At 63.7% G+C, this 57,671-nt stretch carries 50 protein-coding genes (2 of these 50 running past the window's edge); 19 read left to right on the top strand and 31 right to left on the bottom strand.

Annotated elements, in window-relative coordinates:
* From UP06_RS39115 to hpaR, 10 genes are all read right to left on the bottom strand, one after another.
* On the bottom strand, positions 1–1,108 hold the 5' end (the start) of the coding sequence (locus UP06_RS39115) for a circularly permuted type 2 ATP-grasp protein (RefSeq protein ID WP_045009055.1). The gene continues 1,418 nt to the left of window position 1, outside the view; 1,108 of the gene's 2,526 nt are visible here — the first part of the coding sequence; the start codon lies at positions 1,106–1,108; its stop codon lies beyond the left edge, outside the window.
* 27 nt (positions 1,109–1,135) lie between these two features.
* Positions 1,136–4,405 (bottom strand): transglutaminase family protein, encoded by a 3,270-nt coding sequence (locus tag UP06_RS39110; RefSeq protein WP_045009054.1) that lies wholly within the window; start codon positions 4,403–4,405, stop codon positions 1,136–1,138.
* Between the two features lie 104 nt (positions 4,406–4,509).
* Positions 4,510–6,033: a UxaA family hydrolase gene (locus UP06_RS39105; RefSeq protein WP_045009053.1), complete on the bottom strand. Its 1,524-nt coding sequence runs from the start codon at positions 6,031–6,033 to the stop codon at positions 4,510–4,512.
* Positions 6,034–6,095: 62 nt separating this feature from the next.
* Complete coding sequence (locus UP06_RS39100) at positions 6,096–6,872, bottom strand: HpcH/HpaI aldolase family protein (protein ID WP_045009078.1); 777 nt, start codon at positions 6,870–6,872, stop codon at positions 6,096–6,098.
* A gap of 115 nt (positions 6,873–6,987) precedes the next feature.
* Positions 6,988–8,073: a malate/lactate/ureidoglycolate dehydrogenase gene (locus UP06_RS39095; protein WP_045009052.1), complete on the bottom strand. Its 1,086-nt coding sequence runs from the start codon at positions 8,071–8,073 to the stop codon at positions 6,988–6,990.
* A 15-nt stretch (positions 8,074–8,088) separates the two neighbouring features.
* Positions 8,089–8,817 (bottom strand): ABC transporter ATP-binding protein, encoded by a 729-nt coding sequence (locus UP06_RS39090; RefSeq protein WP_045009051.1) that lies wholly within the window; start codon positions 8,815–8,817, stop codon positions 8,089–8,091.
* Positions 8,817–10,595, bottom strand: a complete 1,779-nt coding sequence (locus UP06_RS39085) for a branched-chain amino acid ABC transporter ATP-binding protein/permease (protein WP_045009050.1) — start codon at positions 10,593–10,595, stop codon at positions 8,817–8,819. Before UP06_RS39085 ends, UP06_RS39090 begins: the two co-directional genes overlap by 1 nt.
* Entirely contained in the window at positions 10,592–11,464 is an 873-nt protein-coding gene (locus UP06_RS39080) for a branched-chain amino acid ABC transporter permease (RefSeq protein ID WP_045009049.1), read from the bottom strand. The genes UP06_RS39085 and UP06_RS39080 overlap by 4 nt, the downstream gene beginning before the upstream one ends.
* 240 nt (positions 11,465–11,704) lie before the next feature.
* A complete protein-coding gene (locus UP06_RS39075) occupies positions 11,705–12,850 on the bottom strand; it encodes an ABC transporter substrate-binding protein (protein WP_045009048.1) in 1,146 nt (381 codons plus the stop codon).
* Between the two features lie 297 nt (positions 12,851–13,147).
* Complete coding sequence (gene hpaR, locus UP06_RS39070; protein WP_045009047.1) at positions 13,148–13,666, bottom strand: homoprotocatechuate degradation operon regulator HpaR; 519 nt, start codon at positions 13,664–13,666, stop codon at positions 13,148–13,150.
* A gap of 114 nt (positions 13,667–13,780) precedes the next feature.
* Here hpaR and hpaH point away from each other — a divergent pair, with 114 nt between their 5' ends.
* Genes hpaH through UP06_RS39040 form a run of 6 tightly spaced genes read left to right on the top strand, consistent with a single transcriptional unit; the run spans position 13,781 to position 20,083 of the window.
* Positions 13,781–14,587, top strand: a complete 807-nt coding sequence (hpaH, locus tag UP06_RS39065; protein ID WP_045009046.1) for a 2-oxo-hept-4-ene-1,7-dioate hydratase — start codon at positions 13,781–13,783, stop codon at positions 14,585–14,587.
* A 32-nt stretch (positions 14,588–14,619) separates the two neighbouring features.
* Positions 14,620–15,018 carry a 5-carboxymethyl-2-hydroxymuconate Delta-isomerase gene (locus tag UP06_RS39060; protein WP_045009045.1) on the top strand — a complete coding sequence of 133 codons (399 nt, stop codon included), beginning with the start codon at positions 14,620–14,622 and terminating at the stop codon, positions 15,016–15,018.
* Entirely contained in the window at positions 15,011–16,549 is a 1,539-nt protein-coding gene (gene hpaE, locus UP06_RS39055; RefSeq protein ID WP_045009044.1) for a 5-carboxymethyl-2-hydroxymuconate semialdehyde dehydrogenase, read from the top strand. Before UP06_RS39060 ends, hpaE begins: the two co-directional genes overlap by 8 nt.
* A 25-nt stretch (positions 16,550–16,574) precedes the next feature.
* Complete coding sequence (gene hpaD, locus UP06_RS39050) at positions 16,575–17,558, top strand: 3,4-dihydroxyphenylacetate 2,3-dioxygenase (protein WP_045009043.1); 984 nt, start codon at positions 16,575–16,577, stop codon at positions 17,556–17,558.
* 3 nt (positions 17,559–17,561) lie between these two features.
* On the top strand, positions 17,562–18,431 hold the full coding sequence (locus tag UP06_RS39045) for a fumarylacetoacetate hydrolase family protein (RefSeq protein WP_045009042.1): 870 nt from the start codon (positions 17,562–17,564) through the stop codon (positions 18,429–18,431).
* 26 nt (positions 18,432–18,457) lie between these two features.
* Positions 18,458–20,083 carry a thiamine pyrophosphate-dependent enzyme gene (locus tag UP06_RS39040; RefSeq protein WP_045009041.1) on the top strand — a complete coding sequence of 542 codons (1,626 nt, stop codon included), beginning with the start codon at positions 18,458–18,460 and terminating at the stop codon, positions 20,081–20,083.
* Here UP06_RS39040 and UP06_RS39035 read toward each other — a convergent pair.
* The 5 genes from UP06_RS39035 to UP06_RS39015 form a co-directional block, all read right to left on the bottom strand.
* Entirely contained in the window at positions 20,061–21,302 is a 1,242-nt protein-coding gene (locus UP06_RS39035) for an MFS transporter (protein ID WP_045009040.1), read from the bottom strand. The two genes, UP06_RS39040 and UP06_RS39035, sit on opposite strands and share 23 nt — an antisense overlap.
* A 53-nt stretch (positions 21,303–21,355) precedes the next feature.
* Positions 21,356–22,009, bottom strand: a complete 654-nt coding sequence (gene alkB / locus UP06_RS39030) for a DNA oxidative demethylase AlkB (protein WP_045009039.1) — start codon at positions 22,007–22,009, stop codon at positions 21,356–21,358.
* Positions 22,010–22,018: 9 nt separating this feature from the next.
* On the bottom strand, positions 22,019–22,765 hold the full coding sequence (locus tag UP06_RS39025) for a 2OG-Fe(II) oxygenase (RefSeq protein ID WP_045009038.1): 747 nt from the start codon (positions 22,763–22,765) through the stop codon (positions 22,019–22,021).
* A gap of 157 nt (positions 22,766–22,922) precedes the next feature.
* Complete coding sequence (locus tag UP06_RS39020) at positions 22,923–23,609, bottom strand: DUF2848 domain-containing protein (protein WP_045009037.1); 687 nt, start codon at positions 23,607–23,609, stop codon at positions 22,923–22,925.
* Positions 23,602–24,951, bottom strand: a complete 1,350-nt coding sequence (locus UP06_RS39015; protein WP_045009036.1) for an amidase — start codon at positions 24,949–24,951, stop codon at positions 23,602–23,604. The genes UP06_RS39020 and UP06_RS39015 overlap by 8 nt, the downstream gene beginning before the upstream one ends.
* 177 nt (positions 24,952–25,128) lie before the next feature.
* On the opposite strand from UP06_RS39015, the gene UP06_RS39010 reads away from it, so the two are divergent.
* The 4 genes from UP06_RS39010 (at position 25,129) to UP06_RS38995 (ending at position 28,853) form a co-directional block, all read left to right on the top strand.
* Entirely contained in the window at positions 25,129–25,542 is a 414-nt protein-coding gene (locus UP06_RS39010; protein ID WP_045009035.1) for a Zn-ribbon domain-containing OB-fold protein, read from the top strand.
* 3 nt (positions 25,543–25,545) lie between these two features.
* Positions 25,546–26,685 carry a thiolase C-terminal domain-containing protein gene (locus tag UP06_RS39005; RefSeq protein ID WP_045009034.1) on the top strand — a complete coding sequence of 380 codons (1,140 nt, stop codon included), beginning with the start codon at positions 25,546–25,548 and terminating at the stop codon, positions 26,683–26,685.
* Between the two features lie 5 nt (positions 26,686–26,690).
* Positions 26,691–27,605, top strand: coding sequence for an SDR family oxidoreductase (locus UP06_RS39000; protein WP_045009033.1), 915 nt, complete (start codon positions 26,691–26,693; stop codon positions 27,603–27,605).
* A gap of 129 nt (positions 27,606–27,734) precedes the next feature.
* Positions 27,735–28,853, top strand: a complete 1,119-nt coding sequence (locus UP06_RS38995; protein ID WP_045009032.1) for an SMP-30/gluconolactonase/LRE family protein — start codon at positions 27,735–27,737, stop codon at positions 28,851–28,853.
* Between the two features lie 48 nt (positions 28,854–28,901).
* Here the strand turns inward: UP06_RS38995 and ppc are convergent, their stop codons facing one another.
* The 7 genes from ppc to UP06_RS38960 form a co-directional block, all read right to left on the bottom strand.
* Entirely contained in the window at positions 28,902–31,700 is a 2,799-nt protein-coding gene (ppc, locus tag UP06_RS38990) for a phosphoenolpyruvate carboxylase (protein WP_045009031.1), read from the bottom strand.
* Between the two features lie 980 nt (positions 31,701–32,680).
* On the bottom strand, positions 32,681–33,472 hold the full coding sequence (locus UP06_RS38985) for a dienelactone hydrolase family protein (RefSeq protein WP_245305658.1): 792 nt from the start codon (positions 33,470–33,472) through the stop codon (positions 32,681–32,683).
* Positions 33,473–33,751: 279 nt separating this feature from the next.
* Complete coding sequence (locus UP06_RS38980; RefSeq protein WP_045009029.1) at positions 33,752–34,561, bottom strand: tetratricopeptide repeat protein; 810 nt, start codon at positions 34,559–34,561, stop codon at positions 33,752–33,754.
* Between the two features lie 321 nt (positions 34,562–34,882).
* Positions 34,883–35,287, bottom strand: a complete 405-nt coding sequence (locus UP06_RS38975) for a YccF domain-containing protein (RefSeq protein ID WP_045009028.1) — start codon at positions 35,285–35,287, stop codon at positions 34,883–34,885.
* 137 nt (positions 35,288–35,424) lie between these two features.
* The gene (locus tag UP06_RS38970) at positions 35,425–35,805 is read right to left on the bottom strand and encodes a nuclear transport factor 2 family protein (protein ID WP_045009027.1); all 381 of its coding nucleotides are present in this window, start codon (positions 35,803–35,805) and stop codon (positions 35,425–35,427) included.
* 105 nt (positions 35,806–35,910) lie between these two features.
* On the bottom strand, positions 35,911–37,455 hold the full coding sequence (locus UP06_RS38965; RefSeq protein WP_045009026.1) for an acyl-CoA synthetase: 1,545 nt from the start codon (positions 37,453–37,455) through the stop codon (positions 35,911–35,913).
* A 106-nt stretch (positions 37,456–37,561) separates the two neighbouring features.
* On the bottom strand, positions 37,562–38,371 hold the full coding sequence (locus UP06_RS38960; protein ID WP_045009025.1) for a crotonase/enoyl-CoA hydratase family protein: 810 nt from the start codon (positions 38,369–38,371) through the stop codon (positions 37,562–37,564).
* A 105-nt stretch (positions 38,372–38,476) separates the two neighbouring features.
* Here UP06_RS38960 and UP06_RS38955 point away from each other — a divergent pair, with 105 nt between their 5' ends.
* Together UP06_RS38955 and UP06_RS38950 are read left to right on the top strand one after the other, a co-directional pair.
* Entirely contained in the window at positions 38,477–39,349 is an 873-nt protein-coding gene (locus UP06_RS38955; RefSeq protein ID WP_045009024.1) for an SDR family oxidoreductase, read from the top strand.
* Between the two features lie 245 nt (positions 39,350–39,594).
* Positions 39,595–41,172 (top strand): fatty acid--CoA ligase, encoded by a 1,578-nt coding sequence (locus tag UP06_RS38950; protein ID WP_045009023.1) that lies wholly within the window; start codon positions 39,595–39,597, stop codon positions 41,170–41,172.
* A gap of 111 nt (positions 41,173–41,283) precedes the next feature.
* Here UP06_RS38950 and UP06_RS38945 read toward each other — a convergent pair whose 3' ends face one another.
* Together UP06_RS38945 and UP06_RS38940 are read right to left on the bottom strand one after the other, a co-directional pair.
* Positions 41,284–41,853: a hypothetical protein gene (locus UP06_RS38945; RefSeq protein WP_156163503.1), complete on the bottom strand. Its 570-nt coding sequence runs from the start codon at positions 41,851–41,853 to the stop codon at positions 41,284–41,286.
* Between the two features lie 13 nt (positions 41,854–41,866).
* Positions 41,867–43,141: an acyl-CoA dehydrogenase family protein gene (locus UP06_RS38940; protein WP_045009021.1), complete on the bottom strand. Its 1,275-nt coding sequence runs from the start codon at positions 43,139–43,141 to the stop codon at positions 41,867–41,869.
* Between the two features lie 209 nt (positions 43,142–43,350).
* Here UP06_RS38940 and UP06_RS38935 point away from each other — a divergent pair, with 209 nt between their 5' ends.
* Complete coding sequence (locus tag UP06_RS38935; protein WP_045009020.1) at positions 43,351–44,130, top strand: enoyl-CoA hydratase-related protein; 780 nt, start codon at positions 43,351–43,353, stop codon at positions 44,128–44,130.
* 166 nt (positions 44,131–44,296) lie between these two features.
* Here UP06_RS38935 and UP06_RS38930 read toward each other — a convergent pair whose 3' ends face one another.
* From UP06_RS38930 to UP06_RS38920, 3 genes are read right to left on the bottom strand one after another with little or no spacing between them, the layout of a single operon-like run.
* Positions 44,297–44,674, bottom strand: a complete 378-nt coding sequence (locus tag UP06_RS38930; RefSeq protein WP_045009019.1) for a DUF6285 domain-containing protein — start codon at positions 44,672–44,674, stop codon at positions 44,297–44,299.
* 3 nt (positions 44,675–44,677) lie between these two features.
* Positions 44,678–45,664, bottom strand: coding sequence for a phosphotransferase family protein (locus UP06_RS38925; RefSeq protein WP_045009018.1), 987 nt, complete (start codon positions 45,662–45,664; stop codon positions 44,678–44,680).
* Positions 45,661–46,449 carry an enoyl-CoA hydratase/isomerase gene (locus tag UP06_RS38920; protein WP_045009017.1) on the bottom strand — a complete coding sequence of 263 codons (789 nt, stop codon included), beginning with the start codon at positions 46,447–46,449 and terminating at the stop codon, positions 45,661–45,663. Before UP06_RS38920 ends, UP06_RS38925 begins: the two co-directional genes overlap by 4 nt.
* Before the next feature lie 180 nt (positions 46,450–46,629).
* On the opposite strand from UP06_RS38920, the gene UP06_RS38915 reads away from it, so the two are divergent.
* Positions 46,630–47,409, top strand: coding sequence for an SDR family NAD(P)-dependent oxidoreductase (locus UP06_RS38915; protein ID WP_045009016.1), 780 nt, complete (start codon positions 46,630–46,632; stop codon positions 47,407–47,409).
* A 128-nt stretch (positions 47,410–47,537) separates the two neighbouring features.
* Positions 47,538–47,915, top strand: a complete 378-nt coding sequence (locus UP06_RS38910; RefSeq protein WP_045009015.1) for a VOC family protein — start codon at positions 47,538–47,540, stop codon at positions 47,913–47,915.
* 79 nt (positions 47,916–47,994) lie between these two features.
* On the opposite strand, the gene UP06_RS38905 is transcribed toward UP06_RS38910, so the two are convergent.
* Positions 47,995–49,260: an ATP-binding protein gene (locus UP06_RS38905; RefSeq protein ID WP_045009014.1), complete on the bottom strand. Its 1,266-nt coding sequence runs from the start codon at positions 49,258–49,260 to the stop codon at positions 47,995–47,997.
* 357 nt (positions 49,261–49,617) lie between these two features.
* Between UP06_RS38905 and UP06_RS38900 the strand changes: the two genes are divergently transcribed.
* Both UP06_RS38900 and UP06_RS38895 read left to right on the top strand, forming a co-directional pair.
* Positions 49,618–50,892 (top strand): acyl-CoA dehydrogenase family protein, encoded by a 1,275-nt coding sequence (locus tag UP06_RS38900; RefSeq protein WP_045009013.1) that lies wholly within the window; start codon positions 49,618–49,620, stop codon positions 50,890–50,892.
* Between the two features lie 140 nt (positions 50,893–51,032).
* The gene (locus UP06_RS38895; RefSeq protein ID WP_045009012.1) at positions 51,033–51,650 is read left to right on the top strand and encodes a flavin reductase family protein; all 618 of its coding nucleotides are present in this window, start codon (positions 51,033–51,035) and stop codon (positions 51,648–51,650) included.
* On the opposite strand, the gene yghU is transcribed toward UP06_RS38895, so the two are convergent.
* On the bottom strand, positions 51,651–52,526 hold the full coding sequence (yghU, locus tag UP06_RS38890; protein ID WP_045009011.1) for a glutathione-dependent disulfide-bond oxidoreductase: 876 nt from the start codon (positions 52,524–52,526) through the stop codon (positions 51,651–51,653).
* A 115-nt stretch (positions 52,527–52,641) separates the two neighbouring features.
* On the bottom strand, positions 52,642–54,300 hold the full coding sequence (locus UP06_RS38885; protein ID WP_045009010.1) for a flavin-containing monooxygenase: 1,659 nt from the start codon (positions 54,298–54,300) through the stop codon (positions 52,642–52,644).
* Positions 54,301–54,557: 257 nt separating this feature from the next.
* On the opposite strand from UP06_RS38885, the gene UP06_RS38880 reads away from it, so the two are divergent.
* Entirely contained in the window at positions 54,558–55,691 is a 1,134-nt protein-coding gene (locus UP06_RS38880) for a nitronate monooxygenase (protein WP_045009009.1), read from the top strand.
* A 182-nt stretch (positions 55,692–55,873) separates the two neighbouring features.
* Positions 55,874–57,388, top strand: a complete 1,515-nt coding sequence (locus UP06_RS38875) for an acetyl-CoA acetyltransferase (RefSeq protein ID WP_045009008.1) — start codon at positions 55,874–55,876, stop codon at positions 57,386–57,388.
* Between the two features lie 111 nt (positions 57,389–57,499).
* On the opposite strand, the gene UP06_RS38870 is transcribed toward UP06_RS38875, so the two are convergent.
* Positions 57,500–57,671: the 3' end of an efflux RND transporter periplasmic adaptor subunit gene (locus UP06_RS38870; protein ID WP_045009007.1), read on the bottom strand. Its footprint extends 1,034 nt past the window's final position; the window shows 172 of its 1,206 coding nt (coding positions 1,035–1,206); the start codon falls outside the window, past its right edge; the stop codon is at positions 57,500–57,502.

Here is a 57,671-nt window from a genome sequence, read left to right as displayed (position 1 = left end):
TATGCGGCATCTTCAGCTCTTCGCCGAGCAGCCGGCGGCTTAACGCCGGCAGGAAGCCGAGCAGCGCGCGCGCCTCCAGGACGCCGGAGCCCGGCATGTTGGCGACGACGACGCCGTCCTTGCGCAGCACATCGATCAGCCCGGGCACACCCAACCGCGAGGAGGCGTCGAGCTCGAGCGGATCGAGCGAGTTGGAATCGACACGGCGAAGCAGCACGTCGAGCCGCTTCAGCCCCGCGACCGTGCGGATGTGGACGCGATTGTCGCTGACGGCGAGATCGTCGCCTTCGACCAGCAGGAAGCCGAGATAGCGCGCCAGCGTCGCGTGCTCGAAATAGGTCTCGCTGAAACTGCCGGGAGAGAGCACGCCGATCCGCGGCTCGTCGCGATCGGCGCGCGCACGAAGGCTGTCGCGAAATGCCTCGAAGAACGGTGCGACGCGCGGGACGTTCATCGACTTGTAGAGATCGGAGAAGGCGCGCGAGAGCACCAGGCGGTTCTCCAACGCGTAGCCCGCACCCGACGGCGCCTGCGTGCGGTCGCCGAGCACCCACCAGCGGCCATCGGGCCCGCGGCCGACATCGGCGGCATAGAGCGAGAGGTAGCGGCCGCCCGGCGGCGGCACGCCGCAGACCGGGCGGAGATATTCAGGGCTGCCGGCGATCGCGGCCGCGGGCAGCGCGCCTTCCGCAACCAGCTTCCCCTCGCCATAGATGTCGCGCAGCACGAGCTCCAGAAGCTCGGCGCGCTGCTTGATGCCGGCGGTGAGCTGCTGCCAGTCGGCCTCGTCGATCAGCAGCGGCAAATGGCTGAGCGGCCAGATCCGGTCGGCGCTGTCGCCGGGTGCGCGGTAGGTGACGCCGGCTTCGCGCAAATGGCGGTCGGCCATGGCAAAGCGCCGCTCGATCTCGTCGGGCGCGAGCGCACCGAAGGCATCGAAAAAGCGGCTCCAGACCGCGCGGGGCTTGCCGTCCGGACCGAGAAACTCGTCGGGAATGCCGGGCAGGCGGCTATAGTCGCGGACCCATTGCGCGAGACGGCGCTGGCCTTCGCGTTGACCTTGCGCCCTACCCGCCTTTTCGTCCTCTTCGGCTGCGCCCTCGCCCATGCGCCTCTCCCTGCCCCACCCTCATACTCATTGCAGGAGTGGCGTTCTCAAGTCGAGGGTCAGCGGAAACTCATTTGTGCGTTCCTCCGGCGGCGGCTGCATCGGTCCTGGCGTATGGCCATGGTCCTGGAAGCGCGCCAACCGCCGCGCCTCGGCCTCGTAGGTGTTGACGGGCTTGGTGTCGTAGCTGCGGCCGCCGGGATGGGCGACGTGGTAGACGAAGCCGCCGAGCGAGCGACCGTTCCAGGTGTCGATCAGGTCGAAGGTCAAGGGCGCGTGGACCGGAATGGTCGGGTGCAGACCGGAGGCCGGCTGCCAGGCCTTGAAGCGGACGGCGGCCACGGCTTCCCCCGAGCGTCCGGTCGAGGTCATCGGCAGGCGGCGGCCGTTGCAGCTCACGATGTGGCGGCCCTCGACGAAGCCTTCCGCCTTGACCTGGAGGCGCTCGACCGAAGAATCGACATAGCGCACGGTGCCGCCGGCCGAGCCTTCCTCGCCGAGCACGTGCCAGGGCTCCAGCGCCTGACGCAACTCCAGCGTAACGCCGCCATGGTGGACGCGGCCGAACGCGGGGAAGCGGAATTCGAGCTGGGCCAGATACCATTCCGACTCGAAAGCGTAGCCGGACTGTTTCAGCTCGGAGAGCACGTCCAGAAAATCTTCCCAGATGAAATGCGGCAGCATGTAGCGGTCATGCAGCGCCGTGCCCCAGCGCACGAACTTGCCTGCCTGCGGCTCGCGCCAGAACTTTGCGATCAGCGCGCGGATCAGCAGCTGCTGCGCCAGCGACATGCGCGGATCGGGCGGCATTTCGAGCGCGCGGAATTCGACCAGGCCGAGCCGGCCCGTGGTCCCGTCCGGCGAATAGAGCTTGTCGATGCAGATCTCGGCGCGATGGGTGTTGCCGGTGATGTCGACGAGCAGATGCCGGAACAGCCGGTCCACCAGCCACAGCGGCGCCTGGTAACCCGGCGGCGGCACGTGCGAGAGCGCGATCTCGAGCTCGTAGATGCTGTCATGGCGGGCTTCGTCGATGCGCGGCGCCTGGCTGGTCGGACCGATAAACAGGCCCGAGAAGAAATAGGACAGCGCCGGATGCCGTTGCCAGTACAGCACCAGGCTCTTCAACAGATCGGGCCGCCGCAGGAATGGCGAGTCCGCCGGGCTGGAACCCCCGACCACGACGTGATTGCCGCCGCCGGTGCCGGTGTGTCGGCCGTCGACCAGGAAGCGGTTGGCGCCGAGGCGTGTCTTGCCGGCATCCTCATAGAGCCCGACCGTGATATCGACCGCCTCGTGCCAATTCTTGGCCGGCTGGACGTTGACCTCGATCACGCCGGGATCAGGCGTCACCTTGATGACGTCGACGCGCGGATCGAACGGCGGCGGATAGCCCTCAACATGGACCTGGAGCTGCATCTCCTCGGCGGTGGCTTCGAGCGCCGCGATCATCTCGAGATAATCCTCGATTTGCTCGACCGGCGGCATGAAGGCGCAGAGCACACCGTCGCGAACTTCGACCGACAGCGCGGTGCGGACCGGAACGGACGTGTTGAGCTGCTCGGGCGCGACCCGCTCCGGCGCTTCCGGACGCGCCGGGAGGCTGAACACCGGCAGCTTGCCGCGGGCCTCCATCGGATCGCGCTCGACGATGTAGGGATATTGGTTGGGCGGCACGTAGCCGAGCGAGCCGATCGGCAAGCGCAGGCCGAGCGGTGAATCGCCGGGCGTCAGGAACAGATGATTGCGCCGGAGCGTCCAGCGCTCGCTGCGCCAGCGCGGCTCCGCATTCCAGCGCTGCACCGGCAGCACGAAGCCGCGCGGCGTGTTGAGGCCCTGCTCGAACACCCGCGCGATGCGCGCGCGTGCCTCCGGATCGGACAATTTGGAGTCGGACGGATCGACGTTGACGGGAAGCTCGGCTTCTTTCTGAAGCCAAAGCGCGGTGTCCTCATAGGCTGGTATGATGTAGCCGGGATCGAGCCCGAGCCGCAGCGCCGTGCCCTCCATGAAGGTCCCCGCGTCTTTTGCCTGCGCCGGCCGCGGATTTTCGATCTTGGCGATGAGGTCGGCATTCTTCCAGATCGGCACGCCGTCCTTGCGCCAGTACAGGCCAAAGGCCCAGCGCGGCAGGCTCTCGCCCGGATACCATTTGCCCTGGCCGAAATGCAGCAAGCCGCCCGGCCCGAAGCGGGTGCGCAGGCGGCGGATCAGATCGTCAGCGAGCGCGCGCTTGGTGGGGCCGACAGCCTCCGTATTCCATTCCGCCGCTTCGAGATCATCGACGGAGACGAAGGTCGGCTCGCCGCCCATGGTGAGACGCACATCTTGCGCGGCGAGATCGCCGTCGACCTGCTCGCCGAGCTCGTTGAGCCGCGTCCAGGATTCGTCGGAGAACGGCTTTGTGATACGCGGCGCCTCGCGGATGCGCTTGACGCTCATGTCGAAGGCGAACTCGACTTCCGCAAAGCCGGCGCCGCCGGAGATCGGCGCTGCCGAGCGATAATGCGGCGTGGCGGCAACCGGAATATGGCCCTCGCCTGCGAGCATGCCGGAGGTCGCGTCGAATCCGATCCAGCCGGCGCCGGGCAGATAGACCTCGGCCCAGGCGTGCAGATCGGTGAAATCGTTTTCGACCTCAGGCGGTCCCTCGATCGGATCGATGTCGGGACGGATCTGGATCAGATAGCCGGAGACGAAACGGGCAGCCAATCCAAGATGACGGAAAGTCTGGATCAGCAGCCAGGCGGAGTCACGGCACGAGCCGGCAGCAGAGGAGAGCGTCTCCTCCGGCGTCTGCACGCCCGGCTCCATGCGAATGACGTAGTTGACGTGCTTCTGAAGCTCGCGATTGAGATCGACCAGGAAGTTGACGGTGTTCGGGGCTTCGTGCGGGATCGTGTCGAGAAATTTCGCGAACAGCCGATCGGCCTTGACGGTCTCGAGATAAGGCGCGAGCTCCGTCTTGAGATCTTGCGTATATTCGAACGGAAAGCTGTCGGCATAGGGCTCGACGAAGAAGTCGAACGGATTGACCGTGGTCATCTGCGCCGTGAAATCGACCTCGATCTTCAGCTCGGTGGTCTTCTCCGGGAAGACGTAACGCGCGATCCAATTGCCTAGCGGATCCTGCTGCCAGTTCACGAAATGATTGGCCGGGGTGACCTTGAGCGAATAGCTCAGGATCGGCGTCCGCGTATGCGGCGCCGGCCGCAGGCGGATGGTCTGCGGGCCAAGATCGATCGGACGGTCGTATTTATAGTGCGTGACGTGGTGTAATGCGACGTAGATCGACACGGGATGCGGTACTCCAGCAGCTTTTTTGAGCAGAACACCGCTGGTGATCGCGATCAAGCACTAACAACGGGCAGACCGTGCCTATGGCACGGGCTACCTGCGCATTACATCGTCGCGCCGAGCACCCAGGGCGCGAACTCGGCACCGCCGAAATCGAAGCTTTCGCTCTTGGTCGGCTGGCCGGAGGCGGTCTTGAGGATGAGATCGAAGATGCGCTGGCCACACTCCTGGACGCTCTCCTCGCCTTCGAGGATGGTGCCGCAATTGACGTCCATGTCGTCTTCCATGCGCTTGTACATGGGCGTGTTGGTCGCGAGCTTGATCGACGGCGCCGGCTTGCAGCCGAACACGCTGCCGCGGCCGGTGGTGAAACAGACGAGATTGGCCCCGCCCGCGACCTGGCCCGTTGCTGCGACGGGATCGTAGCCGGGCGTGTCCATGAACACGAAACCCTTCTTGGTCACCGGCTCGGCATAGCGCAAGACGTCGACGAGATTGGTGGTGCCGGCCTTGGCCATCGCGCCGAGCGACTTTTCCAAAATGGTGGTGAGGCCACCGGCCTTGTTGCCGGGGCTCGGATTGGCGTTCATCTCGGCGCCTTCGCGCGCGGTGTATTCGTCCCACCAGCGCATGAGATCGACCAGCTTCTCGCCGACTTCGCGGCTGACGGCGCGGCGCGTGAGCAGATGCTCGGCGCCGTAGGTCTCCGGCGTCTCCGACAGGATCACGGTGCCGCCGTGACGCACGATGAGGTCGCTGGCTGCGCCAAGCGCGGGATTGGCTGATACCCCCGAATAGCCGTCGGAGCCGCCGCATTGCAGGGCCACGGTGAGCTCGCTCACCGGCACGGATTCACGCTTGACCTTGTTGGAGTCAGCGAGCGCCTCGCGCACGAAGGCAATGCCGGCCTCCACCGTCTTGCGGGTGCCGCCGACTTCCTGAATGTCCATCGCGCGCAGGCGGCCGGCGAGCTTCTGCTCTTCCATCAGGCCGCCGATCTGGTTCACCTCGCAGCCGAGGCCGAGCACGATGACGTGGGAGAAGTTGACGTGCCGTGCGTAGCCGCCGAGCGTGCGGCGGAGCAGTGCGAGCGGTTCGTTCTGCGTCATGCCGCAGCCGGTCTTGTGGGTCAGCGCGACCACGCCGTCGACATTGGGAAAATCGGCGATCGGATTATCGCCGGTGAAGGGATTCTTCTTGAAGACGTCGGCGACGAGGCTTGCGACATGCGCGCTGCAATTCACCGAGGTGAGGATGCCGATATAGTTGCGCGTCGCGACGCGGCCGTCCGGACGGCGGATGCCTTCGAAGGTCGCCGGCAGATCGAAGTTCGGCGTCGGCTTGACGTCGGCGCAATAGGCGTAGTCCTTGGCAAAGTCGCCCATGCCGATGTTCTGCACATGCACGTGCTGGCCCGGCGCGATCGGCACGGTCGCAAAGCCGATGATCTGGCCGTAGCGTATCACCGGCTCGCCCACGGCGATCGGCTTGATCGCGACCTTGTGGCCGGAAGGAATGCGTTCAACCGTCGTCACGCCGTCGGCCACCAATGTACCGGGCGGCAGGCTCGCGCGTGCGATCAGCACGCCATCATCGGAATGCAGGCGGATGACGGGGCTGATGGTCATGGGAGTCTCCTTGGTCTTCGTAGTTCACCTCTCCCCGCAGGAGCGGGGAGAGGGAGAGGATATCAGGCCTTACCGGCCGAATCCTTGCGAGTCGCGTTGACCTGCATCTTGGCGTAGGTCGTCATCAGGCCGACCTCGTTCGACAGCGTCACCAGCTTGAAACCCATATTGATGGCGCGCGCAGCACCTTCGGCGCCGCTGCAATGGATGCCGGGGTTGAGGCCGCGCTTGCTGCATTCCTTGATGATCTTGTCGTAGATCGCGAGGATCTCCGGCTCGGTGCGGTCGAGCTTCGGCTCAAGGCCGTAGGAGAACCCGAGATCGGACGGTCCGATATAGACGCCGTCGATGCCCTCGACGTCGAAGATCGCCTCCATGTTCTCGACCGCGGTTTTGGTCTCCATCATCGGCAGCAGCACGATGTCATCGTTCGCCGTCTTCTGGTAGGAGCCCGCGGTGCCGTACATGCCGGCGCGGATCGGACCGTTGGAGCGCACGCCCTTCGGCGGATACTTGGCATAGGAAACGAGGTTCTTGGCTTCCTGCGCCGTGTTGACCATCGGGCAGATCACGCCATAGGCGCCGCCGTCGAGCACCTTGCCGATGATGCCGGGTTCGTTCCAGGGCACGCGGACCATCGGCGTGATCGGATGCTTGTCCATGGCCTGGAAGCACTGCACCATCGACAAATAATCCTGCACGCCATGCTGCATGTCGACGGTGACGCTGTCGAAGCCGCATTGCGCGATCATCTCGGCCGAGAAGCCCGAGGGAATCGCAAGCCACGCGTTGACCACGGCCTTGCCCGACTTCCAGATTTCCTTGACCTTGTTCGCCACGTTGCCTTCCTTCTTTGTTGTTGGGACCTTCGTCACCATGACGAGCGCCGCGACAGCACGATCCCGTTGTTACCGCCAACCGGATCGCCGCGCTACGCTCGCAATGACACGAGACCTATGCCGTCGCCCGCTGGATGCTGACTTCGCTGACGCCAACCTCGCGGGCGGTGTTCACTATCGCCGCCCAGGTGTCATCCGGCAAGGGGACGCCGCTCTTGGTGCGCTCGGCCCGCGTTTTCCGCTCGGGATCGCCGGGAATCAGCACCTGATCGACCCCGCCCACCGGTTTGGTGGCGCGGATGAAGTCGGCATAGCGCGACACCTCTGCATCGAAGACATGGGAGGTATCGACGACCTTCGGATCGATGTAGAACGCGAGCATGCCGTTGGCGAAGCGCCGGCCGCCCGAAGTGGCCCCGGTTCCGGTCAGAGCGCCGCCGAGCAACTCGCAGATGAAGGCGAGACCCGAGCCCTTGTGGTCGCCGAAAGCACGGATCGCGCCTGTTCCCTTGGTGTGATCGCGCGCGCCTTCCGGCGTGTAGGGCCCGTAGAGCACGGCGGGGTCCTCGCTTAAGGAGCCATCAGCATCGACCAGCGCCCCTTTCGGCAACTTCTTGCCGCCGCGGCTTGCGACCAGCACCTTGCCTTCGGCGACAATCGAGGTCGCGAAGTCGAGCACGATCGGGTCCTGCCCCTCGCGCGGGATGCCGACGCAATAAGGCGCGGTCGACAGCCGCTTCTCGACGCCGCCGAACGGCGCCACCAGCAGCGAGCCGGCGGCATTGACGAAATGCACGGAGACCAGACCTTCGGCAGCGGCCATTTCCGCCCAGTCACCGACACGGCCGATATGGCCGGCATTGCGCAGTGCAACAGCGGCGAGACCCGCCTTCTTGCATTTCTCGATGCCGATTTTGACCGCTTGCGGGGTCACGGTCTGGCCGTAGCCGAACTTGCCGTCGACCACCGCGAGCGAGGGCGTGTCGACGACGATCTCGGCGGTCTGGTTCGGGACTACAAAGCCCGTCTTCTTCCAGCGGATGTAGACGGGGACGCGGATCACGCCGTGGCTGTCATGCCCGGTGAGATTCGCCGTCGTGAGATAAGTCGCGATCCGCTTTGCTTCCTCCGGAGAGGACTCAGCATGGCCGAACACCTCGGCGACGAACTCGATGAGGTTTTTGACCTGGATCGTGACCATCGACGGCCCCTCCGATTACGCACTCACCTTGGCATGACCGCCGAGATAGGCGGCACGGATCGCTTCGTTGCCCCAGAGTTCGTCGGGCTTGCCGCCGAGCACGATGCGGCCGGTCTCGAGCACGTAGCCGTAATCGGCGACCGACAAGCCCATGCGCGCATTCTGCTCGACGAGCAGGACCGTCGTGTTGCGCCGGATCTCGGAGATGATCTTGAACACGGCCTGCACGATGACAGGCGCAAGGCCGAGCGACGGCTCGTCCAGCAAGAGAAGCCGCGGCTTGGCCATCAGCCCGCGCGCGACCGCTACCATCTGCAACTGGCCGCCGGACAGCGTCCAGCCGAGTGCATTGGTGAACTTCCTGATGTCGGGGAACAGATCGAACATCGCATCCGCCTCGCGCGATATCTCCGAGGTCGCGGCCCGGCGATTGGAGGCGCCGAGCATGATGTTCTCCTTCACCGTCAGGCCCGGAAAGACGCGACGACCTTCCGGCACGTGCGAGATGCCCATACGGACGATGGCTTCCGGGCCGAGGCCCGCGATCGACTTGCCGTCGTACAGGATCTCGCCGGACGTTGGTTTTGCGAGCCCCGAGATGGCGCGTAGCGTGGTCGACTTGCCGGCACCGTTGGCGCCGAGCAGCGTCACCACCTGCCCTTCCTCGACGGCGCAGGTGACGCCGCGTAGCGCTTCGATCTCGCCGTAGCGCACCACCAGATTGCGGATTTCGAGCAACGGCATCATTCGCTCCCGAGATAGGCGGAGACGACGTCGGGATGACGCAGCACGGCCATGGATTCGCCGTCGGCGATGCGGCGTCCGAAGTTGAGCACGGTGATGTGCTGGGCCGCTTCCGAGACCAGCGTCATGTCGTGATCGATGATCAGGATGGTCAAGCCCTGCGCCGCGATGCGCTTGAGCAGCTCGTGCAGCTCCAGCTTCTCGGTCGAGTTGAGGCCGGCCGCGGGCTCGTCGAGCAGCAGCAGCGTCGGGTTCGAGGCGAGCGCGCGGGCGATCTCGATCAGGCGCTGATGGCCATAGGAGAAGCTGGAGATCAGCTCGTTGGCGCGACTGCCGAGGCCAACGAAGGTCAACGCTTCCATCGCGCGCTCGGTCAAGGCGTCATCGCCCTTCCCGACCATGGTGTTGCCGGGCCGCTCGGCGCCGATCTCGACATTCTCCAGCGCCGTCATCGAACGGAACAGGCGGATGTTCTGGAACGTGCGTCCGAGACCCGAGGCCGTGCGCTGATGCGGCGGCATGTGGGTGATGTCGGTGCCGTCGAGCACGATCTTGCCGGCCGTAGCGACATAGAGCCCCGAGAGCACGTTGAGCGTCGTGGTCTTGCCGGAGCCGTTCGGCCCGATCAGCGCATGCACGCCGCCGCGCTTGACGGCGATATCGACGCCATCGACCGCCTTGAGGCCACCGAAGTGCTTCGACAGGCCTGTGACTTCCAGCACCGTATCGCCACCGATCGTCGCCGGCTTCAACTGCAAGGCGTTAGCTGCCGGCGGCGTCTTGATCTTGGCGCGCCAGCGCGTGAAGGCATCAGCGACAAAGCCCCAGATGCCGTCGGGCATGAAGCGGATGATCAGGATCACGAACAGGCCGTAGATCGCCAGGTACAGCCCCGGCACGCTCTTGAGGAAGCGCAGCCATTCCGGGATCAGGATGAGCAGACCTGTGCCGATCGTCGAGCCGATCGGCGAGGCCACGCCACCGAGCAGCGACATGGTCAGGAATACGATTGATTCCGCGAAGGAGAACTGATCGGGGCTGACATAGGCGAAGCCGCCAGCGAACAGGCCGCCCGCGAGTCCGCCGAGAAGAGCGCACAGCGCAAACGCGTAGATCTTGGTGCGGAAGACGTCGATGCCGTTGACGCCGGCCGCGAGCTCGTTGTCGCGCACCGCGCGCATGGCGCGGCCGAGCTTGGTGTCGGGGAGATGCCAGACCAGATATCCGACGATCGCCAGCATCGCGACGCAGAAGGCGAGATAGCTCTGCGAGGTCTGGAACAGGTCGGGACGCTTGATGTTGGAGACGCCGTCGGGGCCGTGCGTCAGCCAGATCGCGTTGATCATTACCAGTGTGACGATCTGCTGGAACGAGATCGTGACCATCGCAAGGTAATGGCCGCCAAGCCGCAAGGTCGACATGCCCAGGAAGGCGCCGGCCAACATCGAGATCACGCTGCCGCCGACGAGACACAGCCAGAAGCTGACATGCAGATCGGTCGTCCCGATGCCGACCGCGTAGGCGCCAAGGCCGAAGAAGGCGGCCTGCGCCAGATTGATCTGACCGCAAAGGCCGAGCACCACCGAGAGCCCGAACACCGCGATCGCGAACGTCGTGGCCTGGAGCAGGATGTTGTGAACGTAGCCGTCGAAGTTCATGTTGGCCGCGACGACGACCAGGATGGCCGCGCCGATGAAGTACGGCAGGTGCCGGACCAGCAGCGGCTTCGAATGGATAGCGGGTGCCGGAATCGGCATGTTGTCGCTGGGGGCGCTCATGCCTTCTCCGCCACGCGTTCGCCAAAGATGCCTTGCGGCCGGAAGATCAGGAAGGCGATCAGAACCAGGAAGGCAAAACCGTCCTTGTAAGGCACCGAGATATAGGCGGCGCCAAACGTCTCGATCACGCCGAGCGCGAGGCCGCCGATGATGGCGCCGGCGACGTCGCCGAAGCCGCCGATGATGGTTGCGGCGAATGCCTTGAGCGCGATCGTCGAGCCCATCTGGATCGAGACGAACAGCACGGGCGCGACAAGGATGCCGGCAAGACCGCCGAGCACTGCCGAATAGATGAAGGTGATCATGATCATCGTGGAGACGGAAATGCCGAGCAGCGAGGCCATTTCCTTGTCCTGCGAGGTCGCCTGCAGCTTCTTGCCGAGCAGCGTCTTCTCGAAGAACCAGAAATTGAAGATCACGAGGCAGATGGTGACGCCGATGATCAGGAGATACTGGCTGTCGAGATAGACCGGGCCGACCTGGATGCCCGGCGTTTCAAACCAGCCTTCCAGCACCTGCGGCTGCGGGCCGTAGATCGCGAGCACGGAATTGGCCATAAGGATCGACGCGCCGATCGTCGCAATGATCACCGGCAGATAGGTGCGGTGGCGCAGCGGATAATAGACGCCGAGATTGAAGACGACACCGAGCAGCGCCATGCCGAGCAGCGCGACGATGAAAGCCGCCCAATAGGGCAGACCGGCTTCGACCGCGACGACCATCAGATAGGCCGCAACCATGGAGAATTCGCCCTGGGCAAAATTCACCACATTGGTGGCCCGGAAGATCAGCACGAAGCCGAGCGCGACGAGCGCGTAGACGGCGCCGATACCGATGCCGGTAAAGAGCAATTGTAGGGCGAGATCCATGACAAGCGATCTGTTGGAGAGGAAGCGAATATTGCGGTGCCGACCGGAGCGGAGTGGCTGTCGTGTTCACAGCATCTCGTTAAAGGCCGCACGGGAGGTGTTAGGGCTCTCTCCCCCCTTGCGGGGGAGAGCTGGAGAGAGGGGTAAGCCACAAACACCGCTTGTGCGGCTTACCCCTCTCCCTAACCCTCCCCCGCAAGGGGGGGAGGGAACCCATCCGTCCGCGCGTCCCTGACAACGTCAGTCGTTGAACTCGATGTGCTTGTCGAACACGATGTTGCCCTTCTCGTTCTTCACGACGTTGTAGCCGTGCAGACCGTCGCCGTTCTGGTCGAAATTGTATTCGCCCTCGGCACCGGCGAACTTCTTGGTCGCCAGGATGGCTTCGCGGATCTTGCCGGGATCGGTCGAGCCGGCCTTGTTGATCGCCGCCGACAAGACGTTAATGGCATCGAAGGTCCAGGAGCTCTGGTTGTCGGGCGCGACCTTGACCGCATCACGGTAGATCTTGCTGAACGCCTTCGAACCCTCGCTGGAATCCTCCGCATAGTCGGCCACGCCGTAGGTGTTGTAGAGCGCGGGACCGGCGAGCTTCAGTGCGGTGACGTTGGTGATCGAGGGTGAACCGACCCACGGGATATTCACGCCGAGCTGACGGAGCTGGCGCGCAAAGATGCCGAGATCGTTCTCGAAGGTGAAGTAAGAGCCGAGAATGTCGGCGCCGGACTGCTTGATCGCGAGCACGACGGGCGTGAAGTCCTGGCTCTGGTTGGCATAGCCCTGGTCGAGCACCGACGGAGCACCGAGCTTTTCCAGCGCGCCGCTCAGCGCCTTGCCGCCGGCGGTGCCGAAGGCGTCGGTCGAGTGCAGCACGGCCCATTTCTTCTTGCCGAGCGTATTGACGCCGAACTCGGCGATGACGCGACCGGAATAGCTGTCATTGGGACGGCAGCGGAACAGCCACTGATTGCCCATATGGGTAAGGTTCGGATCGGTGCCGCCGATCATCACGGGCTTGCCGAGCTTGATGACGTCGGGCGCCATCGCATGCACCTGGGTCGAACGGATCGAGCCGAGGAAGCCCACGATATCAGGTTGAGAGGCAAGCTTGGAGAAGGCGAGCACGATGCCGGGATTGGTGGTCTGATCGTCCTCGACGATCAATTCGCCCTGTTTTCCCAGAATGCCGCCGGCCTTGTTGACGGCTTCGAGCGCGAGCCTGGCGCCCTTGATGGCGTAGCCGCCGGATTCAGCGGCGGGCCCGGTGACGGGCGCACACATGCCGATCTTGAGGGTGGCGGCCTGCGCGTTTGCGCTTTTGATGAGGTATGGCGCGGCAATACCGGCAGCAATTCCGGTCGCGAAATCGCGTCTCGTCAGTTTCATTCATTCCTCCCTGGGGCCGGGCATCCTTGTCGGCCCTTCTTGGTCTTTAGCTCTGTTTTGGCTCTATCGCTGAATACAGAGCCGGATGCTACTTACGAATTCTGCCAGTACGAGTAAATTGATATTGCGCCAACATCGACTAAGTGCGCAGAGAGCGCCCCTAATGATGATTAACACCCGCGCAGGCTGTCTATTCTCAGCGAGTTTTGCGGGGCTTTTCGCTTCGCCCGGGCTGCCCAAGCGCTAAGCAATGACGACAGTCATGCATGATCGGCAAGTCATCATGCAAATTTGCCGTCACGCATCGTCCGTGATCTCGTCACGCGCCTCAGTCGTCGCGAGACACAATTCCAACTGCCCCAGCATCTCCTGCAACTCGGCGAGCTTGCGTGCACCAAAACGCCGCGTGATCTCGGCATAGATCGCTTCCGAGGACGGCGCGACCGAGGCCATCAGCTTTACACCCTTCTCCGAGATCGAGACCATGCTGCGGCGCTGGTCGGCTTTCGCGGTCTTGCGCTCGATCAAATTGCGCGCCTCGAGATCGCGCAGGATGCGCGACAAGCTTGGTCCGAGCAGAAACGCCGTGCGCGCGAGTTCCGTGACCTCGGCGGCCTCGATGGCAGCGAGCGCCCGGAGGATACGCCATTGCTGCTCGGTCAGACCGTGCTCGCGTAGCGAGGGGCGAAACTGCCGCATCACGGCCTCGCGAGCTCGCAACAACGACATCGGCAACGAGCGCGAGAAGTCGCGCATCGGCACCTGCCGTGCGCCGGGCGCGTTTACGTTGGTGGGATCAGCCGGTCTCTTCGCCATGACGCCCTGTCCTCAAACCCGAAAATGTTTGCACTGCAACACGCCGGAATGGGGTTTGACGAATTCACTTAACATGTTAATTATCTCCCGGCACCCACATTTCAGAGACTGCGCATGGCGCTCTCCCATCACGATATCCAAGCTTGCGCGAGCCGTCTGCACCAGGCGGAGAAAACCCGCACGCAGATCCGGCAGCTCTCGCAGGATTTTCCCGACATCAGCATGAGTGATGCCTACGCGATCCAGAAGGCGTGGGTCGACGTCAAGATCGCGGAGGGACGCGTCGTCAGAGGCCACAAGATCGGCCTGACCTCGAAGGCGATGCAGAGCGCGCTTGACATCAACGAGCCGGATTCCGGCGTGCTGCTCGACGACATGTTCTTTGCCGATGGTGGGCTGGTCCCGACCGAGCGCTTCATCGCGACGCGCGTGGAAGCCGAGCTTGCCTTCATCATGAGCAAGCGCCTCTCGGGTCCTGACTGCACCATGTTTGACGTGCTCAACGCCACCGACTTCGTGGTGCCGGCGCTTGAGATCCTCGACACGCGGATCGAGCGCGTCGATCCCAGGACCAAGGCGACGCGAAAGATCTTCGACACCATCGCCGACAATGCGGCGAATGCCGGCATCGTGCTCGGCGGACGGCCGATCCGCCCACTGGAAGCCGATTTGCGTTGGATCGGCGCGCTCTGCTTTAGGAATGGCCAGCTCGAAGAAACCGGCCTTGCCGCCGGCGTGCTCAATCATCCCGCAACCGCTGTCGCATGGCTTGCCAACAAGATCGCGCCACTGGGTCTCGCGCTGGAGCCCGGTCAGGTCGTGCTCGCCGGCTCCTTCATCCGTCCGATCGAGACCCGCAAGGGCGACACAATTCAAGCCGATTATGGCGCCTACGGCTCGGTGAGCTGCTACTTCGCTTAGGCGAACAAAAATATACGGGGAGTGAAACCGCCATGCCGCATTTCACGATCGAATATTCGGCCAATCTCGATGGCCGCCTCGACATCGGCGCGGTCTGCGAAGTGGTGCGCAAGGCGGCGGTCGAGACCGGCATCTTCCCGCTCGGCGGCATCCGCGTCCGCGCTGTCAGGTGCGAGCATTATGCGATTGCCGATGCCCGGCAGGATTACGGCTTCCTCGACATGCTGCTGCGCATCGGCGAGGGCCGCGACCTGCCGACCCGCAAGACAGCCGGCGAGCACGTTTTCAACGCCCTCTCCCGGCATCTCGATCCTGTCTTCGCAGGTTCGAAATTTGCCCTGTCGTTCGACATGCAGATCAACGACAAGGACACCAGCTGGAAGCGCAACAACATCCACGACGCCCTGAAAGTGGAGGCCGCCCATGGATAAACCCACACCCAAAGCCGATGTGTTCCAGGCCAACCGCGAGCGCGTCGCGCCGCTGCTGAAGAAGCTGCGCGCCGACGGCATCGGCCACATGATCGACGGCAAGATCGTGGCTTCGATCTCCGGCGAGACGTTCGAGACGAAGTCTCCGGTCGATGGCGCGGTGCTCGCAAGCGTCGCGCGCGGCAATGCGGAGGACATCGACGCCGCCGCGACCGCGGCTGCGCTGGCTTTCAGATCCTGGCGCGACATGGGCCCTGCGATGCGGAAGAAGCTTCTACATCGGGTGGCCGACTCGATCGAGGACAATGCCGAAGACATCGCGGTGCTCGAATGCATCGACACCGGCCAGGCCTATCGCTTCATGGCCAAGGCCGCGGTCCGCGCCGCCGAAAACTTTCGCTTCTTCGCCGACAAATGCGCCGAGGCCCGCGATGGTCAGAACACGCCGAGCGATGAGCATTGGAACGTCTCGACCCGCGTGCCGATCGGCCCGGTCGGCGTGATCACGCCGTGGAACACGCCGTTCATGCTCTCGACCTGGAAGATCGCGCCTGCCCTCGCTGCGGGGTGCACCGTCGTGCACAAGCCGGCCGAATGGTCGCCGGTGACGGCCGACATTCTGGCAAAGCTCGTCAAGGAGGCCGGCGTTCCCGACGGCGTTCTCAACACCGTGCATGGCTTTGGCGAAGAAGCCGGCAAGGCGCTAACGGAGCATCCGGCGATCAGGGCAATCGGCTTCGTCGGCGAGAGCGCGACGGGCTCGGCGATCATGGTTCAGGGTGCGCCGACGCTGAAACGCGTGCATTTCGAGCTCGGCGGCAAGAACCCGGTGATCGTGTTCGACGACGCCGATCTCGACCGCGCGCTCGATGCCGTCGTGTTCATGATCTACTCGCTCAACGGCGAGCGCTGCACCTCCTCCAGCCGCCTGCTGATCCAGGCCAGCATCGCGGAGAAATTCGTGGAGAAACTGACCGCGCGCGTGAAAGCGCTGAAGGTCGGTCATCCCCTCGATCCCGTCACCGAGATCGGACCACTGATCCATGAGCGGCATCTGGCCAAGGTTTGCTCCTATTTCGACGTCGCGCGCCAGGACGGCGCGACGATCGCGGTCGGTGGCAAGGCCTATGACGGGCCGGGCGGCGGACATTACGTCGAGCCAACGCTGGTCACCGGCGCGCATGGCAAGATGCGCGTCGCGCAGGAGGAGGTGTTCGGTCCCTTCCTCACCGTGCTGCCCTTCCGTGATGAGGCGGATGCAATCGAGATCGCCAACGACATCCGCTACGGCCTCACCGGCTATGTCTGGACCAACGATGTGGGCCGAGCGTTGCGCGTCGCTGACGCACTGGAGGCCGGCATGATCTGGCTGAACTCGGAAAACGTCCGCCACCTGCCGACGCCGTTCGGCGGCATGAAGGCCTCCGGCATCGGCCGCGACGGCGGTGATTACTCGTTCGACTTCTACATGGAGACCAAGCACGTCTCGCTGGCGCGGGGCACGCACAAGATTCAGAAACTGGGAATGTAGGACACGTCATTCCGGGGGAAACGCAATGCCGGTACCGCAACACACTTTTGAGCCGCCCTTCAACATCATCCGTTCGAGCCACGTCGTGCTCGATGTGACCGATTTGAAGCTCAGCCGCGCGTTCTACGAGACCATTGTCGGCCTGCATGTCGAGGACGCCGACGACAATTTCGTCTACCTGCGCGCCGCCGAAGAGCATCAGCATCACTCGCTGGTGCTGCGCAAGGCCGCCGTGCCGGCCTGCAACCGGCTCGGCTTCAAGGTCGGCAATGACGGCGATCTCGACAAGGCCGCAAAGTTTCTCTCCGAGAATGGTCTTGGCTACGCCTTCGTCGACCAGCCGTTCCAGGGCCGCACGCTGCAATTCACCGATCCCTTTGGCTTCCAGATCGAGCTCTATGCATCGATGGACCGGCGGCCGCATCTGCTCCGTCGCTTCGACCTTTACAAGGGCTGCCATCCGCAGCGGCTCGACCATTTCAACGTCTTCGCCGCCGAAGTGCAGGACACGGTCGATTTCTATGCCCGGCTCGGCTTCCGCCTCACTGAATATGCCGAGGAGGATGGCCCGAACGGCCGCATCGCCGCCGCCTGGATGCATCGCAAGGGCAATGTCCACGATTTTGCCATCACCAACGGCAAAGGCCCGCGGCTGCATCACTTCGCCTATTGGACACCGACGGCGATGAACATCATCCATCTCTGCGACGTGATGGCCTCCGCCGGTTTCGTGAAGAACATCGAGCGCGGGCCGGGACGTCACGGCATTTCGAACGCCTTTTTCCTGTACGTCCGCGATCCCGATGGGCATCGGCTGGAGCTCTACACCAGCGATTATTTCACCGGCGATCACGACCACGAGCCGCTGCGCTGGTCGCTGCGCGATCCGCGCCGGCAGACGCTGTGGGGCGCACCGGCGCCGCGCTCCTGGTTCGAGCAGGGCTCACCGTTCGCGGGTCAGGCCGTGCGCGAACCGAAGTTTGTGGCCGATGTACTGGTGGCGGATTAAGCCATGAAGCTCCCTCGTCTCGCCACCTACTCGGTCAAGAGTGAAACCCGCTACGGCGCCGTCCTGGAGGGAGGCATCGTCGATCTCTCCCCGCACCACGCCAAAAACTATCCGACGCTGCGCGAGGTGATCGCCGCAGGAAAACTCGCGAGCCTCGCCGAAGAGGCGGCCAGCCGCACGCCGGACCATGCGCTCGGTGACATCACCTGGTTGCCGCCAATCCCCGCGCCGGAAAAGATCATCTGCATCGGCGTCAACTATCCCGACCGCAACGCCGAATACAAGGACGGCCAGGACGCACCGAAATATCCGAGCATGTTCATGCGCTCGACGCGATCCTTCGTCGGCCATGAGACGCCGCTGGTGCGCCCGCGTGCGTCGGCGCAGCTCGACTATGAGGGGGAGATCGTGCTGGTGATCGGCAAGGCTGGCCGGCATGTTCCGGAAAGTGCGGCGCTCGACCACATCGCGGCGTTGACCCTTTGCAACGAAGGCTCGGTGCGCGACTGGCTGCGCCATGGCAAGTTCAACGTCACCCAAGGCAAGAACTTTGATTCCAGCGGCAGCCTCGGTCCTTGGCTCGTGCCTTACACAAAGGAATCCCAGATCGCCGACATTCGTCTCACCACGCACGTCAACGGTGAGCTGCGGCAGGATGACCGCACCAGCCGGTTGATGTTTCCGTTCCGCACCCTCATCAGCTACATCTCGACCTTTGCGACGCTCGTCCCTGGCGACATCATCGTCACGGGCACGCCGACCGGCGCCGGTGCGCGGTTCGATCCGCCGCGCTATCTGAAGCCGGGTGACGTTGTGGAGGTCGAAGCCGAAGGCATCGGAAGTTTGCGCAACGGCGTCGTCGACGAAGCCTGACCAACCATTGAAGTGAGAATAGTACAATGACCACCCTCACCGGCGGCGAAGCAATCGTAAGCGGCCTTGTCGCCCATGGCGTCGACACCGTGTTCGGCCTGCCCGGCGCGCAGGTCTACGGCCTGTTCGACGCCTTCCATCAGGCCCAGCTCAAGGTGATCGGCGCACGGCACGAGCAGGCCTGCGGCTACATGGCGTTCGGTTACGCACGCTCCAGCGGCAGGCCCGGCGTGTTCAGCGTGGTGCCCGGCCCCGGCGTGCTCAACGCCAGCGCGGCGCTGCTCACCGCGTATGGCTGCAACGAGCCCGTGCTGTGCGTCACCGGCCAGGTGCCGACGCAGTTTCTTGGCAAGGGCCGCGGCCATCTGCACGAGATGCCGGACCAGCTCGCCACCTTGCGCACCTACGTGAAGTGGGCTGACCGGATCGAAACGCCGGGCAACGCGCCGACCACCGTGGCGCGCGCCTTCCAGGAGATGACGTCCGGACGGCGTGGCCCCGCGTCGGTCGAGATGCCCTGGGACATCTTCACCCAGCGCGCCGACACCGCGGCAGCACATGTGCTGGAGCCATTGCCCGCACCGCGGCCCGACCCTGATCTGATCAAGCAGGCGGCTGCGCTCATCAAAAACAGCAAGGCACCGATGATCTTCGTCGGCAGCGGTGCGATCGAGGCAGGTGACGAGATCCTCGAACTTGCCGAGATGATCGATGCGCCCGTTGTTGCGTTCCGCAGCGGCCGCGGCATCGTGTCCAATGCACACGAGCTCGGGCTGACCATGGCAGCCGCCTACAGACTGTGGGCCAAGACCGATCTGATGATCGGCATCGGCACGCGGCTTGAGCTGCCGACCATGTCGCGCTGGCCGTATCGCCCCGACGGGTTGAAGAGCATCCGCATCGACATCGATCCCGTCGAGATGCGGCGGTTCATCTCAGACACCGCGATCGTCGCCGATGCCAAGACGGCGACCGCCGATCTCGCCGCTGCCGTCAGCAGGGCGGGTTATAGCAAGACCGCCAGCCGCCGTGCCGCGATCCGCGAGGCCACGGCGACCGCACAACAGGAAATCCAGCGCATCCAGCCGCAGATGGCGTATCTCAATATCCTGCGCGAAGTGCTGCCGGCGAACGCGATCGTCACTGATGAGCTGTCGCAGTTCGGCTTTGCCTCCTGGTACGGCTTTCCGATCTACGAGCCGCGCACGTTCATCACCTCGGGCTATCAGGGCACGCTCGGCTCAGGCTTCCCGACCGCGCTCGGCGCCAAGGTGGCCAACCCCGACAAGCCGGTGGTGGCGATCACCGGCGACGGCGGCTTCATGTTCGGCGTGCAGGAGCTCGCGACCGCTGTGCAGTTCAACATCGGCGTGGTGACGCTGGTGTTCAACAACAACGCTTATGGCAACGTCCGCCGCGACCAGCGCGAACGCTTTGACGGCCGCGTGGTGGCGTCGGACCTCGTCAATCCGGATTTCGTCAAGCTTGCGGAGTCGTTTGGCGTGGCTGCTGCGCGCGTCACCGCGCCGGATCAGTTCAAGGCGGCGATGGAGAAGGCGCTCGCGCATGGCGGGCCATATCTGATCTCGGTGGAGGTGACGCGGGATTCGGAAGTGAGCCCGTGGGCGTTCATTCACCCGCCGAAGCCTTGAGATGAGCACCACCCTGTAGCCGCGCCGCCGCGATCACCAGGAGGCCTGCGCCTGCGACCGACCAGCAGGCGACCGGCGCCCAGTGCAGCAGCGGCGCGTAGTCCGGCATCTTCTGCAAGCCCCCGGCAACCGCCGCCATCCGCGCGAAGGTGCCGAGCGCCAGCGCGGAGAAGACGAGGCCCGTCACCTTTCCTTCCGCGCCGGTCGAGCCGATCGCGAGCGCGGCCGAGATCGCGCTCATCAGCATGCAGCCCCACGCGGCCCCGGCGAGAAATTGTGCAGCGATCAGCGTGTTGAGGCTGCCGGCGAATTCGGCCGCAGCGATCGCAACCGCTCCGAGGAGCCCGGCCGCACCCATCACAATCAGGCCGCCGCGATGCTTGACGACGAGGCTTGCCGGAAACATCGCGATGTTGAAGCCGATCCAGAACACCGGCATCAGCCATGGCAGATCGTCTGGCTTGACAAAGCGCAGATAGAACGGCGCGCTGTTCATGGCAAAGTGCAGTTGATAGCCGAGCGCCAGCGCTATCGTCGCGACGATGAAGACGATGGACGTCAGGCCGAGCGGCTTTGCCACCTCGGCCGGTGTGAGCGATGACGTGTCCCGCGCCACATCGTGTTCGATCCGCGACAGCCCCAGCGCCGTGAGCAGCAGCACGACGCTGGAGATCACGAACGGCAGCCGCGCGTCATGCTCTCGCATGACCACGCCGAGATAGGGCGAGACAGCGCCGGCAACGCCGTAGCCGAGCATCGCGAGAGCGGCGAGGAACGGCACCTGCGGCCGCGCACGATATTTGCCGAGCAAGGTCAGCGGCGGCGCGCGCAAGGCAGACGAGGTGATCGACCAGATCACGATCAGCGCGATCAACCAGACCTGCGCTGCCGCGCCGACGCCGGCAACGAAGGGCATCGCAACGAACGCGCCGCAGGAGATCGCGGCCACGAGTCCGACGAACAGGCCAAGCCTGCCGACATAGGGCGCGAGCCTGTCCGCGGCGATCCCCATCGCCGTGTCGGCAATGGTGAAGATCGCCTGGTCCAGCATCAGGATGAGGATGACGGCTGATGGCGCGATGCCGACCTCGGCGGCGAGCTTCGGCAGATAGATGACGTAGGTGGTCCAGCCCAGCGTGAACACCAGTTGCAGCGCGGCCAGATACAGGCCGGTGCGGCTGGCCGTCCCGGTGTCAGCCGTGAGCCGTGCTGTCGTCATGTCGCCGCCTCCCCGCCCAGAGCTTAGCCGAGCGAGGCCAGCGAGGAAACGCGTCAGCGCGTCCGGCGGAAGGTCAAATTGATCCGCTTCCGACCGAGCAGCGCATGCTCGCCGTCGGCGAGTGGCGCGACGCCGTGATAGGCGAGCCGGGACGGGCCGCCCCACACCACGACATCGCCATGGACGAGGCGGAAACGGCGCGGCTTGTCGGCGCGCGCCATGCCGCCGAACAGAAAGGTCGCGGGCAGGCCCAGCGAGACCGAGACGATCGGCGCCGAATAGTCCAATTCGTCCTTGTCCTGATGCAGCGACAGCCGCGTGCCTGGCTCGTAGCGATTGACCAGGCAGGCATCTGGCGCAAAGCCAGTGAAACCGCCCTGCTCCGCCGCACGGCGGGCCAGGTCGCGCAGCACCGGCGGCATTGCCGGCCATGGCGCCTCGGTTCGCGGATCGATGGGATCGTAGCGATAGCCGGTGTGATCGGTGATCCAGCCGCGCTCGCCGCTATTGGTCATGGCCACCGACATCTGATGGCCGCCGGGCGTCGTCATCCGCCGAAACGGCGACTGCGCCACGATCGCGCGCACCGCTGCGATCAGCTCGCTCTCGATCGGCTTGACGAAGCCACGCAGCAGCACAGCGCCGTCGGCAATCTCCTCGCGTGACGGTTGGGCTTCGGCGACACTGTCGAACAAATCAGCCGTCAACGGCTCCGCTCACTTGGCGTCATGAAAGATCACACCCACCGTGTGGCGTTGTCCCGAACGAATCCGGCTCACGCCATGGCGCAGATTAACCCGGTAAGGGCCGCGAGTCCCCTGCACCGGGCGGTGATGCACGGCAAAGGCCACCGCATCGCCCTGCGCCAGCGGCACCACTTCGGCGCGGGACTGTATGCGCGGGCGTTGCTCGGTCAGCACAAATTCGCCGCCGGTGAAATCGCGGCCGGGCTCCGATAGCAGGATCGCGACCTGGAGCGGGAAGACGTGCTCGCCATAGAGGTCCTGGTGCAGGCAATTGTAGTCGCCGGCCTCATATTGCAGCAGCAAGGGCGTCGGTCGCGCCTGCCCCGCCTCGTGGCAACGCTTCAGGAACGCCGCATGCGCGGCGGGATAGCGGATGTCGATCCCCATCGCTTCGTTCCAGCGATTGGCGACGCCCTGAAGGTGCGCGTAGAGCGCCGGGCGCAGCTGCGCGATCAGGTCAGGCAGCGGGTAGGAGAAATATTTGTACTCGCCACGGCCAAAACCGTGGCGGCCCATGACGATGCGGCTGCGGAAGTTGGCGTCGTCCGGATAGAGCGCGGAGATGGCGCGGCATTGGTCGGGGGTGAGCAGACCCTTCAGGACGGCGCAGCCCTGGGTGTCGAGTTCGCTGGTGATTTGAGGCCAGTCGAGGGTATCGACATGAGCGGCAAGGTCGACGGACGGCTTTTGGGGTGCTTTGCGTGCTGTTGCTGTCATGGCTACGACCTTCGCAAGACCGGCCCGCGCTCCGCCACCCGATTCCCGACTATCTCCCCCGTCATTGCGAGGAGCCCTTGCGACGAAGCAATCCAGACTGCCGCCGCGGAAAGATTCTGGATTGCTTCGCTTCGCTCGCAATGACGGTAGGAGGGACCTAGCCTCGCACCGGCAGCGTCACCACGTCATACCCATGCTTGATCGTGCGCTTCAACACCGGGTCCTCCAGCTCGAACTCGAAGCGGTCGGCGGGGCGGATGCCGCCCTTGGCCGCAAACGTGCCGCCGAACATGGCGCAGCCGTCGGGCAGCTTCTTGTCGGGGAAGCCGCGCGCGATCAGGTCGTCGACCGGCAGCATCGCGTCCAGCGTGCCTTCCTGGTAGAGCACGCGCTCGCCCTTGATCCAGGCATAGGAGCGCAGGATCATCTTGTCCCAATGGCCGATGACGTCCTCGAGCTCCCACAGGGTAGACGCGATCGGCTTGTCGCACATCTGCTTGGACACCGTGACGTTGTAGGCCTCGACCTTGCGGTCGGTATGGTCGGAGCCGCAGCCGACGAAGATGCGGCCCTGCCAGCCGATCAGCACGAACTCGACCTCGCCAGACGAGTCGCCGCCGCAGCATTCGATGCTGTCTTCCTGTGTCAATCGCCGCGCCGAGGCGCGGTAGTAGATCGGGGTCGAGGCCGGCGGGGCGATGCCCATCTCTTGCAACTCGGCGATGTGCTTGTCGCGTGCGACGGGGTCGCGGCCGGTCCAGCCGGCGATGACCATCTGGTCGATCGCCAAGGTCAGCGGCGTGGTGGTATCCTCGGCGTCGACGGTGAAAGTCAGGTCAAACACGAATTACGGCCTCCATGCCGGCAGCAAGTTCGAAAATACGACGGTCGGATCCGCCGCTACCCGCCAGCATCAGGCCGACGGGAATTTCGCCCTCGCGATGCGCAGGCAGCGAAATGGCGCAACCGTCGATCATGTTGATCAGGGTGCAATTGCGCAGCGCGCGCAGATTCTGGATGGTGAACGCCTTGTCGTCGGCGAGATCGGCGATCTTCGGCGGCGTATTGGCAGTGGTCGGCAGCACCAGCGCGTCATAGGGCGCAATGCGCGCATTGACGCGCGCGATCAGCGAACGGCGCTCGTTGAGGAGATCGATATAGTCGGCCGCGCTCTGCGCCTCGCCGCGCATGATCCGCACGGAAACGCGGGGATCATAGACATCGCCCTTGGACGTGATGAGATAGCGATGCCACGCAAAACTCTCGGAGGCGGCAAAGCCACCCTTCGCGTTCATCGGCCCGATGTCGTGGAACTCCGCCATTTCGATACGCTCGATGATGGCGCCGTGATCGGACAGCGTCCTCAGCGCCCGCTCGAACGTCACGGCGACTTCGGCGTCGATGTCGTCGAGCGCGATCGTGGTCGGCACCGCCAGCCGCATGCCCTTCACCGGGCGCGGCTTCAGCGCGACGATCGGCTCGTTCGCTAGTACGGCGTCGAGTATGGCACAACAACTGACCGATCGCGCCAGAGGGCCGATGCTGTCGAGCGAGAACGACAGCGGCACCGCGCCATCGAGCGGCACGCGCCGCTGCGTCGGCTTGTAGCCAACGATCCCGTTGAAGGCAGCCGGAATCCGGCAGGAGCCGCCGGTATCGGTGCCGAGCGCGCCATGCGCCATGCCGTCAAGCACGGACACCGCGGCACCCGAGGAGGAGCCGCCGGGCACATGGCCCTGGGCCCGGTTCCAGGCGCCCTTCGGCGTGCCGTAATGCGGATTGATGCCGATACCGGAATAGGCGAACTCGGTCATGTTGGTCCGCCCGATCACGACAAAGCCGGCCTTGCGCAGCCGCGCGACCGTGGGAGCGTCCTGCTCGGCCGGCGGGGAATCGTCGAGCGCACGGGAGCCGGCGCGCGTGACCTGGCCCTTGATGTCAAAGAGATCCTTGATCGAGATCGGGATACCGGCATAGCGCGAAGGCGCGGCCTTCACCTTGCGCAAGCCGTCCATCGCATCGGCAGCCGCGAGTGCGGCATCCTTGTCGACATGGATGAAGGTGCGCTGGCCCTCGCCGGCGGGATCGGCGATCCTGGCGATGCACGCCTCGACCAGCTTGCGGGAGGTGGTGCGGCCACTTTCGAGGTCTTCGGCGAGCTTCGCCAGTGTCGGAAAATCGGGCATGTCTGTCTCACGGAATATTGCGCGCGCAATCTATAGCGCTGCCTCAGCTCGACACAAGCATTGTGCGCATGATGGCATGCATGCACATTGCTGGACCGTTGACGCGCCATGGTCGATTGTCGCATCAGAAACGAAACGGGCAGGCGCGAAGCCTGTTCTCTGGGAGGACCAGCCGACATGGCCGAACCGCAGCGCGCGCGACCGAAACCGACGCCGGAGACCCTGCATTTCTGGGACGGCACCAAAGCCGGCGAGTTGCGCCTGCAACGCTGCGATGCCTGCGCGCATGTCTACTTCCCGCCGCGCCCGTTCTGCCCGTCCTGCGCCTCGCGAAAAGTCTCTGCCTTCAAGGCCAGCGGCAAGGGTTTCCTCTACAGCTATGTGATCAACCACCGTCCCGCCGCGCCCGGCTTCACGCCGCCTTACGCGATCGCGGTGGTCGAGCTTGCCGAGGGACCGCGGATGATGAGCAACATCATTGACTGCCCGCAGACGCCGGAAGCGCTCGAGCTCGACATGAAGCTCGAGGTCGCCTTCCAAGAGCTCGACGACAAGATCACCCTGCCCGTGTTCCGTCCGGCGAAGGGGTAAACCATGCGCAGCAACCAGGTTGCCGTCGTCGGCGCTGCCGAGACCACCGAGCTCGGTGTCATCCCCAACGTGTCGCAGCTCCAGCTTCACGCGGATGCCGCGCTTAACGCCATTGCCGATGCCGGGCTAAAACTCTCCGACATCGACGGCTTCGCCACCGCGGTCGAGACGCCGCAGCAGGTTTGCCACTATCTCGGCATCAAGCCCACCTGGGTCGATGGCACCTCGGTCGGCGGCTGCTCGTTCATGCTGCATGTCCGCCACGCGGCGGCGGCGATCGAGGCTGGCCTGTGCAAGACCGTGCTGATCACGCATGCCGAGAGCGGCAAGTCGATGATCGGCAAGGCACCGCGCTCGATCCCCGCCGACAGCCTGCAAGGTCAGTTCGAGGCACCGTTCGGCGTCTACGGGCCGCCCAGCATGTTCCCGATTCCCGTGCTGCGCTTCATGAAGACCTACGGCATCACCCATGAGCAGCTTGCCTCGGTTGCTGTCGTGCAGCGCGAATGGGCCGCCAAAAATCCGCGCGCGATGATGAAGGAGCCGATCACGGTCGCCGACGTCCTCAACTCGCGCATGATCGCCTATCCGTTCCGGCTGCTGCAATGCTGCCTCGTCACCGACGGCGGCGGAGCGCTGATCCTGACCTCGGCCGACCGCGCCAAGGATTTTCCGCGCAAGCCGGTCTACATCAAGGGCACCGGCGAGAGCGTGGAAACGCCGATGGTCAGCCAGATGGAGACTTTTAATTCCTCGCGCGCTTTCAAGACCGCGGGGCCGCTCGCCTTCAAGGAGGCCGGCATCGCGCACAGGGATGTCGACCATCTCATGATCTACGATGCCTTTGCGCATCTGCCGCTGTTCGGCCTCGGCGATCTCGGCTTCATGCCGCATGAGGAAACCGGAAAGTTCATCGCGGACGGTAATACGCGCCCGGGCGGAAAGCTGCCGCTCAACACCAATGGCGGTGGCCTCTCCTACATGCATTCCGGAATGTACGGCATGTACGCGCTCCAGGAGAGCGTGCGCCAGATGCGCGGCATCGCGCCGGCGCAGGTCGCCAATGCAAAGATTTCGGTGTGCCACGGCGTCGGCGGCATGTTCGCCGCAAGTGGCACGATCGTGTTTACGAACGAGAGGTAAGCGACATGACAAAATCACTGCAAGACAAGGTCGTCATCGTCACCGGCGCAGGCCGCGGCATCGGGCGGGAGATCGCGCTGCTGTGCGCGGCGGAAGGCGCCAAGGTCGTGGTCAACGATCCCGGTGGGGCCGCTGACGGTGCGGGCTCGAGCGCTTCGCCAGCTGAGGAGGTCGTCGAGGAGATCAAGAAGCGCGGCGGCACGGCCGTCCCCAATTTCGAGTCGGTTGCGGAAGCTATCCCCGCGAGCAAGATCGTGAAGACCGCGACCGATCATTTCGGCCGGCTCGACGGCGTCGTCAACAATGCCGGCATCTTGCGCGACATGATCTTCCACAAGATGAGCGTGGAAGCCTTCGAGGCCGTCATCAAGGTTCATTTGATGGGCTCGTTCTACGTCTCGCACGCCGCGGCGCGGATTTTCCGCGAGCAGGAGTCCGGCTCGTTCGTGCACTTCACCTCGACCTCGGGCCTGATCGGCAACTTTGGCCAGGCTAACTACGCCGCCGCCAAGCTCGGCATCGTCGGCCTGTCGAAATCGATCGCGCTCGACATGGGCCGCTTCAACGTCCGTTCCAACTGCGTCTCGCCGTTCGCTTGGACCCGCATGATCGGCACCATCCCGACCGAGACCGAAGCCGAAAAGGCGCGCGTCGAGAAGATCAAGCAGATGGGACCGGAAAAGATCGCGCCGATCTGCGCCTATCTGCTCTCCGATGCCGCCAAGGACGTCTCGGGGCAAATCTTCGGCGCGCGCATGAACGAGCTGTTCCTGTTCAGCCAAAATCGCCCGCTGCGCTCGGTGCACCGGAGCGAAGGCTGGACACCGCAGTCGATCGCTGAACACGGCATGCCGGCGCTGAAGGGCTCGTTCTACAAGCTCGATCGTTCCGCCGACATCTTCCCTTGGGATCCCGTGTAAGGATCCCGTCTAGCCGCATTTCCGGCATCCCTGCCCTGCGATCTCTGGTTGTCTTGTCCAGAGATCGCCCTGCTTTATGCCCGATTGCAGGCCAATGGTGTCCTCCCAACACAATCTTGGGAGGAAACCATGACAAGAATACTGACCAACTCCAACGACACTTCTGCAACGCAACCCGGCGGCCTCGGCCGCCGCGATATTTTGAGAGGCGCGGCGGCGCTCGCCGCGTCCACCGTCCTCGTCTCGCAGGCCGACGCGCGCGACTTCGGCGCCAACGCCGAGCCGCAGCGCTATCCCGACCCCGACATCATCGCCATCGACCCCAAGCGCTTCAAGGCCAAGGTCGGCAACACCTCGATCAAGCGGCTCTATACCGGCTGCCTCTGGGCAGAAGGACCGGCGTGGAATGCGCAAGGACAATATCTCGTCTGGAGCGACATCCCCGCCAATCGGCAGCTGCGCTACCTCGACGATGACGGCCACATCTCCGAACAGTTCCACAAGCCGTCGAACGAGGGCAACGGCAACTCGTTCGACACCGAGGGACGCCAGATCACGGCCGAACGCACCCGCCTCGTCCGCTACGAGCACGACGGTTCGGTGACGGCGCTGGCCGAGCAGGCCAACGGCAAGCCGCTCAACGGCCCGAACGACATGGTGGTGCACCCCAACGACAAGTCGATCTGGTTCACCGATCCCGGCTATGGCGCGATCAGCATCTATGAGGGCAAGCTCGCCAACACCGGCTCGCTCCAGCCCTATCAGAAGGAAGCGGTCTATCGCCTGGATGCACAGACCGGCCAGCTGACGAAGGTCGCCGACGAGCCGTTCAAGCCGAACGGCATCGCCTTCTCTCACGACTACAAGAAGGTCTATGTCTGCGACACCGGCATCACGCACTATCCGCAGGCGGAAAACGTGGTGTGGTCCTACGACCTCGACGGCTCGAAACTATCGAACCCGAAGCGGCTGATCGACATGAAACTCGACGGCAAGTCGGGCTTCCCAGACGGGATGCGTGTCGATACCGAAGGCAACATCTGGGTCGGCGCCGGCTGGGTTGGCCCGGGCTATGACGGCGTGCAGGTGTTCGCATCGACCGACGGCGCACGCATCGGCCAGATCCTGCTGCCCGAGACCTGCGCCAATCTCTGCTTCGGCGGCAAGAAGCGCAACCGCCTGTTCATGACCGCGAGCCAGTCGCTCTATTCGGTCTATGTAGAGACGCAGGGCGCGCATTTCTGTTGAGTGCCACGAATGGTGAGTGGCGAATAGAATCTATTCGCCACTCGCCCCTCAACCCGTATTCCGCAACCCCGCCGAGATGCCGTTGATAGTGAGCTGAATCCCGCGCAGCACCTGCTCATCCGGGTTCTGCGCGCGGTGCTCCTTCAAGAGCTCGACCTGCACGTGGTTGAGCGGATCGAGATAGGGGAAGCGGTGGCGCACGGAACGCTCCAGCAACGGGTTGCCTTGCAACAGCCGGTCCTGGCCCATGATGTCCAGCAGCGTCTCAATGCAGGAATGCCATTCGCGGCGGATGCGGCCGAAGATTTTTTCGCGCAGGGCTTCGTCGGGCACGAGTTCGGCATAGCGCGAGGCGATCGCGATCGAGCTTTTAGCGAGCACCATGTCCATGTTCGACAGCAGCATGCGGAAGAACGGCCATTCCTTGTAGAGCTCCTTCAGGAACGGCATGCCCTTGTCGGGATGCTCCGCGATCCATTGCTCGACCGCGCTGCCAAAGCCGTACCAGCCCGGCAGCATCAGGCGGCATTGCGCCCAGGAGAACACCCAGGGAATCGCGCGCAGATCCTCGATCGCGCGAGTCTTCTTGCGCGAGGCCGGGCGGCTGCCGATGTTGAGCGTCGCGATCTCGTTGATGACGGTGGATTCCCAGAAATAATCGACGAAGCCGTCGGTCTCGTAGACGAGGCCGCGATAGGCCTTGAAGGCGAGGTTCGACAGCTCATCCATCGCAGTCAGATATTCGCGGCGCGGTGCGCTCTGGCGCGGATGCAAGAGGCTCGCCTCCAGCGTTGCGGCGGCAAGGATCTCCAGATTGTTGCGGCCGACCTCGGCGTTGGAATATTTCGACGAGATGATCTCGCCCTGCTCGGTGATGCGGATCTGGCCGTTCACCGCACCGCCGGGCTGCGCAATGATGGCGTCGTAGCTCGGCCCGCCGCCGCGGCCGACCGAGCCGCCGCGGCCGTGGAACAGCCGCAAGCGCACGCCATGACGCTCGAACACGTCGACGAGGCCGATCTCGGCCTTGTAGAGCTCCCAGCCCGAGGTGACGAAGCCGCCATCCTTGTTCGAGTCGGAATAGCCGAGCATGACCTCCTGCACGCTGCCGCGGCTGTCGACGAGGCGGCGGTAATCGTGCAGCGACAACATGCGATCCATGATGCCGCTAGACGCCTGCAAATCCTCGATGGTCTCGAACAGCGGCACGATATTGATGGCGCTGCGCCCGGAGGGATGGACCAGTCCCACCTCCTTCAACAGCACTGCGACCTCGAGCATGTCGGACATGCCCTTGCACATCGAGATGATGCATTGGTGGATCGCATCCGAGCCGAACTTCGCATGGGCCTCCGCGGCGGCATGGAAGACGTTGAGCTCGCCCATGGTCTCGTCGCTGTACTTCACGAACTGCGAGACCAGCGAGCGCGCGCTGCGCAATTCGTTGGTCAGCAACGAAATGCGGGCGTCCTCGCCGAGCGCGAGATAGGAGGTGCCGGGATTGGCAGCATCCATCAGCTCGGCGATGGTACGCTCGTGCACGGCCGAGTTCTGGCGGATGTCGAGCCTCGCCAGATGGAAGCCGAAGCAATCCACCGCGCGCCGCAACAGCCGCAGTCGGCCGCGGGCGATGACGCGGGCATTGTTGGAGATCAGCGAACGGTGCAGCACGTCGAGATCGGCCTGCAGCTCCTTGACGCTCTCATAAGGCGCACCCTTGCCGACGGGACGACGGGTGATCTCGACCTGCAGCTTCTCGGCCGTCGCCGACAGGCGCGCATAGATGCCCGACACCGCGAGGCGATAGGGCTCGCCGCTCCGGTGCGGCGAGGTGTCCGGCGAACGCTCCGCCAGCTTGCGCAGCTCCTCGGAGACGTCGGCGAGATGCGCCGCGATCGACAGCTCCGAGCCGAGCACGTGCAGCTCGTTGAGATAGAACTGCATCACCCGGCTCGACTGGAGCCGCAGCGTGCCGCGCATGACGTCGGCGGTGACGAAGGGATTGCCGTCGCGGTCGCCGCCGATCCAGCTGCCCATGCGCAGGAACGAGGCGAGCTCGCCGGCGGCCTGCTCGCCGCCCTCCTCCAGCCGGTCCTCCAGCGCGTTGACCAGCCGCGGCACCTCGCGCAGGAACGTGTAGTCGTAGAACGACAGGCCGTTGGCGACCTCATCGAGCACGGTGAGCTTGGTCCGGCGCAACAGATTGGTCTGCCAGAGCGTCAGCACCTCGCGGCGCAGCTGCTCGTCGCTGGCGGCGGCTTCGTCCTCCGTCAGCGCGACGCGTTCACGGCGATCAAGCAGCGCTGCGACCTCCATCTCGCGGTCCATGGTGCTCTTGCGGCGGACCTCGGTCGGGTGCGCCGTCAGCACCGGGCTGACCTGGGCATCCCTAAAAAAGCGCCTCAACTGGTCGGCGCTGATTCCGGCGCCCTTCGCGAGAGCCAGCGTCTCCGCCAGCACGCCGGAGCTGCCGGTCTTGGCCGCGGTCCGGGCGCGCATCTGGCGGATGTTGTTCTGGTCCTCGGCGATGTTGGCGAGGTGAGAGAAATAGCTGAAGGCGCGGACGATCCGCACCGTCTCGGAGGTCGACATGCCGTCGAGGATCTGCTCGAGCTCACGCCGGGCGACCCGATCCTCATCGCGGTGGAACCGGATCGAGGTCTGCCGGATACGCTCGACCAGGTCGAACACATCGGCGCCCTCCTGATCGCGCACCGTGTCGCCCAGGATGCGCCCGAGCAGGCGGATATCGTCGCGCAGCCGCGCATCAGCCTCCAGCGCCTGGGCGTCCTCAGGCCGGTTGGGACGATGATCTGCGGCGTCGGATGGTACGGTCTGAAGGGACATGGCTCGCTCCCTGGTTCGAGCTCGCGTAACTGCCCGGCTCAGCCGAGTGTGCAAGTTTTTTGCCGCAGCGCAAGATGAACTTGGGGGCGGCGCGGCAACATCGCTGATCATGGGCGGGAATGCGTCTTGCTGGCCAGCAGGCACACATCTCTTCGGTCTCGCGGCGGAGGCGCCCGAGCTTTGCTGTCCGTTTCGCCCTCATCGAGAAGAAAGGGCGCAGGGAAGGCCGGGCACCGGCGGGCACCCAGGGTCCGCACGCGAGAAACGCACGCGGGGTGACCACAGGTGATGCCGAGACATCCCGGCCTTCCCTGCGCAATGGTTTTACGGCTTATGGCGCGCTCTCCCCGGGGAGCGATGCACTATTGCCCCCGTCGTCTTGCGGATGATCGATGCGCGCACCCGGTCGGGCAACTCACACCACCGCAAGCCTTGACGCACAGACCCCGGGCGTCAGGACCACACGCTTTTGCCGTCCGCGGACGTCTCGCCCCGGACATCCGGAAGCTCGCGCGTGCTCGCCCCCGAAGCCGAAAGGAGACGCTGTGACCGCGCCGTGTCGATCCGCGGATCGCAATGGCTCACGGGGATTACCCGCCCTGCCCTCACGTCACGCGCCGGCGCTGCCGCGTCCATCGCCTCCCGGCCTGCGTATCGTGACGATCGCGAAACGCCCCTTTGGCGGGCCGGGATGGAATGCGGTTTAACCGAAGAGATAAATTCGGTCAATCAGAATATTTGGGAGCCGCGCCCTTGACCTGCATGTGGCGTGTTTTGCCCGTCGGGCAACGCGAGGAATTGTGGGCGGGAGGGCGCCTGCGCGCGGGTCAGTTCTGGCACCGTGAGGGGCAATGAGGCCTATGGTCTGCGAGTCTACCTTGGGGCAGAAGCGGACTGCGCCGCGAGCTTGCGGTAGGTCAGCGATGGGCCCCAACCGGAACCTGCTCCAAGCGCGTATGGGGCATTCGCTTCGCTGTCACTCAACGGGAGAATTGAGCAGAGAGGAAACTCTGCGTCTCCTCGACTGCCTTCCTGGCCGCTTCCGCATCGTACTTGAGCCAGTGCCCGTATATTTCCCTGCCGTCGGCGAAAGCCGGATCGCTAAAGGCGTGATAGGCACCGGGATAGACGACCAGCTTAACAGGTGCGCCCATGTCGGCTCGCCTCTTCATCCAAAGTTCGCAGTCCTTCGCAGGCGTCCAGTCGTCGAGTTCGCCGATCAGGATTAAAGTGGAAACGATGAGTTCCTCGGAAGCAACGCCGCACGCCGGAAAATAGGCCACCGCGGCCTTGAACTTCAGATCCCGAGGAGCGTCGAATGTTTCCACGTGGTGGGTCGACGCTAATTGCAGCGCAACCATTGCACCCATCGATCCTCCAAGGACAGCGATACGTTGAGGATCGACAAAAGGAAGTTTGGAAAGATAGGATAGAGCGCCTAAGGCATCACCTTGGCGGGCAAGCATCAGGGCAGGCATCGGTTTGGTGCAGGCGTCCTTGATGCCGCGGGTCGCAAAGCTATCGACTGCAAGTGACACATACCCCAAACCGGTCACGGATTGAGCGATGGACTTACGGTCATCTTTCGAAAGTCCATCGCATCCATGGAGAGACACAATGGCTGCGAATGGGCCGTCGCCCTCAGGTTTCGCGAGGTAGCCCTCGATCGTATCCGCCGCCTTCGGGGCTTCGCCACGCTCGCGCGCCAAGCGCTGCTGGAGCTGGCCAAGGCGGACTGGAGCACTGTCGAACCTGACCAACTCTTGTGCCATCGTGACGGCGTTCGTGCAAACGCACGTAACCAATACTGCTAAACCAAGACATGGTCCGGCTCGTGTGCCCATTTTACCTCGCCCCCTCTTCGTAACAGGGCTAATGTAGCAGGCTATGTCAGTCCATCCACAGCGTAAGTTCAGCACGCACAAGGATGGGTTGAGCCCTTGCGAAACCCATCAGGCTTCGTTTCCCGCGGACGGTTTGATAGGTTTCGCTGACGCTCTACCCATCCTACGGGCTAACCCGCATTGGCAATTGCGATACGCCTTGCGCGCCTAGCTTTTAAAACCCAGCTTTCTGGCCTGTTCGAGATCGGCCATCGCGCGGGCGATGTCTCCCCTCTCTTTGTAGATATAGGATCGCGCCGCCCAGGCGGTGTTATCCGTCGGATCCAGCTTGATCACCATATCGTAGTCAGCAAGCGCGCCGTCATGCTCGCTCTTCTCGAAGAAGAGGCTGGCGCGTTTGCGATAAGACTGCACGTTGTCGGGGCTAAGCCGAATAGCCATTGCGAAATCCGCCAGGGCGGCGCGCTCATCGCCGAGCTCCCGATAGACCCCGCCCCTGGAATTGTAGTGCTGAAAGTCGTTCGGGCTCAGCCTGATGGCCTCGGTGTAATCAACAAGGGCCTCTCCCCACGCGCCCCTCTCCTGGTTGCAGATGGCACGGTATGTAATCATCTTGGCGGATTTGGGATCCAGCCTGATCGCCTGCTTCGCATTCTCCATTCCGCGATCGTGCTCGCCCTTCGTGCAATAGGCCAAGGCCCGGCCTGCGTAGGCAAAACTGTGGTTCGGATCCAGCCTGGTGACCGCGTCAAAGTCGGCGATCGCGCGATCAAACTCTCTGAGCTGGAGATAGCCTACGCCGCGCTGGTGGTATGCGCTAGCATGCTCCGACAGATCGGATTTGTCGCTCAACACGCTCGTGCAGGCCGCGACTGTGTCGCGCGCGGTTGCTTGCCGGTCCGCGCAAGTCCTGCGATCGTCTTCGCTCGCTGCGGAAAATCGGGGTGCGGCGGCGACAAAGCCGAGAAGGACGGCGGACACCGTAAGGACAAGCGTCAGGGAAGAGCGGCTTATCATCTTGCTATGCCCTCGCCTGGAACATGCGGCACGACCGCGTCATTCGAAATCGCCGACGAGACGTACAGCGATCCACGCCGACGGGACTCTCATGCTCTGCCTTTAGCAGCCGGCCGTTCGCGGGCGTTTAAGAATTCGCTTCAATATTGATCGAGTCTGCCCCGGGCAAAAACCGGGCATCGACAGGACGATGCCAACGTGACGATGAGGCATGGCAGCAAGCGCAGGATGGGTTGAGCCCTGGCGAAACCCATCCTGCTTCGTCATCGGCGGACGGAATGATGGGTTTCGCTGGCGCTCACCCCATCTTACGAGTTCACCCTACGCCGGCACGATCACCTTGCCGATCGGCCAGAGCGCGATGCCCGCGAGCTTGAGATGGGCCCAGGCGAAGGGGATGCCGATGATGGTGACGGCCAGGACCAGCGCGGTCACGAGGTGGCCGAGCGCCAGCCACCAGCCGGCGAGCACGAACCAGATGATGTTGCCGATCACCCCGAGCGGGCCGGTGCCGATATCGCTCATACCGGTGACCTCGTAGCGATTGACCGCCCGCGAACCGAACGGCATCAGCGTGTAGACGGCGATGTTGAACGCCGCCCGCGCCCAGGGCAGGCCGATGATGGTGATGGCCATGATGATCGCGGCGACCAGCCAGCCGAAGGCCATCCAGGCACCCCCGATGAGGATCCAGAGTAGATTGAGCAGAATCGAAACAGGGGCCATGGGGTTATCCGCGGTCAATGACATCGCCTATATAGGCTCGAAAACCATCTCTGCGAAGACAGCTCCGATATCGGCTCCCGGCCATGGCGGGAATTGGGCCCCTCGGGCCATTTCGCTGCTCGCGGAGCGCTGTCGATCTAATCGCCCCGCTCGACCAGATGCGCACGCGAGGGCGCGGGGTCGAACCGATCGCCAAAATATTGGGTTTCGTGAGCCACCTGCTCTCCGCGGAACTCCATGATGCTCACCACGTAGGAGGGTACGCCGTCATAGGTCAGGACGAACTCGGTGACCCAGAGATCGCCGCCGCCGATCATGCGCCGGACCGTAAAGCGCTTCTTGTTTGGCTGTACGGTACGGCTCTCCTGAATGTTGCGCCGGCCACGGATCCGCTCGCCCGATTGCGGATAATCCAGCACGGCGTCTTCGAGATAGATCTCATGCTCGACCTCGAAATCGCTTGCGTCCGAAGCGTCCCAATGGCGCTGAAGCGCTGTCAGCCTGGTTCGATCATCCATATCGATCTCCTAGCCTGTAGCCCGGATGGAGCGCAGCGAAATCCGGGGTCTCAACCACAAGCACCGTCCCGGATTGCGCTTCGCTCCATCTGGGCTACAAGGCGTTCAGATCTTCCGTCCCGCCTGCTCCCAATAGGGATCGCGCAGGCGGCGCTTGAAGATTTTTCCGGAGTCTTCGCGCGGCAAGCCCGTGCGGATCTCGATGTGCTTGGGCACCTTGTAGTCGGCAAGCGAGGCCTTCAACCGCGCACGTATGCCGGCGGCATCGAGCGTAACGCCGGCTTGCGGCTCGACCACCGCCATTAGCGCCTCACCGAACTCGGCATCGGGGATGCCGAACACCGCACAATCATGCACGCCGGGTACCGCGTGCAGCACTGACTCGATCTCGGCCGGATAGATGTTGACGCCGCCCGAGATCACCATGTCGCGTTTGCGGTCGCAGATGAAGACGTAGCCGTCTTCGTCGATATAACCGACGTCACCCGAGGTAATGAAACCGTCGCGGTCGATCTCGGCGCGCTTCTCCGGCTTGTTGTGGTAGGTGAAGTCGGCCATCGCGGCCATGCGGGAATAGATTTCGCCGATCTCGCCAACCGGCAGCACGCGACCGTCCTCACTGAGAAAGCGCAATTCCGCACCGGGTGAAATCTTGCCGACCGTGCCGGGCTTCCTCAGCGCATCCTCGGAGGTCGCGAAGGTGACGGCGCTGGATTCGGTCGAGCCGTAGAATTCGTAGATCACCGGCCCCCACCACTCGATCATGGCGCGCTTGACGTCCGCCGGACAGGGCGCGGCGGCATGGATGATGTGGCGCAACGAGGAGACGTCGTACCTCTTGCGCACGGCGTCCGGCAACTTCATCAGGCGGATGAACATGGTCGGCACCATGAAGATGGTGTCGATCTCAAAGCGTTCGATCAGTTCCAGAAACTCTTGGGCCTCGAAGCGCGGCATCAGCACCAGCGCGCCGCCGAGCTTGCCGGCGCGGATGCCGAAGGAGTTCGGCGCGGAATGATAGAGCGGCCCCGGCAGGATTGCGCGAGCACCGGGCTTGAGGCCATAGATCATCGCGCGCATGCGTTCGCCGGCGGCGGCCTGCTCAGGCGTCGGCGCATTGCGCCGTACGCCCTTGGGATGACCGGTCGTTCCCGACGTGTAGATCATGTTCATGGGCTGCGGCACGACCGGACCGTCATAGGGCTGGTACTGCGCGAGCCAGGATTCGAAATCGATCGCAAAGTCCGGTGTCTTCAGGTGATCGGGATCGATCTTGTAGTTGGACAGGATCTCCGGCGGTGTCGGCACGCTGAGCACGGTGACGCCTTTCGGAATTGCATCGCGCAAAGCATGCAGCATGTCGGCATGCCCGATCAGCACGGACGTGCCGGTATCCCGAAGGATGTAATTGATCTCCTCCGGCTTGAAGTGCCAGTTGACCGGCACGCCGTAGGCCCCAAGCCGCATCGCGGCGTAAGCGGCCTCCAGGAAGGCAATGTCGTTGCGCATCAGCATGCAGACGCAATCGCCCTGCTTGACGCCGATCTTGGCAAGACCGGAGGCGATGCGGTCGGCACGGTCGGCGACCTCGGCGTGGGTACGGCGACGCTCGCCCGAGACGATGCCGAGGAATGGTGACGTTTCGCTCATTTGTTTTTCTTTTTGTTGTTAGCAGCGGTGTCAGTTAGTCGTCATCACCGGGCAAAAGCGCTAAGACGCGCTTCGCGCTTTTGCCGGGCCATGACGGAGACGAGAATTAGTCCGCAAATTTCGGCGCGCGCTTTTCGAGATTGGCGCGCACCGCTTCGGTCTGGTTCGCACTGCCGATCAGCTTCTGCTGCTCGACGGATTCGGCAAGCAGCGCCGGCCCCGGATCGACCGAGAGATTGTTCAGCAAACGCTTTGCCGCGCGGATCGCATCAGGGCTCTTGGCGGCGATCTCGCGCGCGACTTCGAGCGCGACTACGCGCGGATCGTCGCAGATGCGCGTGGCAAGGCCGTATGCCATCGCCTCCTGCGCCGAGAAGATGCGCCCGGTGTAAGTGAGATCGCGCAAAATGTCGTCACGCACCAGCGATGCCAGGATCGGCGTGCCCGCCATATCCGGCACCAAGCCCCATTTGATCTCCATCACCGACATCCGCGCATCTGAGCTGAGGAAGCGCATATCCGCGCCGAGCGCGAGCTGAAAGCCGCCGCCGAAGGCGACGCCATGGATCGCCGCGATGACCGGCACCGGAAGCTGACGCCAGCCCCACACCGCGGCTTGCGGAAAGTTCGCCTGGCCATGCGTGCGCGCGGTCAGATCGCGATTTTCGCCACCCGGAATTCCATTGCCACCCTTCTCCTTCATGGCGGCAAAACGCCCCATGTCGAGACCCGCGCAGAAGGCACGGCCTTCGCCGGAAAGGACAACAACGCGCACGCTTTTGTCCTTCGAAAGCCGGTCGGTTGCGGCGACAAGTGCGTCGAACATGGCCTGATCCAGCGCATTCATCTTGTCCGCCCGCACCAGGCGCACATCGGCGACGCCTTCCGAAACCGAAATCGAGACGCGCTCTTCCATGGATGAATTCTCCCCTGTTCTTGTTCAGTGCCGCTTTACAGGAAGACGGCGGCCGGATTTAGTCAATCGACCAATTAACTGACAATGCCTGCGGAGGAAACAGCCATGTTCAAGGAAAACCTTCTGGCCGGCCGAAACATCCTCGTCACCGGCGGCGGCACCGGCCTCGGCAAGTCGATGGCCGCGCGCTTCCTTCAACTCGGAGCCGAGGTGCACATCTGCGGCCGTCGCAAGATCGTCTGCGACGAGACCGCGACCGAGCTGATGGATCAGTATGGCGGCCGTGTCACCAGCCACGGCGTCGACATCCGCAACGCTCTCGCAGTCGAGGAGATGGTCGAGAACATTTTTCGCGAAGCACCGCTGACCGACCTCATCAACAACGCCGCCGGCAATTTCATCTCGCGCAGCGAAGAGCTATCGCCGCGCGGCTTCGATGCGGTCGCCAACATCGTCATGCACGGCACGTTCTACGTCACGCACGCGGTCGGCAAGCGCTGGATCGCTTTGAAGCAGCCCGGCAATGTCGTCTCGATCACCGTGACCTGGGTGCGCAACGGCTCACCCTACGTGGTGCCGTCGGCGATGAGCAAATCGGCGATCCACGCGATGACGATGTCGCTTGCGACCGAATGGGGCAGATACGGCATCCGCCTCAACACCATCGCGCCGGGTGAGATTCCGACCGAGGGCATGAGCAAGCGCATCAAGCCCGGTGATGAAGCCGGCGCCCGCACCAAGGCGATGAACCCGATGGGCCGCGTCGGCACCATGGAGGAACTGCAGAACCTCGCGGTGTTCTTGATTTCCGGCGGCTGCGACTGGATCACCGGCGAGACCATCGCCATGGACGGCGCACAGGCGCTCGCCATGGGCGGCAACTTCTACCAGCTCCGCGACTGGAGCGACGACGACTGGACCAAGGCACGGGACAGCATCAAGGCGCAGAACGAGAAGGACCGGGCTGCGCGGGGGTAGTCTCTTCTTATCTAGCGGCATAAGGACGTAGCTCCACACTCCGTCGTCGTCCCGGCGAAGGCCGGGACCCATACGCATCGAATCTCATTTGGCGAAGATTGGTCATGACCTGTCTTCGCAAATTTGCATTCAGTGGTTATGGGTCCCGGCCTTCGCCGGGACGACAGTGTTCCTCCCCCACCTTGTCTTTACCCGCAGATGACGCCACACTCCGCGACACAAAAACAAAATGCCACGGGAGAAACATGTTCATACAGCCATTGGCGAATCTCGCCGATATGGTGCGCGAGCGGGCGAACAGCCGCGGCAACGCGACCGTCTATGAGTTCGAGGGTCGTGTCACCAGCTTTGCCGAATTCGATGTCAACACCAACAAGGTCGCGAATGCGCTGATCGCGATGGGCGTGCGACCCGGCGAGCGCATCGCCTATCTCGGCAAGAACAGCGATATCTATTTCGAGTTGCTGATGGGCGCGATGAAGGCCGGCGTCGTCATGGCGCCGGTGAACTGGCGGCTCGCCGGCCCCGAGGTTGCTTTCATCGTTGCGGACTGCAAGGCGCCGGTGCTGTTCGTGGGCCCGGAGTTCATCGCCCAGGTTCAGCAGATCAAGGATAAGCTGCCGAGCATGCGCAGCGTGATCACCACCGAGGGCGGTGCGCCGGAATGGCAGGATTTTGCGGCCTGGCGCGATGCGCAGAGCAGCAACGATCCAAAGGTGCGGATCGATACGAAGGACATTGCGATCCAGCTCTACACGTCGGGCACGACCGGCAAGCCGAAGGGCGCGATGCTGTCGCATGCGAACTTCCTCAATCTCGTGCAGACCGGCAATGCCGCGGACAAGCCGGAATGGAACCGGTGGTCGCCCAACGACGTGTCGCTGGTGGCGATGCCGATCTTCCATATCGGTGGTTCCGGCTGGGGCGTGATGGGGCTCTATCATGGCGCCCGCGGCGTGGTCGCGCGCGAGTTCGATCCGACCAAGGTGCTGGATTTCTTCGAGCAGTCAGGCATCACAAAGCTGTTCATGGTGCCAGCCGCGATGCAGTTCGTGGTGCGGCAGCCCCGCGCGAAAATGGTCGATTTCTCACGGCTGAAATACATACTTTACGGCGCCTCGCCGATCCCGGCAGCGCTGCTGAAGGAATGCATCGACATCTTCAAATGCGGCTTCGTGCAGATGTACGGCATGACCGAGACCACGGGCACCATCGTCGCGCTGCCTCCGGAGGATCACGTAGAGGGCCTGGAGCGGATGCGCTCCGCCGGCAAGGCGCTACCGGGCGTCGAGATCGCGATCCTGGATGCGGACGGCACCCCGCTGCCGCCGCGTCAGGTCGGCGAGATCGCGACACGCTCGGGCTCGAACATGGCGGGCTACTGGAATTTGCCGGAAGCCACGGCCGCGACGCTGCGTGGAGACGGCTGGCTGCGCACGGGTGATGCCGGCTACATGGACGAGGACGGCTATCTCTACATCCACGACCGCATCAAGGACATGATCATCTCCGGCGGCGAGAATATCTACCCTGCCGAGGTCGAGAGCGCGCTGTGCGATCATCCTGACGTGGCGGAGGCGGCCGTGATCGGCGTGCCCGACGACAAATGGGGCGAAGCGGTGAAAGCCGTCGTGGTGATGAAGCCTGGCAAGCAGGCGACCGCCACTGACATCATCAACTTCACCCGCGAGCGCATCGCAGGCTTCAAGACGCCGAAGAGCGTGGAGTTCTTGCCGGCCCTGCCGCGCAATCCGAGCGGCAAGATTTTGCGGCGGCAGTTAAGGGAGCCGTATTGGGCGGGGAAGGATCGGCGGGTGAATTGACCGCATAGGGTGAGTAAAGGCGCGCTCTTACGCGCGCCGTGCCCACCATCTCACTACGATAACCAGAGGCGTGGTGGGCACGCTTCGCTTTGCCCACCCTACGATTCAACGCTACTCGGCCCGATCGGGTAGCAGCATGAAGCGTTTCTTGGATCTGTCCCATTTGTATTGACTGGCGTGATCGCATTCCAGGCAGTGCTGCAGCGTGATCGTTCCATCGCTGGACGCCGATACGACAGCAAACTGAGTTTTGCCGCGCAGCTCGACAAGGTGCCGAATGAATGGCGGCTTGCCTTCCGGCCAAGCCGCGATCAGAAGGAATGCTCCTCGCTCGCCCTTGCACGTCTCGTATACGCCGACCAGAGCCGTGTGCTTGGTCTTCGACCCGTCGAAGAATCCGTCGACCGCAAAGGGGGACTGATCGTCGCCGAAATAAGCGGCTTCGTCCGCCGGAAACATGTCTCGCCGCAATTCGTTCACCTTGCACCAGCCACTGCGAATCTTCGCCGCCGGAATGCCGCGGATATCCGGGCCAAACGGACGATATTCGGTACGCAACCACCATGCGTATCCTTCAGGCGTAGGTGAAGTTACAAGAAACGGCTTGTCCTGCGCTCTGCCGGCCATCGGACTGCCTAGCAACAAAATTGCCGCGAGGATCGCCTGCAGAAGTCGTTTCACGCGTCGTCTCCGATTAATGCTTCCCCGGCCCCATATAGCCGAACAGGAACCCCGCCACCTTGCGGATCTGGATCTCCTCGCTGCCTTCGGTGATCCGATAGCGGCGGTGATGCCGGTAGATGTGCTCGAACGGCTTGTGGCGTGAGTAGCCCATGCCGCCGTGGACCTGCATGGCGCGGTCGGCGGATTCGCAGCAGAGGCGGTTTGCCCAGTAGTTGCACATGGAGACGCGGTCGGAGAGCGTGCGCTCTATCTGCTCCTCGTTGAGCTTGTCCATCTCCCAGGCGGTCTTGCGGATCAACAACCGCAGCATCTCGGCCTGAGTGGCGAGTTCGACCAGCGGGAACTGGATCGCCTGGTTTTCCGCAAGCGCCTTGCCGAACGGCTTTCGCTCGCGGGCATATTTGACGCTCTCATTGATGCAGTAGACGGCGGCACCGAGCGAGCTTGCGGCCTGGCGGATGCGGTTCTGGTGCACGAAGCACTGCGCCAAGGACAGGCCGCGGCCGACTTCGCCGAACTGCGCATCCTCAGGCACGAACACGTCGGTGAAGCTGACGCGGGGATGGTCGGTCGGCATGTTGAAGGTCCACATGTACTCCTCGACCTTCACGCCATGGCTCTTGGCCGGCACCAGAAGGCAGGTGATACCGCGGGCATCGCCGTCATTGCCGCTCGTCCGCGCAAACAACGCGCAGTGGGTGGCAACGTGCATGCCGGTGGTCCACATCTTCTCGCCGTTGATGATCCAGCCCTTGACGTTGTCGCGGGTCGCGGGCACCGCACGTGTTTCCATGTGGGTGGCATCGGAGCCGTGATTTGGCTCGGTCAGGCCGAAGGTGATGCGGTACTTGCCCTTGATCGAGCCGTCGATCATCGCCTTCTGGTCGTCGCGGCCATAGCGGTCAAGCATGGTGGCCACAGGGAAATTGCCGACGATGGAGTGCTCGTTCTGGAGATCATTGTGCAGGCCGAGACCCTTTGCGGCAAAGTGCTCGCGGATCACGGCCATCCAGAGGTTGGAGCCGTCCTTGCCGCCATATTGCTTCGGCACCGCAAAGCGCAGATGACCGGCAGCGTCCGCGAGATCCTTTGCCTTGCGCAGCAGCGCCTCCCATTCGTGGCGCGGCAAGCCGCCGTTCTCGAAATCGGTACGCGCCCATTCGCGGCGATGATCGAAGAAGCGGATGTTGTCGTCGGCCGCTTCCAGCGGCTTGATCTCGCGGTCGATGAAACGATCGAGCTCTCCGAGATAAGCGACGAGATCGGCAGGCAATGAGAAATCCACGGCTCTCTCCCGGATGATTTTTGTTTTGCGTTAAGGCGCTAAGCGCCTTTTTGCTTGAGACGATTAAGGTGAGAAGAGCCCGCGCAAGTCAAGCAAGCCGAGGCGTGTGACGCACGCAAGGCGCGCCCGCGCAATTCGATGGTGTTCAAGCGCGCCCGCGCGTTAATATGGCCGCAACATTCCTTCACGAGAAAAGCCGGGAGCGACCGATGGAGCTGAAATTTTCAAAGGTGGAACGCAAGGGGCCGATCACGATCATCACGCTGTCGCGGCCCGAGGTCTACAATGCGCTGCATACTGACGCGCATTTCGAGCTGCAAAAGGTGTTCGACGATTTCTCGGCCGATCCTGAGCAGTGGGTCGCGATCGTCACCGGCGCCGGCGACAAGGCGTTCTGCGCCGGCAACGATCTGAAGTGGCAGGCGGCGGGCGGCAAGCGCGGCTGGGACAAAGGCGGCTTTGCCGGCCTCACCGCGCGCTTCGACTGCGACAAGCCGATCATCGCCGCGGTGAACGGCGTTGCGATGGGCGGCGGTTTTGAGATCGCACTCGCCTGCGATCTGATCATTGCGTCTGAGAATGCGACCTTCGCCCTGCCCGAGCCGCGCGTCGGCCTGGCCGCACTCGCTGGCGGCCTGCATCGCCTGCCGCGCCAGATCGGGCTGAAGCGTGCCATGGGCATGATCCTCACCGCGCGCCACGTCAGCGCCAAGGAGGGCCAAGAGCTCGGCTTCGTCAACGAGGTGGTGCCGCAGGGCGAGGCGCTGGCCGGCGCGCTGCGCTGGGCCGAGATGATCACCAAGAACTCGCCGATGTCGATCCGCGCTTCGAAGCAGACCATCCAGAAGGGGCTTGCTGTGTCGCTGGAGCAGGCGATCGAGGAGCAGCGGGAATACCCAGCGGTGAAGGCGATGGTGGCGTCGCACGATTACATCGAGGGCCCGAAGGCGTTTTCGGAGAAACGGCCGCCGAAATGGGTGGGGAGGTAGCTCTCGCTGCTCGTCACGACGACAGACGTCTCCAACATCACCGCCGTCATGCCCCGGCTTGACCGGGGCATCCAGTACGCCGCGGCTTCTCCGTATCTCGCTGCGGCGTCTGGAATACTGGATCGCCCGCCTTCGCGGGCGATGACAGTAGAGAGTGTAGCGCCGCCTATCCGCCTCGCGAAAGCTCGCGCTTGTACGAGGCGTAGTTCGGCTGGTCGACCGCGAGCTTGTCCATCGTGGTTTGCCAGAGATGTTCGACGAGGCCCGGCGTTCTGAGGTCAACATCACCCTTGGTGATGCGTTCTGCCAGCGCCCGGTTCAAATCTCCCACGGAGCCGTCCGCTCCGAGCAACGCGCGCAGCCGCTCGACCTCCTTCGCGTCGCTCCCCTCCTCCCGCGTCAACTGCCGCGTCACGAGATCGAGGATGTTGACGGCCACGCGCAGCTTGAACGCCTGGTGGCCGGAGATCAGCGGCGCGATGTCGTTGCGGAGGAAATCGGCGACTGACTTGGTCAGCTCGACCGGTGTCGGTTCGTCCTGCATGCTTTAACTCCCCCGCGGCGCGAGCAGCCGCAACAGATCGATCTCGGTCTCGGAGGCGCGCCGGCCGATCATGGCGCGCTCCATGGAATGATCCGGGCCCTCGCGAAAACGCTGCATCATGCCACCGCACATGATGCCCCAGCGCAGCGTGCCCATCACTTCCCAGAATTTGACGCGCGCGGGATCGCATTTGCGGCCAGCGGCCTCGTAGCCGGCGAACAACTCTTCGCGCGAGCCAAAACCGCCAACGGGCTTGTCAATCTCCCCAAAGCGCCAGGAGTTGACGCAGACCCAGCCGAGATCCTCCATGGGGTCGCCGAGATGGGCGAGCTCCCAATCCAGCACAGCGCGGATGCCATCGGGACCGATAATCATGTTGCCATTGCGGAAATCGCCATGCACCAGCGTCTCCTCGTCCGAGGGGCCGGGATCGTGGTCGCGCAGCCAGCGCAGCGCCAATTCGAACACAGGCTTTGGCCAGTTCAGGCTGCGATAGTCGCGCTCGAACTCGGAGATCTCCTGCGTCGCGGACCGGCTGCGCAGCTCGGGCAATTTGTCCTGCGGCAGCCTATGCAGACCCGCAAGCACACCGCCGATCTGCCGCGCCAAAAGCGGACGCGCCGCTGCGAATTCCTCATCGCGCAGGATCTTGCGCGCGATGGTCTCGCCCTCCACCCGCTGCATGATGAAGCCTGTACCAAGTTCGTCTTCCGGCACGAGCACATGCATCACGCGCGGCGACGGCACGCCGGCCTCATAAGCGAGCTGCATCAGCTGCGCTTCAGCCGCGAGTCCTGCCGCGCGGGTTGGCGCAGCGCCATAGCCCTTCGGCGAGCGGCGCAGGATCGCGCCGATCGGCCCATCGGGATGCAAGATGTCGAAGCGCCAGGTCTCCTGGCTGGCGCCACCCGACAGTTTTGCTGCACCGGTGACGCCGGTCGCTCCGGGACACCAGCGTTGGACGCTGCGGGAGAGTTCGGCCTCGATCATTTGCCTTTGAACTGCGCCGGGCGCTTCTCCAGGAAAGCGCCGACGCCCTCCCGGAAGTCCTGGGTGTCGCCGGCGCGGAGCTGACATTGGAATTCGAGATTGAGCTGATCCTCAAAAGAATTCTCCGGGCTGTCCCAATAGAGCTTGCGGATCAGCGACAGCGCGACCGTCGGGCCGCTCGCGAGGTCGCGCGCGAGCTTCATCGCCTCTTCCATCAGCACGCCGTCATCATAGACGCGGTTGATCAGGCCCCATTCCAGCGCCTTCTCGGCCGGCAGGCGCTCACCCATCAACGACAATTCGACCGAGCGTGCCTTGCCGATCAGGCGCGGCAGCAGCCAGGTCGAGCCGCAATCCGGCACGAGACCGATGCGACGGAACGCTTGAAGAAAGTAAGAGGACCGCGCGCATAAAATCATGTCGCCGAGCAGCGCGAAACTCATGCCGGCACCGGCCGCCGGGCCGTTGACCGCGGTAACGATCGGGCAATGCAGATTGCTGATGCGCCGGAGGAAAGGGTGAAAGCCGGTCTCGAGCGTCACGCCGGCCTTGGTCTTCTTCGACTGGTTGTTGCGGCCCTGGAGATTCGCTCCCGTGCAGAACGCCCGCCCGGCGCCGGTCAGTACGACGCAGCGCACCTCGTCTTTCTGTTCCTCGATCGCGTCGAGCGCGTCGGCGAGACCGCCGAGCATGTCCAGGGAGACCGCGTTCATCACCTCCTGATGGTCGAGCCTGAGGACCGCGACCGAACCATCGAGATCGAGCGTGACGTGTTTGAACTGCATGGTTTCCTCGTCAGTTGTCGCCGGCCATGTTTCGCAGACCGGAATTAGCTTTGCCGGGGCGCATATTTGATTTTTGTCGCGGCCTTGTCCATGGTGGTCCGAACATACCTTGTCGTCGTATCGCACAATCTTGCGCGCACAGGCTGCTGCGCCGCAGTGCCAAAAAACAGGAAACGCGCCATGTCCCTTTTCGACCTCACGGGCCGCGTCGCCGTGATCACCGGCGGCAATGGTGGTATCGGGCTCGGCATCGCGCAGGCGCTCGCAGGTCAGGGCTGCAATGTCTCGATCTGGGGCCGCAATGCTGACAAGAACAAGGCTGCTGCCGCGAGCATGGCGGGCCTAGCCGGCAAGGTCGACGCCCGCGTCTGCGACGTCACCGATCCGGCTTCCGTCAATGCCGCAATGAAGGCCACGCTCGATACGTTCGGCCGGGTCGATGGTTGCTTCGCCAATGCCGGCATCGGCGGTGGCGGTCGACGCTCCTTCATCGAGCGCACCGAGGAAGAGTGGCGCACAATGTTTGCGACCAATCTCGACGGCGTGTTCCATGCGTTCCAGGCCGCCGCCAAGCACATGACCGATCGCGCCAACGCCGGCGACCCCTTCGGCCGGCTGGTTGCGACCTCGAGCCTCGCCTCGATCTTCGGCACCGCGCGCAACGAGCATTATGCCGCGACCAAGGCCGCGATCAACGCGCTGGTGCGCGCGCTCGGCGTCGAGCTGGCGCGTCATGGCGTCACTGCCAACGCAATCCTGCCCGGCTGGATCAAGAGCGACATGACCGCCGGCATCATGGCCAACGAAAAATTCGTCGCCAACGTGATGCCGCGGATTCCGGCGCGGCGCTTCGGCGAGGCCAGCGATTTCGGCGGCATCGCGGTATATCTCATGAGCAAGGCATCGTCCTATCACACCGCGGATACGTTCGTGATCGATGGCGGCTATACTGCGTTTTGAGTTTCGCGTTTATAGCCCGGATGGAGCGAAGCGTAATCCGGGACCGGCGTAACTTGGAGCAAGACCCCGGATTGCGCTTCGCTCCATCCGGGCTACGAAGTCTGAATTCATAAATCTGGGAGGGGCAAATGTTTTCCCACGTGATGATCGGCACCAACGACCTCGACAAGGCCAAGGCCTTTTACGACAATTTGCTGAGCACGCTCGAGGTGCGGCCAGCCAGGGTCGATGGCCATCGCATTTTCTACATCACCAAGACCGGCGTGTTCTCGGTGTCGAAGCCGATCAACGGCGAGGCTGCGACTCCTGCGAACGGCGGCACCATCGGCTTTGCCTGCGGCTCACCGGAGCAGGTCGACGCGTGGCATGCGGCGGGCCTCGCCGGCGGAGCCAAGACTTGCGAGAACCCGCCCGGCATCCGCGAAGGCGCGGCCGGCAAGCTCTACCTCGCCTATCTGCGCGACCTCGACGGCAACAAGATCTGCGCGATGCATCGGATGATTTGAGCGGAGCACTCGCTGCGACGCCGTGGCCGGGCATAGCCGTCCGAACGACGGCGTCGCTTCCGCTCGCCTATGTCCCCGGCTATACAGCGCTCCTCTTGCGCGTTGCGCGCTGGGGATCGGCAGGCTCGGGCGCGATCCGCGGCACGATGATCCGGATTCGTGTCCCCTCGCCTGACTCGCTTTCGAGCTTGATACGCCCGCCCAGCCGACTGACGACGATGTTATGAACGATGTGCAGGCCGAGGCCGATGCAGCCTTGACTTCGGCGTGTCGTGAAGAACGGATTGAACGCCTGCCGGCGCAGGTCCGCACTCATGCCGCAGCCATCATCAGAAACGGCAATCTCGATATCATCCCGGCCGCACGCACGAATCTCGATGTTGATGCTGCCGCGCTTGCCATGCGGAAACGCGTGCACCATCGCGTTCTTGATCAGGTTGGTCACCACCTGTGCGAATGGACCGGGATAGCTGTTCATTGCCAGATCGGGCTGGCATTCGACATTGAGCGCCAAACCGTTCTTCCGCAATTCCTGCTGCAGGCTCGCGGCAGCCTGTCGCGTTAGCTCGCCCGGATCGAAGCTGCGACGCTCAAGATAGCCCTGGTCGACCGCGACCTGCTTGAACGCCTGGATCAATTCCGCTGCGCGGGCGAGATTATCGGCCAGATGCGATGACGCGGTCTGAACGACCGTGACGAATTCATTCAGGCTCGATCGCTTCAGCCCGCCCCGCGCGACTTCCGCCGCAAACTTTGTCGTCTTGCGCTCCAGCGCCGAGGTGACGGTCAGGCTGGTGCCGACGGGACTGTTGATCTCGTGTGCCACGCCAGCCACCAACCGCCCCAGAGCTGCGAGCTTTTCCGCCTCGACCAGCGAATCCTGAGCCTCCTTCAGGCGTTGCAACGCGGCCTCCGCCGCGTCGCGCGCACCGCGAATCTCTCGCTCGCTGCGCTTGCGTTCGGTGATCTCCTCAGCCGCGACATTGACACCGACGATGTTGCCGTTCGGTCCGCGCTGCGGATGCCAATAGGTGATCCAGCAGCGCTCGTCATTATAGCCGGGACGCTGGCCGTAGACCTCGATCCCGGTGACGGGGTCGCCGGTTTCCATGATGGAGCGAACGATGCCCTCGACGGCGGACGCGAGCCCGGGCACGCAGTCCCGCACCGTGTGCCCGAGATGGCCTTCGACCGAGATGCCGCAGATCTCGGTGAGGCGCTGGTTGATCTGTAAATAGCGGCAGTCCGGCGAAAGATAAGCAAGTCCGATCGGCGCTGTATCGTAAATCAACTGGAGCGCCGGCTGTTTTGGAAACTGCACTTCGCGTACAACGGAAGAACTCATGTGCTCTCTCCCTCTGCGCGAGCCGGAGGTTAGCCGGTTACAGCGGCGCGCAAAAGTCCCAATAGCCGCCGGAAATAGGGTGAATTGGTGAGGAACCGGCGAGAGGAGCCGCGGGTCCTGCGGTGCGACCCGTTAACCGACCCACATGGTCGGATCGCGCGACGCTTGCTGAAGATCAGAAGGCGGGTGGCCCGACCTTCGCCCTTACGATGCCGATAGCGCTCAAACAGTGTTTGAAACGATGTCGCGATATTCCATCGCATGGCATAGGTCGCGTGAAAAATGCAGGCTCGCGCTTTGGCCTTGCCCCGTCTATTCTTGACGACAACGCGCTGATCCAAAACGGGAGGAACAACATTGAAACACGCCTACATACCCCGCACCACGAACTACACCCTCAATCCCGGCGACGAGCTCAATGATCTCAGGATGTCGGACCAGGTCCGGCCGCTCTACGATCACGTCAGGAAGTTCATCCGCGACACCGTCGAGCCGATGTCGATCGAGTTCGCCAAGGCCGGTGAGGGCAAGGAAGATCGCTGGAGCTTCACGCCGAAGCAGCTCGAGGTGCTCGAGGTCGCCAAGAACAAGGCCAAGAAGGAGGGCCTCTGGAACTTCTTCCTGCCTGATGACGAGACCGGCCAGGGCCTGAAGAACCTCGATTATGCCTATATCGCCTCCGAACTCGGCAAGAGCCCGCTCGCCTCCGAGTCCATGAACTGCTCGGCGCCCGACACCGGCAACATGGAGGTGCTTGAGCGCGTCGGCACCAAGGAGCAGAAGGAGAAGTGGCTGAAGCCGCTGATGAACGGCGAGATCCGCTCGGCCTATGTCATGACCGAGCCGAACGTCGCCTCCTCCGATGCCAAGAACATCTCGACGAGTGCAAAACTCGTCGGCAACGAATGGGTCATCAACGGCGAGAAATATTACATCTCCGGCGTCGGCGATCCCCGCTGCAAGATCCTCATCGTGATGGTGAAGACCAATCCGGATGCGGCGCCGAGCAAGCAGCAGTCACAGATCCTGGTGCCCCGCGACACGCCCGGCGTCGAGGTGCTCGGTCCGATGTATGTGTTCGGGCAGGACCACGCGCCGCGCGGTCACATGCATATGCGCTTCAACAATGTGCGCGTGCCGAAGGAGAACATCCTGCTCGGCGAAGGCCGTGGCTTCGAGATCTCGCAGCTTCGCCTCGGCCCAGGCCGCATTCATCACTGCATGCGTACCATCGGCAAGGCCGAGAAGGCGCTCGACTTGATGGTGCAGCGAGGGCTTACCCGCGAAGCCTTCGGCAAGAAGATCGCCCATCTCGGCGGCAACATGCAGATCATCGCGCAGGCGCGCTGCGAGATCGAGGCGATGCGGCTGATGGTGCTGAAGGCGGCGAAAGCCATGGACGTGCTCGGCAACAAGGAGGCCCGTGTCTGGGTCTCCATGGTCAAGGCCATGGTGCCGGAGCGCGCCTGCAAGATCATCGACCAGTCGATCCAGATGCATGGCGCCACCGGCATCTCGCACTGGACCCCGCTCGCGGAGATGTATCAGGACGTCCGCCACCTGCGCTTTGCGGATGGTCCGGACGAAGTGCACTGGATGGTGGTCGGTCGGCACGAGCTGAGCATGGCGTAAAAGGTCTCTCCTCTCGTTGCATGTCGTAGGGTGGGCAAAGGCGCGCTCTTCGCGCCGTGCCCACCATCACGGTTCGTCGCATGAAATGGTGGGCACGCTTCGCTTTGCCCACCCTACGAAGCTCTTCCCTGGAGCCCATTATGGACTACACCCCGAGCGACCTCACGCCGCGCGAGCGCTACAAGGTGCTGGCCTCCTTCGTGCTGCCGCGGCCGATCGCGTGGGTGACGTCGATCGGGGCGACCGGCGTGGTCAATGCCGCGCCATTCAGCTTCTTCAACGTGTTCTGCGAGGATCCGCCGCTGTGCATGTTCGCGGTCAACCGCCGGCCGGACGGCCAGGAGAAGGACACGCTGACCAATATCCAACGCACCGGCGAATTCGTGGTCAACATCGCAGACGAGCCGCTGGCGCGCGCGATGCACGAGAGTAGCGGCGACTTCCCGCCGGAGGTCGGCGAGCCGGGCTATCTCGGACTGAAGCTTGCGCCGTCGAAGACGATCGCGGTGCCGCGGCTGGCCGATACACCGTGGGCGATGGAGTGCAAGACCTGGAAGACGATCGACGTTAACGGCGATCGCCAGCTCATCATGGGCGAAGGAATCCACTTCTACATCCGCGACGAACTCTGGGACGCCGACGCAATGCGGGTGCATATGGACCGCTATCACCCGATCGGCCGCATGTTCGCCGACCGCTACTGCCGCACTGATGACCGCGTGGTGTTTCCGGCTGCGGAGGGAGCGAAGAAATCGTAGCTAGGTCGCCGGCGCGAGCTTGTCCTGCGTCTTGGTTTCGAAATCGCTGGCGTCGTGGCGCTCGTGGAGCTGGCTTGCGGGATCGCCGGAGACGCGGTTGACCATGCGGCCGCGCTTCACGGCAGGGCGCTTGGCGATCTCATCGGTCCAGCGCTGCACGTTCTTGTAATCCTGCACGGACAGGAATTCGCCGGCGCCATAGACCAGCCCCTTGGCGAGGGCGCCGTACCAGGGCCACACCGCGATATCAGCGATGGTGTACTCGCTGCCGGCGAGATATTCGTTGTCGGCAAGGCGCCGGTCGAGCACGTCGAGCTGACGCTTGGTCTCCATCGCAAAGCGATCAATCGCATATTCGATCTTGGTCGGCGCGTAGGCGTAGAAATGGCCGAAGCCGCCGCCGAGATAGGGCGCACTGCCCATCTGCCAGAACAACCAGGACATCGCTTCGGTGCGGGTCTTGATGTCCTTGGGCAGGAAGGCGCCGAACTTTTCCGCGAGGTAGACCAGGATCGAGCCGGATTCGAACACCCGGATCGGCTCCGGCCCCGAGCGATCCATCAGTGCGGGGATTTTCGAGTTCGGATTGATGTCGACAAAGCCGCTGCCGAACTGGTCGCCATTGCCGATCTTGATGAGCCAGGCGTCGTATTCGGCGCCCTTGTGGCCGAGCGCCAGAAGCTCCTCCAGCATCACCGTGACCTTCACGCCGTTCGGCGTCGCCAGCGAATAGAGCTGGAACGGATGCTTGCCGACCGGCAGCTCCTTGTCGTGGGTGGGGCGGGCGATCGGGCGGTTGATGCTGGCGAACTGCCCGCCGTTCTCCTTATTCCAGGTCCAGACTTTGGGCGGCACGTAGGCGGGGGCATCGGTCATGCAATTAGCTCCGGCGGGAAGATGCGCCTGCATTAATTAGCCCGCAAATGGCCGATGACAAGGCCCGTCCGGTCTGCGCCGGGCGCGGGCCTCAGGCCAGCGTCATGCGTCCGGCCTAACCCGTCACCGCCCTGCGCGACTGGACCTCGGCTTCCGTCACAAATCCCTCGTACCCCTTCGCCGCGACCTCGTCGCAGATCCGCCGGTAGACGCCGACGCCGCCGATATAGGGCATGAAGATGCGCGGCTTGCCCGGGATGTTGGCGCCCATGTACCAGGAATTGGCCTGCGGATAGAGCGTGCCGTGGGCGACCTCGTTGACATGAGCGACCCATTTCTCCTCGGCCTCCCTGCCCGCCTCCATCGTGGCGAGCCCTTGCTTGCGCATGTGGACGAGGCAATCGGCGATCCAGTCGACATGCTGCTCGATCGACACGATCATGTTCGACAGCACCGACGGACTGCCCGGCCCGGTGATGATGAACAGGTTCGGAAAACCCGCCGTCATCAGCCCGAGATAGGTTTTTGGGCCCTCCGCCCATTTCTGGTTCAGCATCTCGCCGCCGCGACCGCTTATGTCGATCTTCGCCACCGATCCGGTCATGGCGTCGAAGCCCGTCGCCATCACTAGTGCATCGACCTCGTGGTCTGCGCCCGCGACACGCACGGCGTTGGCGGTGATCTCCTGGATCGGATTGGTCTTGATATCGACCAGTGAAACGTTCGGTCGGTTGAAGGTCGCGAAATAATCGGTGTCGATGCAGATGCGCTTGGTGCCGATCGGATGACTGTTCGGCTGGAGCAATTTTGCGGTTGTGGAATCCTTGACGATCTCGGTGATCTTGCCGCGCACGTAGTTGGCAGCCGAGTCATTGGCGGCCAGATCCAGGCCGAGATTGTTATAGACGTACATGAAGGTGAGCCCGCCGCGGTCCCAACGCGCCTTGAATTTGGCGCGCCTGGCGTCCTCGCTATCGTCGAGCGCGCCGCGATCGGGCTGCTCGGCATAGATACCGTTGCGCGCGACCTCGCGCGCGAAGCGGCGAATTTCCGGATAGTTCTTGCGGAACGCATCGCGCTCCTCGTCGGTCAGCGCGCCGTTGCGGGCCGGAATCGAAAAATTCGCCGTGCGCTGAAACACGGTGAGATGTTTTGCTTGCTCGGCAATGATGGGCGCCGACTGGATGCCCGATGAACCTGTGCCGATCAGGCCCACGCGCAAGCCGGTGAAATCGACCGGCTCATGCGGCCAACTGCCGGTGTGGTAAACCGGGCCTTTGAAGCTCTCGAGGCCCTTGATGTCCGGCTTGCGGGCGTTCGAAAGGCAGCCGGTGGCAAGCACAATGAACCGCGCTTCGACCGTTCTGCCGTCGGAGATCGTCACCGACCAGCTGTTCGCGCGTTCGTCGAATGCGGCGCGCTCGACGCGGGTGTTGAACCGGATGTCGCCGCGCAGATCAAACCGGTCGGCGACGTGGTTGGCGTATTTCAGAATCTCCGGCTGCGGCGCATAGCGCTCGCTCCAGTCCCATTCCCGCTGAAGTTCGTCCGAGAACGAGTAGGAATACTGCATGCTCTCGACATCGCAGCGTGCGCCCGGATAGCGGTTCCAGTACCAGGTGCCGCCGACGCCACCGCCCTGCTCGTAGACACGCGCCGAGAAACCGAGCCCACGCAGACGATGCAGCATGTACATGCCGGCGAAACCTGCGCCGACGATGACCACATCGTAGGCTCCCGTGGTTGGGTCCGGGCTCGACTGCGCTGACGACATCGATTGGCGCTCCCTCGTGGTTTTCTGTTGTTGTGCATCAGCATTCTCTCACGTCAGCGAAAGCGCAAGAGGCTTATCGGACGTCCCTGCTCCACTTATTTTGCGCGACGGAATGGCTCCTCGCGCGGCGCGGCGCCTGCACGCAAGATGCGCGGCCAAATCCGGCTTGGCATCGCAGGCGACGATGGGCTAGCGTCGAACCGCCTTCGCAACGAGAGCAACAACAGTAACGCGACGGCCGCCGCGGGGATAGAACCATGAAATCGCCGATCTGCGACATGCTGGGAATCGAGTTCCCGCTGCTCGCTTTCAGCCATTGTCGCGACGTCGTTGCCGCCGTCAGCCGTGCGGGCGGCTTTGGCGTGTTGGGCGCGACCGTGCACACACCGGAGACTCTCGAGCGCGAGCTGAAATGGATCGACGAGCATGCCGACGGCAAACCCTACGGCATCGACGTGCTCATCCCCGAAAACATCTCGACCGCCGGCGAGAAGGACGTCACCTGGAAGAGCCTCGAGGCGCGCGTGCCGCAGGCGCATCGTGACTACACACGTGGTCTTCTGAAGAAATACGACATCGAGCTGACGACGACTGATGTGGCCGACAATCAGCCGCAGCCGTTCGATGCCAAGACCGCGCTGGAGCTGCTCGAGGTCTCCTTCAACCACCCGATCCGGCTGATCGCCAATGCGTTGGGCGTGCCGCCGAAAGCGATGATCGAGATGGGCAAGAAGCATGGCGTACCGGTTGCAGCGCTTGTCGGCGCCAAGGAGCATGCGTTGCGCCAGGTCGCGGCCGGCGTCGATATCCTCGTCGTGCAGGGCACCGAAGCCGGCGGCCATTGCGGCGAGGTCTCGACCATGGTGCTGGTGCCGGAAGTGATCAAGGCGATCAAGCCGATCCGCGACGTGCCGGTGCTGGCCGCCGGCGGCATCATGACCGGACGGCAGATGGCGGCCTGCATGGCGATGGGTGCCGCCGGCGCCTGGACCGGCTCGGTGTGGCTTGCCACTGTCGAGGCCGAGACCACGGAAGTTTTTCGCGAGAAGATGATCGCCGCCTCTTCCCGCGACGCGATCCGCTCCAAGGGCCGTACCGGAAAGCCGGCGCGGCAGCTCCGCTCGGTCTGGACCGATGCCTGGGACCGCGCGCCGGAAAGCTCGGGCGCGCTGCCGATGCCGCTACAGAGCATCATCAGTCGCGACGCCTTCAACTCGATCGACCGTGCGGCAGCCGCCGGCAACGCGCGAGCGCGCGATCTCGTTAGCTATTTCGTCGGCCAAGGCGTGGGGTTGATCGACAGCGTGAAGTCGGCCGGTGCCGTGGTGCAGGAATTCAAGGAAGAGTTCGCCGAAGCCATCGAGCACATGAATGCGCTGGTGGCGGAGTGACTCGTGGCCGGAGTAGAGTCCGTTGCCCATCCTTCGAGGCTCGTTCAGCGGCGCGGTGCGCCGCTGAACGAGCACCTCAGGATGACGTCGTCCCCGTAGCCGTCACCCTGAGGTGCCGTAGCGTAGCGAAGGCCTCGAAGGGCGGCGGCGTGCCGAAAATCTAAAGAGCGAAGCAAGAAGAAATGACAAACCTCTCCCTTTCCCCGGACCGCATCCCCGTCATCGTCGGCATCGGCGAGATCATCGACCGTCCCAAGGAGATCACCGAGGGCCTCGAGCCGCTCGATCTACTCGAACAGGCGCTGCGGCGTGCCGAGGCGGATGCCGGCTCAAAACTGCTCGGCGAGGTGCAGTCGCTCGACGTCGTCAACTTCCTGAGCTGGCGCTATCGCGATCCGGAAAAACTCTTGGCACAGCGGCTCGGCATTGCGCCCGCGCATTGCTATTACGGGCCGGTCGGCGGCGAGAGCCCGATCCGCTACATCCACGATGCTGCGCAGCGCATCGCGCGCGGCGAATGCAGCGTGGCGGCGGTGTGCGGCGCGGAGGCACAGTCGACCGCGACCAAGGCCGAGCGAACTGGAGCAAAGCTGCCATGGACGCCGTTCGCCCATGACGTCGAGGAGCCGAAACGCGGCGCGGCGTTCCAGAAGCCGCTCGCGGTGAAGCTCGGCGTGTTCCGCCCCGTTACCGTCTATCCGTTCTACGAAGCTGCATCGTCGGCGCATTGGGGCCAGACGCCGCGCGAAGCCATGGCAGAGTCCGGTACGCTATGGTCGCGCTATTCGGAAGCTGCCGCGCAAAATCCCAACGCCTGGCTGAAGCGGCGCTATGCGCCGGACGAGATCACCACGCCGACATCAGACAACCGCCTGATCGCGTGGCCTTACAACAAGCTCATGGTTGCCAACCCAAGCGTCAACATGGGCGGCGCGTTGCTGCTCACCAGCCTCGCCAAGGCGCGGGCGGCCGGCATCGCGGAAGACAAGCTGGTCTATCCGCTCGGCGGCGCCTCGGCGGAAGAGCCGCGCGACTACCTGCTGCGCGACCAGTTCTATGAGAGCCATCCGCAAAATGCAGTGCTGAAAGCCGTGATGGATCTCGCCGGCGGCGACGGCAAGAAATTCGACGCGATCGAGCTCTACAGCTGCTTCCCTTGCGTGCCGAAGATGGCGCGTCGAACGCTGGGCCTGGGTGCCGAGGTGCAGCCGACCGTGACCGGCGGGCTCACCTTTTTCGGCGCGCCGCTCAACACCTACATGACGCATGCGGCCTGCGCGATGATACGCAAGCTTCGCGAGGGTGCCAGGCTCGGCCTGCTCTACGGCCAGGGCGGCTTCGTCACCAAGCATCACGCGCTGGTGGTCTCAAAGACGCCACCGCGCGCGGGGCTGGCGCAGGAGACAAGCGTGCAGTTGGAGGCCGACCGCAACAAGCGCGCGGTCCCGGAGTTCGTCACGGAGCCCGCCGGCAAGGGCAAAGTCGAGAGCTTTACGGTGCTCTACGGCCGCAATGGCAATGTCGAGCATGGCGTCGTCATGCTGCGCACCGCAGACGAGCGGCGCACGCTGGCGCGGATTCCGGCTGATGACAGCGCGACGCTAAAGCATTTGCTCAACATGGATCGCTCGCCGGTCGGCTCGCTCGGCGAGATAACGATGGCTGCCGATGGCGTGCCGGAGTGGCGCGTGGTTTAGCTCTCGTAGGGTGGGCAAAGGCGCTCTTGCGCCGTGCCCACCAACTTTCGGGGTCGCATGGAGATGGTGGGCACGCTTCGCTTTGCCCACCCTACAGAGCCGAACCCGGAGCTAGCCCTTCGGCGGCTGCTGCTCTGACGCCGTCGCGGGCTTGCCCTTGGCACCGGCACCACCAACCACGCGAACCTGGTCGCCGTCGGACAGGCCATCCGGCGGGGCGGTGATGACGCGGTCATCGGCGGCAATCCCCGAAGCGAGTTCGATCTCCTTGCCGAGATCGCGG

It is taken from the genome of Bradyrhizobium sp. LTSP857 (assembly GCF_000938285.1).
In the GTDB taxonomy this organism is placed as follows: Bacteria; Pseudomonadota; Alphaproteobacteria; order Rhizobiales; family Xanthobacteraceae; genus Bradyrhizobium.
The sequence above is the reverse complement of the archived record's forward strand: the minus strand, read 5'-3'. Positions and strand labels throughout refer to the sequence as shown.

Bases quoted from the DNA above. Each gene is read 5' to 3' on its own strand.
- UP06_RS39105 (WP_045009053.1), bottom strand. From the start codon at position 6,033: ATGACCATCAGCCCCGTCATCCGCCTGCATTCCGATGATGGCGTGCTG.
- UP06_RS38905 (WP_045009014.1), bottom strand. From the start codon at position 49,260: ATGAGTTCTTCCGTTGTACGCGAAGTGCAGTTTCCAAAACAGCCGGCG.
- UP06_RS38895 (WP_045009012.1), top strand. From the start codon at position 51,033: ATGGACTACACCCCGAGCGACCTCACGCCGCGCGAGCGCTACAAGGTG.
- UP06_RS39025 (WP_045009038.1), bottom strand. From the start codon at position 22,765: ATGACAGCAACAGCACGCAAAGCACCCCAAAAGCCGTCCGTCGACCTT.
- UP06_RS38910 (WP_045009015.1), top strand. From the start codon at position 47,538: ATGTTTTCCCACGTGATGATCGGCACCAACGACCTCGACAAGGCCAAG.
- UP06_RS39010 (WP_045009035.1), top strand. From the start codon at position 25,129: ATGGCCGAACCGCAGCGCGCGCGACCGAAACCGACGCCGGAGACCCTG.
- UP06_RS39075 (WP_045009048.1), bottom strand. From the start codon at position 12,850: ATGAAACTGACGAGACGCGATTTCGCGACCGGAATTGCTGCCGGTATT.
- UP06_RS38915 (WP_045009016.1), top strand. From the start codon at position 46,630: ATGTCCCTTTTCGACCTCACGGGCCGCGTCGCCGTGATCACCGGCGGC.
- UP06_RS39015 (WP_045009036.1), bottom strand. From the start codon at position 24,951: ATGCCCGATTTTCCGACACTGGCGAAGCTCGCCGAAGACCTCGAAAGT.
- UP06_RS38885 (WP_045009010.1), bottom strand. From the start codon at position 54,300: ATGTCGTCAGCGCAGTCGAGCCCGGACCCAACCACGGGAGCCTACGAT.
- UP06_RS38950 (WP_045009023.1), top strand. From the start codon at position 39,595: ATGTTCATACAGCCATTGGCGAATCTCGCCGATATGGTGCGCGAGCGG.
- UP06_RS39040 (WP_045009041.1), top strand. From the start codon at position 18,458: ATGACCACCCTCACCGGCGGCGAAGCAATCGTAAGCGGCCTTGTCGCC.
- UP06_RS38925 (WP_045009018.1), bottom strand. From the start codon at position 45,664: ATGATCGAGGCCGAACTCTCCCGCAGCGTCCAACGCTGGTGTCCCGGA.
- UP06_RS39085 (WP_045009050.1), bottom strand. From the start codon at position 10,595: ATGAGCGCCCCCAGCGACAACATGCCGATTCCGGCACCCGCTATCCAT.
- UP06_RS38965 (WP_045009026.1), bottom strand. From the start codon at position 37,455: ATGAGCGAAACGTCACCATTCCTCGGCATCGTCTCGGGCGAGCGTCGC.
- UP06_RS39000 (WP_045009033.1), top strand. From the start codon at position 26,691: ATGACAAAATCACTGCAAGACAAGGTCGTCATCGTCACCGGCGCAGGC.
- UP06_RS38980 (WP_045009029.1), bottom strand. From the start codon at position 34,561: ATGATAAGCCGCTCTTCCCTGACGCTTGTCCTTACGGTGTCCGCCGTC.
- UP06_RS39090 (WP_045009051.1), bottom strand. From the start codon at position 8,817: ATGCCGTTGCTCGAAATCCGCAATCTGGTGGTGCGCTACGGCGAGATC.
- UP06_RS38955 (WP_045009024.1), top strand. From the start codon at position 38,477: ATGTTCAAGGAAAACCTTCTGGCCGGCCGAAACATCCTCGTCACCGGC.
- UP06_RS39095 (WP_045009052.1), bottom strand. From the start codon at position 8,073: ATGGTCACGATCCAGGTCAAAAACCTCATCGAGTTCGTCGCCGAGGTG.
- UP06_RS38935 (WP_045009020.1), top strand. From the start codon at position 43,351: ATGGAGCTGAAATTTTCAAAGGTGGAACGCAAGGGGCCGATCACGATC.
- UP06_RS38970 (WP_045009027.1), bottom strand. From the start codon at position 35,805: ATGGATGATCGAACCAGGCTGACAGCGCTTCAGCGCCATTGGGACGCT.
- UP06_RS38920 (WP_045009017.1), bottom strand. From the start codon at position 46,449: ATGCAGTTCAAACACGTCACGCTCGATCTCGATGGTTCGGTCGCGGTC.
- UP06_RS38880 (WP_045009009.1), top strand. From the start codon at position 54,558: ATGAAATCGCCGATCTGCGACATGCTGGGAATCGAGTTCCCGCTGCTC.
- UP06_RS39060 (WP_045009045.1), top strand. From the start codon at position 14,620: ATGCCGCATTTCACGATCGAATATTCGGCCAATCTCGATGGCCGCCTC.
- UP06_RS38960 (WP_045009025.1), bottom strand. From the start codon at position 38,371: ATGGAAGAGCGCGTCTCGATTTCGGTTTCGGAAGGCGTCGCCGATGTG.
- UP06_RS39005 (WP_045009034.1), top strand. From the start codon at position 25,546: ATGCGCAGCAACCAGGTTGCCGTCGTCGGCGCTGCCGAGACCACCGAG.
- UP06_RS38875 (WP_045009008.1), top strand. From the start codon at position 55,874: ATGACAAACCTCTCCCTTTCCCCGGACCGCATCCCCGTCATCGTCGGC.
- UP06_RS38985 (WP_245305658.1), bottom strand. From the start codon at position 33,472: ATGGCACAAGAGTTGGTCAGGTTCGACAGTGCTCCAGTCCGCCTTGGC.
- yghU (WP_045009011.1), bottom strand. From the start codon at position 52,526: ATGACCGATGCCCCCGCCTACGTGCCGCCCAAAGTCTGGACCTGGAAT.
- hpaE (WP_045009044.1), top strand. From the start codon at position 15,011: ATGGATAAACCCACACCCAAAGCCGATGTGTTCCAGGCCAACCGCGAG.
- UP06_RS38975 (WP_045009028.1), bottom strand. From the start codon at position 35,287: ATGGCCCCTGTTTCGATTCTGCTCAATCTACTCTGGATCCTCATCGGG.
- ppc (WP_045009031.1), bottom strand. From the start codon at position 31,700: ATGTCCCTTCAGACCGTACCATCCGACGCCGCAGATCATCGTCCCAAC.
- hpaH (WP_045009046.1), top strand. From the start codon at position 13,781: ATGGCGCTCTCCCATCACGATATCCAAGCTTGCGCGAGCCGTCTGCAC.
- UP06_RS39080 (WP_045009049.1), bottom strand. From the start codon at position 11,464: ATGGATCTCGCCCTACAATTGCTCTTTACCGGCATCGGTATCGGCGCC.
- UP06_RS38930 (WP_045009019.1), bottom strand. From the start codon at position 44,674: ATGCAGGACGAACCGACACCGGTCGAGCTGACCAAGTCAGTCGCCGAT.
- hpaD (WP_045009043.1), top strand. From the start codon at position 16,575: ATGCCGGTACCGCAACACACTTTTGAGCCGCCCTTCAACATCATCCGT.
- hpaR (WP_045009047.1), bottom strand. From the start codon at position 13,666: ATGGCGAAGAGACCGGCTGATCCCACCAACGTAAACGCGCCCGGCGCA.
- UP06_RS39035 (WP_045009040.1), bottom strand. From the start codon at position 21,302: ATGACGACAGCACGGCTCACGGCTGACACCGGGACGGCCAGCCGCACC.
- UP06_RS38995 (WP_045009032.1), top strand. From the start codon at position 27,735: ATGACAAGAATACTGACCAACTCCAACGACACTTCTGCAACGCAACCC.
- UP06_RS39045 (WP_045009042.1), top strand. From the start codon at position 17,562: ATGAAGCTCCCTCGTCTCGCCACCTACTCGGTCAAGAGTGAAACCCGC.